Genomic DNA, 57,671 nt, shown 5'->3' on the forward strand with positions numbered 1-57,671 from the left:
GATTAAAACTAGTTTAATGGGGCCATTTGCTGGTATTGGAGATTCTTTTTTTCAAGGAACAATTAGAATAATTACTTTTGGTATAGGATTGTCTTTTGCTAAGCAAGGTAGTTTGTTGGGCCCAATTCTTGCCGTTGGTTTATTTGCAATTCCATCATTGTTGGCCTCGTATTATGGCACATTTTTAGGCTATAATTCTGGTAATAAATATCTAACCAAACTGTATGAAGAAGGTTTGATGGATCGGATAATGGAGTTTGCTTCTATCATTGGTTTATCAGTTGTTGGTGGCATGGTTGCTAGTATGATTGATATTACAACTCCTCTGAAATTTGCAGCGGGTGGTACCAAATTAAAATTACAGAGCATGATCAATCAGATCTTTCCGAAATTGTTGCCAATAATTTTTACTCTTGTGATATACTACCTAATAAAGAAAAAAGTAAATACTAATACCCTACTAATAGGCATTATTGTTTTTGGAATAATTATTGGAGCGCTTGGAATTCTTTAATTTCAGTCCTGAAATGCTCACCATTTCGACGGGAAATCCTCGTAGGGATGCGTGGGCTTTTTATATCTAAATTTTGAAAGGAATCAATTAATGACGGAGTTACAAAAGAACCAAGCATTATATGTACAAATAGCTTCATTGATGCGAAGTGAAATTTATTCTGAAAAATACGTTTTTGGTGAAAAGTTGCCTACTGAAAATGAATTATGTGACAGATTTTCTGTGAGTAAAATAACTGTACGCAAAGCGATACAAATGTTGGAAAAACAAGGATTAGTCAAAAAGATTCAGGGAAAAGGAACTTTTGTACAATACGTCAAAGAAGTTAAAGAAATTGGAAAAACGCCGATGGGTTTTTATGATTTTTATTCTTCAAAGGGGCATCGAGTCAAGAATGACTTTTTACAAACCAAAATCATTAATGATAAGAGTGATAGTCTACCTTCAGCAGTAGTGAAGAATATTTCTTTTCCTCTGTACTATGTACAACGCTTAATAAGTGAAAATGACTTACCAGTAGGCATTGATAATATTTATGTATCAGCCAATATTTTTCCAAAATTCATTGAAAATATGATATCGCTAAATGATCTATATAAGGTCTTTGACTTAAAATATGGGGTAAAAATAGCTAAATCGAAGCTTAATATTAGTGGGATCTCGGCAAATGAATATTTGGCTAAAAAATTAGATTGCTTGATTGGTGATCCCTTGTTTGTAGTTGATAAATTAGGCTATTCAGCTGATAAAAAGGTGATGCATTTTTCTAGTTCAATTGTTCGTTGTGATCGAGTGGAATATACTTTTACGATATAAGATTATTATTTGATTTTTAAAATTGATATGCTTACTATCGTAGTCCAATGTAAAAAGACCCTCGGAGTTATTCGAACTTCGGGGGCTTCATTGTCTGTAATTTAAATTTAGTTTAACGTTGAATTGGATGCTTGGCAGTCAATGTTTGGACTTGTTGTTTGACTTGGTCTAATTTTGCGGGATCATCAGCGTTGTGAATGACCTGCAAGATTAATTGGGCGGTTAATTGGCTATCTTGTTCATCAAAACCGCGACTAGTAATCGCTGGTGTCCCTAAACGTAGACCCGATGTTTTAGAAGGGGGTAGCGGATCATTAGGAATTGCTTCTTTATTAGTAGTAATGCGTACTTGATCTAATAAGTCTTGGACTTGAGCACCATTTAACTTGGTTTGACTTAAATCTAAGGTCATTAAGTGATTGTCAGTACCACCAGTTAAGACTTTGACTTGCTCATCAGCATTAAAGACAGCTGCCATAGCTTGGGCATTATTGAGAATTTGTTGCTGGTAAGTTTTAAAACTCGGTTGACTGGCTTCACCAAAGGCTACTGCTTTAGCAGCAATGACGTGTTCTAAAGGACCACCCTGGGTTCCTGGGAAAACTGCGCTTTTAACTTTTTTGGCATATTGTTCCTTGGCTAAAATAAAGCCGCCTCGTGGACCACGTAACGTTTTATGTGTAGTTGAAGTTACAATGTCGGCTACGCCAACCGGGCTAGGATGTAACCCCACCGCTACTAAGCCAGCAATGTGAGCCATATCGACCATTAATAAGGCGCCGACTTGATCGGCAATATCGCGGAATTTTTGAAAATCAATTACGCGACTATAGGCGGAAGCGCCAGCAACAATTAATTTGGGCTGAACTTCTTGTGCAACTTTTAGGACTTGATCATAATCTAAAAAGCCGTTGTCATCGACACCATAACTATAGAAGTCATAAGTTTTACCAGAAAAATTAACTTTCGAACCATGAGTTAAGTGACCGCCCGCATCTAAGTCCATGCCTAGTACGCGATCACCAGGTTTAATTAGGGCACGATAAGCAGCTTCATTAGCCTGGGAACCGGAATGTGGTTGGACATTAGCGTAATCAGCGTGATAAAGCTTTTTCACGCGGTCAATGGCCAATTGTTCAATTTGGTCAATGTATTCATTGCCACCATAGTAGCGTTTGCCTGGATAACCTTCGGCGTATTTGTTGGTTAAAACGGATCCTTGTGCGGCTAAAACTCCTTTTGAAACAATATTTTCCGAAGCAATCAGTTCAATATTGTGTTCTTGACGATCTTGTTCTTGAGCAATGAGCTGCCATAACTGGGGATCTTGTTCTTGATAAGTTGTCATCATAATCCTCCTTACTATTTATGATTAATATCATTATATTATATATTAAAACGTAAAACGGTCTTTTAAGAAAAAAAGATTAAGAAAGTATTAATACTACTATAATGACGTTTTCATAATGTCTCAATTTATGCCATAATTAGCCATAGGAGGTGTAAAAATGCAATCTGATTTTGATTATGAACAATTACAGCAAGGTAAACTTTATCGTTCTGATCAAATTTTGCCAGAACATCAATCCATGGCGGGCAAATTGATTGCTCAAAAAATTAATCAAGTTCCTTTAAATCAAACTGAACAAATTGTGGCCTTAGAACATCAGCTGTTTGGCAAAGCCGGACAGAATCTGTATGTTAATCCGCCAGTTTATGTTGATTATGGGCGCCATGTCTTCATTGGTGATAATTTTTATGCTAATCAAAATTGTACTTTTTTAGATGTTAATTCGATTACAATTGGCAATGATGTACTAATCGGGCCAAATACCAGCTTGTACACTGCAGGGCATCCGGTGGATCCGACAGTACGTAAAGAAGGACTGGAGTTTGGTCAACCAATCGTTATTCAAGACAATGTTTGGTTGGGTGGGAGTGTTAGTGTTTTACCTGGAGTAACTATTGGCAAGAATTCCGTGATTGGTGCGGGTTCAGTAGTTACGAAAGATATTCCGGAAAATAGTGTCGCAGTTGGTAACCCTGCTCGCGTGCTGCGAACGATCAATGCGCAAGACTATCAGTATTGGCGCCAGCAGCGCAGCGATTATTGGCAAGCACAAAAGCAGATGCAAAATACAATTCAAGGAGAAAGCAATGATTAAATTAGTCGCAATTGATGTTGATGATACGTTATTAAATAGTAAAGGTGAATTATTGGCGTCAACGATTCAAGTGATTGGTCAAGCAGTTAATAACGGCGTGAAAGTTGTCTTATGCTCGGGCCGCCCCTTAGCTGGTGTGCAAGGATTTTTAAACCAATTAAAGATTCAACAACCAGATCAATATGTTATTACATTTAATGGTGCGGTAATTGAATCGGTAACTGGTGAAAAACTTAGTCAAAAAGGTTTGACGAAAGCTACTTATCAACTGGTCGATACTTATTCCCAAGAACATCACTTGGCCTATAATGTCCTGGATGCTGACAGTCAGATTTACACTAGTAACCAAGATGTAAATTGGGTAACTGTCATTCAAGCTTGGGAAAATCAGGCGGGAATTTTAATTCGTCAACCGCAAGCGGTTTCGGATGATACTACGATGATTAAAGCAGTGTTTGTGGGTGACAAATCTGAATTAGATCGCCAGGAAGCTGAAGTTAAGCAAACTTTTGGTCAGGATAATTATGTAGTACGGGCTGCAGCTAACTTTTTGGAAATTATGCACGCTGATGTTAACAAAGGGATTGCTTTAAAGACTTTGAGTCAAAAATTAGGTTTTACTCCGCAAGAAGTGATGGCAATGGGTGATGAACAAAATGATATTCCGATGTTCGATTTTGCGCAAACAGCAGTGGCGATGGGGAATGGCTCGGACTTAGCCAAACAACACGCTACTTATGTTACCCAATCTAATGATCAAGATGGCATTGCGCAAGCCTTTGAAAAGTTTGTTCTATAATATTTTAGTGATTAAAAAAGCCAACTTTTGTTGAAAAGTTGGCTTTTTTAATTGCTTAATTGTGAGCTCAGTGTCTTTTGAAATATTTTAGGATTCTACATATAGTTTTCGAAATTGAGTGATATAATCTGCAGGTAAATTCAAACCTGCTTGAAGATAGTTATCAAAATTACCATATTTGGCAATCAAAACCGTTTGGGCATGTTGTAAATATTCTGGTGCCACTTGCAGAGCAATCAATAATTGTTGTACTTGGTAATCAGTAATTTCATCGCGATGCTGCTCCACAATTTCTTGGTTGGCTTCTTTTCGTAATTCGTTGGTTTTTAAATAGTCATCCATAATGGCTTCGTCACTAGCACCAGCCGCTTTTAAAATTAAAGCAGCTGCAAAACCAGTGCGATCTTTGCCAGCAAAACAATGAAAAATAATTGGTTGTGGCTGTTCAATTAAATCCATCATAAAAGCGTGATAACCAACTTGAGCAGAATGACTGGTAACCAATTGCTCGTAAGTTTCGAGCATATGTTGGTGGGTATCACCAGAGTTTTCTACCATCTTATTCATAGAAGCGTAATTGGCCGTGGCGTCAGCCAAGATGTCCAAATGTTTCCAAGTAATAGCTTTAATTGGAGTATCCGGCATTTGTTCTGTTTCTTTAGTACTGCGAAAATCGTAAATTGTTTTGATTTGACAAGTATTGGCCAAAAAAGCACTTGTTGCTGGTGTTAAATTAATTAATTGGCCACTACGAAAAAAAGTATTCTTTTTTAAATGACCGGTTGCCGTTGCAATACCGCCGATGTCACGAAAATTAACTGGTTCAATTTGCATACTTAATTGTTTCCCTTCAAAGTTACATTAATAGTCTTAATATAAAATAAAACTCATATTTGTCAACAACATTTCTAGAATTTTAATGCAACGGGTGTAGACTAGAATTAAATTAAGCAAAAGAGGTCTGAAGCAATTATGAAAATCAATAAGTATCCTTATCATGCTGATGTTGTGGGGAGCTTTTTACGACCAGCAACTTTAAAAGTGGCTTACCAACAAGCAAAAGATCACAGTTTAACACCAGAAAAATTTCAAGCACTGCAACAACAAGCAGTCAAACAGTTAGTAACCAAGCAACGCCAGCATCATTTGGCGGTGCTGAATGATGGTGAATTTAACCGTGAAAATTTTTTCTTGGATTTTTTGGCGGGGTTAACCGGAATTGCGGTTGTGCCACAAGGTTTTCAATTGAACTTTAGTGGGCAACAGTTAGTTGATGATGGTTTACAATTGGCTGGTAGAATTCAGTACAATGCGCAACATCCTTTTTTTGCGGATTATTTGTATTTAAATAGCCTCTTACACGATGATGAACAAGCCAAGGTGACCATTCCAGCACCAACGCCACTCTTATTTACAGGTAATTTTGCAGTAATTAATAATGTAGAACAATTTTATGCGACGCGCGCAGAATATTTGCACGATATTTTGATTACGTATCAACGCACAATTCAGCACTTCTATGATTTAGGTTTACGGTATTTACAATTAGATGATCCTTGGTTATTGGGAATTACATTGCCGTTTGCTGGGTTACAAGAGCAACCAGAAGCAGCACAAAAATTAACACAAGAAATCGTGCAACTGCTGCAAGATTTACTAGCCAGTTTACCGGCCGATTTAATCGTAACAACTCATATTTGTCGCGGTAATTTTCATTCAGCACCGTTAGGTGGGGGAACTTATCAAGATATTGTTGATATTTTGACACAATTACCCTATGATGCCTTTTTCTTAGAATATGATGATCAGCAAGCTGATGGGGATTTTGCTCCCTTAGCGCAAATTCATCAAGAACAACCGCAAGCCGTTTTTGTTTTGGGATTAATTACGACAAAAACTGGGCAAATGGAAACAGCGGCAGAACTTATTGCGCAAATTCAAACCGCGGCCCATTTTGTGCCATTAAATAATTTGGCGTTGTCACCACAATGTGGCTTTGCTTCAACTAAAGAAGGCAATGATTTAACTGGAGAACAGCAATGGGCCAAAATTGATTTGATGAATCACGTGGCTAGTCAAGTATGGTCCGAATAAAGTCAAATTAATAGTAGCAATAAAAAAAGAGGTTGGAACAATCATCGTTGTTTCAGCCTTTTTTAGTGAGTTAACTTGTAAATTCCAGTGACAATGCTACAATAAATTTTGTAAGTAAGTAATTACTAACTTACTAAAATTATGGAGGTTGCCATGACTCAAGAAGTTATTCAATTAATTGATATTCAAAAAAAGTTTGGCCCACAAACAGTTTTGGATGATGTGAGTTTTCAAGTACAAGCTGGTGAAATAGTGGGCTTGATCGGTCCCTCTGGTGCTGGTAAATCCACGATCATTAAAATTACTTTAGGTATGGAAAAAGCCGATGCCGGCCAAGCCACGGTGTTTGATACTGTTATGCCCAATCGCGTTTTACTAAAAGATATTGGTTACATGGCTCAGACGGATGCGTTATATGATTCTTTAACCGCTTATGAGAATCTACAATTTTTTGCACAGATGAAAGGCATTGTGAAACAACAAATTGATGAACAAATTCAACATGCGGCGGCAGTAGTTGATTTGACGTCAGATCTAAAGAAACGAGTTAGTGGTTATTCTGGCGGGATGAAGCGGCGGTTATCTTTAGCGATTTCTTTATTAGGTAATCCGCCATTATTAGTTTTAGATGAACCGACAGTGGGGATTGATCCAGCATTGCGCCAGCAAATTTGGCAGGAATTGATGCGCTTGCGCGATAGTGGTCGGACCATTTTAATTACCACTCATGTCATGGATGAAGCGGAATTGACGGATCGAGTAGCTTTATTATCTGATGGGCAAATTATTGCTAATGATCATCCCAGGAATTTAGAAAAACAATACAATGTTCAAACAGTAGAAGAAGTCTTTTTGAAAGCAGAAGGTGACTTGAAATGAGAACATGGGCTATTACCAAACGTGTATTAAAGGAATTATTTCGTGATAAAAAGACTTTGGCGCTCATGTTTATTGCGCCGTTAATTGTCTTAGCTTTAATGAATTATATTTTTAATGTTAATACTACAACTAATGTTACAATTGGCACCGTAGAAGTTTCGCAAAGTTTAAAACATAATTTAAATCAGGTCCAGCATGTTCATGTTAAAACTTATCAGTCCTCTCAATCAGCTAAGGCTGCTTTGAAAAAAGAACAGGTGGATAATATCATTGTTCAACGTAAAAATAAGTTGGTGGTCACTTACGCGAATGTTGATGCGGGCAAAACCAAATTAGCTAAATCAGCTTTACAAGTGGCCTTGAATCAAAAAAATATAAATCAATTAAAATCATCATTTCAAACTCTTCAAAAAGTTTTGCCGCCCACATTGCAACAATCAACAGTGCTAGGTCAAGCTAAAAAAATAAAAATTTATAATGCTTATAACTATGGTACGAAAGATTCGACATTTTTTGACAAATTAATGCCGATTCTGATGGCGGCCTTTGTCTTTTTCTTTGTTTTCTTGATTTCCGGAATGGCGTTGTTAAGTGAACGGACCTCAGGAACGTTGAATCGCTTGTTAGCCACTCCAGTGAAGCGTTCCGAAATTGTTTGGGGTTATATGTTGAGTTATGGACTAATCGCTATTTTACAAACTATTTTAATTGTTTTGTTTACGGTAGGTATTTTGAAAGTGCAAGTCGTTGGTTCTTTATGGTTAGTTTTATTAATCACTCTACTTTTGGCTTTAGTGGCTTTGTCATCCGGAATTTTTATGTCCACTTTTGCCAAATCCGAATTTCAAATGATGCAGTTCATTCCAGTAATCGTCATTCCCCAAATTTTCTTTTCCGGAATTGTACCATTAACTTCCATGGCTAAATGGGCGCAATGGTTGTCTGATATTTTACCATTAAAGTATGCTTCTGAAGCTTTGACGAATGTGATTATGAAAGGATTTACTTTGAATCGGATTAGTGGTGATCTTTTAGTTCTCGTTGTCTTTCTTTTAGCACTAACTGTTGGTAATATAATAGGATTAAAACGTTACAGAAAGGTTTAAAGTCATATGACTCAAAAAATTGTTGATTCTTGGTTAGCTGATGAAAAGATTCCGGCTGGTAAAAAGAAAATCTTTCAAGCAGCAGTTAAGCTATTTGCACAAAAAGGTTATCAAGCAACCACGACTGCGGCTATTGCACGAGAAGCCGGTCTAAGTGATGCAACGATGTTTAAACATTTTAAAAATAAATCTGACTTGTTGCAGGCAATTATTACGCCGTTGATGCAACAAATGGTTCCCAAGATCAGTGATCAGTTTTTGCAACAAATTCAGCAGCAGGCCACTAATGTTAGAGATTTGATAGCATATATTATGCGTGATCGTTATCAGTTTATGGCTAATAACTGGCAAATTATTTTGATTGTGTTGGATCAAATTTTAGTCAATCAGAACTTTCGCACGCAGGTGTTAGACATAGTGCAGCCTAAGTTAAACAAAGCGTTAGAGATCTTAACACAATTGTTAAAAACGGATCAGCAGGTCAGTTCAGAAGTGACGGCTACTGATTTAACCCGTTTAATCGTTGGCCAATTGTTAGTTACTTTTATTCAAAATTACAAATTGCAAGATCCTAATGGCATTGATACTCGGCAAGAAGAACAAACAATGGAAAAGATGATTTTTTGGATTCAACAAGCAGTTAAAAAATAATTCTTGACTTCTGCTTAAATGAAAACTATACTGTTTAAGTGTTGAAACAAGCAGAAGCTCCCGCTTCTCACCCAAGCTTGAAGCCACTGGGTTAGATAATAATAATCGATAATTGATTGCGGGTGCTTCGGCACCCGCATTTTTTGTGAGTGATAATTTTTCGGAGGTGGATACTCATAGCTAATAATAGCAAAAACAATATGATCGTGAATGATCGCATTCGTTCACGTGAATTGCGTGTAATTTCAGTTAATGGAGAACAATTAGGTGTTAAGACTAAGCAGGAAGCATTACGCTTAGCCGAACAAGCAGACTTGGATTTGGTATTGGTTTCGCCTAATGCCAAACCTCCAGTAGCTAGAATTATGGATTATGGAAAATATCGGTTTGAGTTACAAAAAAAGGACCGCGAATCTCGTAAAAAACAGAAGACTGTTAGCATCAAAGAGATTCGCTTGAGTCCAACTATTGAGCAAAATGATTTTGATACCAAACTCAAGAATGCTCGTAAATTTCTCGAAAAGGGTTCAAAAGTTAAAATCTCGATTCGCTTCCGTGGTCGTGCTATCACTCACAAAGAAATCGGTCGGGATGTTTTGGAACGTATGGCAGATGCAACGAAAGATGTTGCAACCGTAATTACGCGGCCAAAGATGGATGGTCGTAGTATGTTCTTAATGCTTGCTCCAATTAATGACAATAAGAAAAAATAACAACGCAGGAGGATTTTATTATGCCTAAGCAAAAAACACATCGTGCATCAGCAAAACGTTTTAAATTTACTGCTAATGGTGGTTTGAAGCGTGATCATGGTTATACTAGTCACCGTTTCCACGGTAAGACTAAGAAACAACGTCGTCAATTAGCTAAATCAGCAATGGTCAGCTCCAGTGATATGAAACGTATCAAACAAATGTTGACTACTTACAAATAACATTATTTTATTTAATAATTTTTAGGAGGAATCTTTATGCCACGTGTTAAAGGTGGAACAGTAACTCGCAAACGTCGGAAGAAAGTTCTTAAGTTAGCCAAGGGTTACCGCGGTTCTAAACATATTCAATTTAAAGCAGCATCAACACAGTTATTTAATTCTTATCATTATGCTTTTCGGGATCGTAAGCAAGTTAAGCGTGATTACCGCAAATTGTGGATTGCCCGGATTAATGCTGGTGCTCGGATGTATGATCTGAGTTATAGCAAATTAATGCATGGTTTGAAGTTAGCTCAAGTTGATATCAATCGGAAGATGTTAGCAGATTTAGCAGTTAATGACCAACGTGCTTTTAAGAAGTTAGTTGATTTAGCTAAAGATGCGTTAAAATAAACACGTAACTAGCTTAGCTAGTTACGTGTTTTTCATCGAATGAGTTTAAAAATAAAAAGTTACTAAAAGTTGAGTGTTATGTAGAGTTTATTATGATAGATAATTGATATCTACGTTAAATCTCAACTTTTTTACGGATAATATAGAGGAAGTGAACACTCTGGGAATCTTCAAGCCAAACATGATGATTGAACAAATCACACAAATCCCCCCTGAAGAATTTATGGCGGCAGGGATTAAAGTGATTTTATCGGATTTAGATAATACTTTGATTCCTTGGAATCAAAAGGATCGCCAAAATGCGCAGTTAGCCAATTGGTTAAAGGCGTTGACCGCTCATGGGATTCAATTAGTTATTGTGTCGAATAATAATGAAGAGCGGGTTAGTCGGGCCGTGGCGGGATTACCAATTAAAATAGTTGCACGAGCCTTGAAACCATTACCGTTTGCTTTACGCAAATATCTCAAATCTAACTCTTATCGTAAACAAGAAGTAGTAATGGTTGGTGACCAGTTAATGACTGATGTTTTGGCAGGTAATTTGGCCGGAGTGCAAACAATCTTAGTCAAACCGTTAGTGGCGACGGATTCTAAAAAAACCCGGATTAATCGGATGATTGAACGTCCCATTTTAAAGATTAATCATTTTCTGTATCCACAACTAGATTGGAGGCGGCATTTACGTGACTGATGAAGTATTATCTTGTGTAGGTTGTGGGGCACAATTACAGAGTACTAATGCCCAGTTAGCCGGTTTTGTTCCTAGTAGTGCCCTGAAAAAGGCCGAATCAGCTTTGGATGACCAAGAACTTTATTGTCAACGTTGTTTTCGTTTGCGACACTATAATGAAGTAGCGGAAGTTCCGTTAGATAATCGTTCCTTTCAAAAACTGTTAAAACGCATTGGTCAAAAAGCGGCGCTAGTTGTTTACGTGATGGATATTTTTAATTTCTCGGGAAGCATTGTCAGCAACCTAAAATCGTATATTAAAAATAATCCGGTGTTAATTGTTGGCAATAAGCTGGACTTAATTCCTAATTCCTATAATCAAAATAAATTAGTTAATTGGCTGCAACAACAGGTCAAACAAATGGGCTTGCATCCCGTTGGTACGCAACTGGTTAGTGCCCAAAAATTAACGCATGTTGACCAATTGATGCACCAAATTGATCAATTGCGTCATGGTCAAGATGTCTATGTCGTCGGTTCTACTAATGTCGGCAAATCAACACTGATTAATGCCATTTTACAAGCTAACAGTGAACTGAAAAATTTAATTACGACCTCTAGTTATCCGGGAACTACTTTAAATGAAATTCGAATTCCGTTAGCTGGTGGTGGTGATTTGATTGATACACCAGGAATTATCCATCCCGGTCAAATTGCTAATTTGTTAACGGCCAAAGATCTCAAATATCTAGCACCACAAAGTGAATTACATCCGAAAGTTTTTCAATTAAAGCCCCAGCAAACCTTGTTTTTAGCGGGGTTAGGCCGGTTAGATTTTTTAGAAGGTGCTGCGGGTTCCTTTGCGGCTTTTGTGAATAATCAATTGTATGTTCACCGCACTAAGTTAAGCCATGCAGATGAATTTTATCAAGCTCACCGAAGCGACTTGTTGGCGCATCCCCAAACGAAGGAGCCAATTGAACAATTAGTAGCTCACACAATTCAAACTACCGAAAAAAGTGATATTGTGTTTTCTGGCTTGGGCTGGGTTTGTGTCCCAGCTCATGTGGTCGTTAAAGCTTATTTGCCAGCTGGGATTAAAGTTAATGTGCGGCCCGCTTTGATTAATTAAGTGGAGTAAATTATGTTAAATAAAAAGCAATTAAAATTTTTGAAAGGTCAAGCGCAATCCTTGACACCTAGTCTTCAAATCGGCAAGAATGGTCTCAGTGCTAATTTTCTGAAACAACTGCAAGACCAAATAGAATTACAAGAATTAATTAAAATTAATTGGTTACAAATGGCACCGGTTAATCGGGCCGAAGTCGTTGCCACAATTACCCAAGCGGATAGTCAAATTACTTTAGTGCAACAAATCGGTCATACTGCGGTTTTTTATCGACCTGCTACACAAAAAGAACACCAACAATTAAGTCTTGAGGTGGCAAAAATCAAAGGATAGGTGATCAAAATGGCGCAGACCTTAACTACTAAGCAAGTAGTTACCAAGCCACAAACTCAAATGGCTTCCACAGCGAAAAAAAAGCGCATTGGTATTTTAGGTGGAACTTTCAATCCACCACATGTTGGGCATCTGATGATTGCGGATCAAGTTTTTGCTCAATTGGGTTTAGATAAGATTTTGTTTATTCCAGATGCTAAACCACCACATGTTGATGTGAAAACCGCTATTTCGATTGAACATCGTGTTGAGATGGTGCGACGAGCCATCATTGATCATCAAAATTTTGATTTGTGTTTAATTGAAGCAAAACGGGGCGGCATTAGTTATACCTATGATACGATGCGTCAACTAAAATTAATGCACCCAGAAAATGAATATTATTTTATTATTGGCGGCGATATGGTCGAATATTTGCCGAAATGGCATAAAATTGATGAATTAACGAAAATGGTGCAATTTGTCGGTGTTTGTCGCAAAGGTTATGAAAAAAATTCACCATATCCGCTGATTTGGATTAATATGCCCGAAATTGATGTTAGTTCCACGTGGATTCGCCAAACAGTGCAGACCCAAGGCTCAATTCGGTATTTTGTTCCTGATTTAGTACGTCAATATATTGAAGAAAAGGGGCTTTATAGTAATGATCGTTCAAACTGATTATGATTTTGTTGCTTTAAAACAGCAAGTTCAAGCTAAATTGTCACCTTATCGTTTTGAACATTGTGTGCGCACGAGTCAACGCAGTGTAGAGCTGGCCCAGTTAAATCACAGTGATGTAACCAAAGCTAAAGTGGCGGGACTAGTTCATGATTATGCCAAAGAACGTAGTGCCGATGAATTTATTCAAGTGATTAAACAAGAAAATTTGGATCCTGATTTGTTAAATTATGGGAACGCGATTTGGCATGGCGTTGTAGGTGCTTATTTTATTCAAAAAGAACTGGGCATTTATGATGAAGAAATTCTAAACGCGGTGCGTAATCATACTACGGCAGCCGTGAAAATGACGACTTTAGATAAGATTGTTTTTATGGCTGATTATACAGAAGCAGGGCGGGATTTTCCGGGAGTCGAAGAAGCTCGGCAAATTACCGATCAAGATTTAGATGCCGGGGTTAGTTATCAGATTGAACATACCTTGCAACTGTTATTGAGTCAGAAACAGCAAATTTATCCGAAAACAATTGATAGCTATAATCAATGGGTTGTAGCAGCCAAAAAGTGAGGTTTACGATTGAATAGTCAACAAATAATGCAAATTGCAGTTCAAGCAGCAGATTCCAAACACGGGCATGCGATTACTGTTTTAAACATGCAGCAAGTTAGTTTGGTTGCGGATTATTTTGTCATCGTGGATGCTAATAGTCAGCGCCAAGTTGATGCTATTGTGGATGCGGTGGTTGAAGCCGAAGAAAATCACGGTTTAACGATTAAACAAATTGAGGGCTCAAAAAATTCACCGTGGATTTTGTTGGATTTAGGTGATGTCATTGTGCACGTCTTTACTCAAGAAACGCGTGAATTTTATCAATTGGAAAAGCTATGGTCACAAGCACCAGTTGTTGAAGTTGCTCCCTTACTGAAAAAATAATGCGCGTTTGTGGAGTAATCGCTGAGTATAATCCGTTTCATAATGGTCATTTATGGCAGCTGCAACAAATTCGCCAGCAATTACAGCCTGATGTGTTAATAGTGATTATGTCAGGTAATTTTGTTCAACGTGGTGCGATTGCGCTGGTTGATAAATGGCAGCGGGCGCAAATGGCGTTGGCAGCGGGAGTAGATTTGGTGGTTGAGTTGCCGGTTTATGGTGCCGTTCAACCAGCAGATATTTTTGCCCGAGAAGCTCTGAAACTGTGTCAACAATTAGCAGTTTCGCACCTGGTTTTTAGCACAGAGAATGCACAATTAGATTATCAAACATTAGGTCAAAAAATTGCCCAAATAAATCCATCTAAAGAAACATTTACAGATTATCGTCAGACCTATGCCACACAATTTAATCAAGTCTTACAATCACAGTTGGGTTTAACATTAACTAATCCCAATGAGCTACTAGGTGTTGCTTACGCCCAGGCGGCGTTTGAGTTAAATTATGCGGTGCAACTGGTTGCTCTGCCGAGGCAAGGCTTGGGGCAACATGATCAAAGTGATTTGTCGGGAAAGTTTTCTAGTGCTAGTGCCATTCGCCAAGCAATATTGCAAGACCAGTCTTATCAATTAGCAATTCCAGACTTTGTGACTGACTTGTTAAAGCCACCATTTCTCAGTTGGCAGCAGCTTTTTCCGTATTTAAAATATCGGTTGTTGACGAGTAGTTTGGAAGAATTAGGGCAAATTTACCAGATGAATGAGGGCTTGCAGTATAAGCTCAAACAAGCAGTAGTTACCAGTACGAATTTTTCGGATTTTTTGTATCGTATTAAGAGTAAAAGGTATACGTTTGCGCGCTTGCGCCGGCTATGCCTGTATGTATTATTGAATATTTCTACTAGTCAAATGCAGCAAATGTTGGCGCAACCGTATTTGCAGGTTTTGGGCTTTAATGGCAGTGGTCAACAACATTTGCATTATTTACGCAAGCAAGTGAGTTGGCCGTTAATTACGAAAGTTACGCAAAAATTGGGTAACAAGCCGGGAATTATGGCTGATGCTGTGCAAATAGATCGTTTGTTAACGTTATTTGATTTACCGGAGCAAAATTTTGGACGACAACCATTACGAAAGTAGGTGATTATAATGTTAGTTTTTAAAACTCGAGAATTAGAAAAGTATCGCCAAGAACCATTAATTTTAAAACAAACGCTGGATGTTAGTGCCGATCTAAAGCAACGTGACCCACAAATCATGGAAGTGAGCCCAATTCAGGTTCAAGGCGCGATTAGTTTAGATGGGCAATTTATTTTCGGAGATCTTCACCTGACAGGTTCTATGACTTATCCGTCAACACGGAGTTTAGAGCCGGTTGTTTTACCAATTGATTTTACTTTTCATGAAACATATACGAATTTAACAGATGATCAAATTACCCCAGAACAAAAAGAGCAATACGATTTAATTATTTCATTGACGGACCAAACTTTAGACTTACAACAAGCGATTGAAGATAATCTATTATTGAATATTCCAACTCAGGTTTTAACGCCCCAAGAACAAGCGACCGGGGCTATGCCACAGGGCAATGAGTGGACGGTTATTTCAGAAGATGATTATGAAAAAAAAGCCACACCCAATCTAGAAGCTAGTGAAGAATTATCCAAGTTAAAAGATTTTTTTGCTGATGATAAGCAAGATTAAATAATTAAGGATTATCAATCGTTGCGAGTTGTGATAGGGTATTGTTAGACAAATGATCAACAGGAGGCACATGAAGATGAATAAACCAACCATTGGTGTCATTGGTATGGCTGTCATGGGTAAGAATTTAGCTTTAAATATTGAAAGTCGGGGATATACGGTTGCTATTTATAATCGGACCACGGCGAAAACCAAGCAAGTAATTGAAGATCATCCGGACAAAAGTTTAGTTCCTAGCTTTACGATTGAAGATTTCGTCAATTCTCTGGAAAAACCGCGCCGGATTGTGATGATGGTGAAGGCTGGTAAGGCGACGGATGCTGTGATTGATGAATTAATACCATTACTTGATCAAGGTGATGTCTTAATTGATGGTGGTAATACATTCTTTGAAGACACTATGGCACGTAATAAGCGACTTGATAAGTCTGGCATTAACTTTATTGGCATGGGCACTTCTGGTGGTGAATTAGGTGCTTTGAAGGGCCCTTCTTTAATGCCTGGTGGCCAAAAAGAAGCTTACGATTTGGTAGCGCCAGTTTTGGAACAAATTGCGGCTAAAACCGATGATGGTCAGCCATGTGTTACCTATATTGGGCCAAATGGTGCGGGACATTACGTCAAAATGGTGCATAACGGTATTGAATATGGTGATATGGAGTTGATTGCTGAAAGTTATAACTTGATGCGTAATTTAGGTCAATTAACACCAGAACAATTAGCAGAAATTTTTAGTCAATGGAACGAAGGCGAACTTTCCAGTTACTTGATTGAGATTACTGCTGATATTTTGACGCGTAAAGATGATTTAGGTAGTGATCAACCGATTATTGATGTAATTTTAGATGCTGCAGGTAATAAAGGTACGGGTAAATGGAGTTCACAAAGTGCTCTTGAATTAGGTGTGCCGCAATCATTGATTACTGAAGCTGTTTATGGCCGTTATATCTCAACCTTTAAGGATGAACGGGTTAAAGCCAGTGAACAGCTACCAGCGTCCAAGTTAGAAATGAAAGTTCCAGATGACTTTACTGAAAAAATTCGGGAAGCTTTGTACTTTAGCAAGATCATGAGTTACGCGCAAGGCTTTGCGCAGTTAAAAGCAGCTTCTGATCATTATGATTGGAATTTGCAATACGGTAAGATTGCTAATATTTGGCGTGAAGGTTGCATTATTAGAGCGCAATTTTTGCAAAAGATAACGGCGGCTTATCAGAACCAACCTGATTTAGATAACTTATTGTTAGACGATTACTTTAAAGATATTTGTGCTAAATATCAAGATTCTGCGCGTCAAGTCGTAGCTTGGGCCGTACAAGCGGGAATTCCTGTTCCAGCTTTATCTGCGGCCATTGCTTATTATGATTCTTATCGCGCAGCTGTTTTACCAGCTAGTTTGATTCAAGCACAAAGAGATTACTTTGGTGCTCATACTTATCAACGCGTTGACCGTGCTGGTATCTTCCATTATCCATGGTATGAAGAGCAATAATCTGTAGTATTAAAATGTAATTAATATAGAGATAAGTTAGAAAACTCGGTAATTTTATTGCCGAGTTTTCCTACTGTTTAGCTTCTTTTTGAGCATTAAAATAGCGCAGATTGCATAAATGTATTATTATAATAGTCCTGTTCCCAATAGTTAATACTTGAAAGCAATAAAATTAATCATGCTTATTAGAAAAAATGAGGTTTGTTGGAATTGGGGGGAGCAGGTACTCAGAGTGTTTTAAAATTAGTGGTATCGTTAAAATGTTAATCATAGATTTTAAGTTTCTGTATTATTAGCCAAAGGTTAAATAAACGTGATACACTAATGATAGCGAGATTTAGAAAAAATTAATCTAATTAAGAACTGGAGTCTTATAAATGTCAAAAATATTAATCATTGAAGATGAAAAAAATTTAGCCCGCTTTGTAGAATTAGAGTTACAACACGAAGGTTATGATACCCGTGTGGAACTAGACGGGCGCAAAGGTTTAGACGCCGCTTTAGGTGAAGATTGGGACGCTATTTTGTTAGACTTAATGTTACCAACTTTAAATGGTCTAGAAGTTTGCCGCCGTATTCGTCAAGAAAAGAGTACCCCCATTATTATGATGACGGCACGGGATTCGATTATTGATCGCGTATCTGGTTTAGATCATGGTGCTGATGATTATATCGTCAAACCGTTTGCGATTGAAGAATTATTGGCACGTTTACGGGCATTGTTGCGGCGAATTGATATCGAAGACCAGAAGATGGCGCCACATTCAACCAAGATTGAATACCGTGACTTAATTATGGATAAAGAAGCACATACTTTGAGTCGCAACGGTCAAGTCATTGAATTAACCCGGCGCGAATACGACTTATTCTTAACTTTATTGAATAACATGGGGAAAGTTTTAAGTCGGGAACAATTATTGAAGAGTGTTTGGGGCAGTGAATCCACGCAAAGTGAGACCAATATTGTTGATGTTTATGTGCGTTATCTACGTAATAAAATTGATGTACCTGATAAAGAAAGTTATATCCAGACGGTTCGTGGTACTGGTTACGTTGTTCGCCCATGAAGCAAAAATTAGCTAATTTACGAATTACTATTCAATTTAAGTGGACGTGTTTTTTGAGTTTAGCTATTTTTTTAGTGTTTGGTCTTTTTTCAACTTTAATCTATACTTCAGTCAATCAAGCTTTATTACGTAGTGAAGAAAATAATGTGCGGGATACTATTTCCGCAGTGGATAGTCGCTTTAATGTTTACCAAGGTCCTTTGAATAAGCAACAAGTGCAAAATCGTTTAGCACCGCGCTTAAATCAAAAAACGGTGGAACGGGATGCCAATGGTAATTTAGTGGCTGAAAATCCAGAAAAATTTTACCATGACAGTTTATCCAAGCAATTGGCGCGTGGTGATTTAGCCATTGTGTTATATGATTTGCACGGGATGGTTTTGTTTAAAGATGGGGCAATTGATCCCAACTTTACTGGCACCACGAAGATTACGGTCAAAAAAGTTCCCAGAAAATTGAGCTTTTTAGAAACGACGGTGCCGATTCACTCAAGTCGTAATCATAAAGTGATTGGCTACGTCAAAATTAACGACGGTCTGCGCGGTTATCACCGTGCTTTTCGCGAACTTAATCGCTGGATGATTGTGGTCATTATTTTTGCATTATTGTTAAGTGTCTTTTTGGGCTATGTTTTAACGCAACCGTTAGTGCGGCGCATTAACCAAGTTAACCGTACGATTGATGAGATTAACGAAGATCCTGATTCGCAATCGCGGATTCCCAAGCAGTCGTCTAATGATGAAATTACGGACTTGGTCGACCGCTTTAACCATATGTTAGACCGCCTGCAAGAGTATACCAATCAGCAAAAAGAGTTTGTGGAAGATGTTTCACACGAATTACGGACGCCCGTGGCGGTCATTGAAGGCCATCTCAAGATGCTTCAACGCTGGGGCAAAGATGACCCCAAAGTGCTTGATGAATCCATTGAAGCATCTGTGAGTGAAATTTCGCGGATGAAAAAATTGATTCAAGAAATGTTGGATTTAACGCGGGCAGAACAAATTGAAGTCAATTACACCAATGAAGTCACAGAAGCTAATGAAACGATTAAGCAAGCTTATGGCGATTTTGTGATGTTACACCCTGACTTTGAAATTGATTTTGATGATACGGTGCCAGATCATACCATGGTACAAATCTACCGCAACCATTTGATGCAAATCTTGGTCATTTTATTAGATAATGCCGTCAAATATTCTAAAGATCGTAAAGAGATTAACTTGTCGGCTTCGACCGAAGATGGCATGTTAAATATTGCGGTACAAGATTTTGGCGTGGGCATTACCCAAACAGATTTACAACGCATTTTTAATCGCTTTTACCGTGTTGATAAAGCTCGTTCACGTGAAAGTGGAGGTAATGGTTTGGGCCTGTCAATTGCCAAAAAGATTGTGGAAATGTATAAAGGAACTATTACGGCCGAAAGTGCGGTGGGTTCAGGTACCATTTTCCGAATTAATTTGCCGCTGGTTGAATCGAAAAAATTAAAGTAGTTTTAGAAGACTGAAAGCCTTGTAAATGACGTTGGTTGTTTGCAAGGCTTTTTTGTGTTGATTTCAAAATTCAAAAGCGACATTAACTGGTTGTAAAAAATAAGATGTTAATTTTTATTAAATTGATTTAATTTTAAAAAATATTATCTTTGCACAAAAAACAATGTTAATAAGCATAAAATATCAAACCAATTATTCTTCTTTTGTTTTAATTAAATGGATAAATCAAAACTAACTGCTTCTTGATTAATAATTAATTAAAGCACTATAATAATCATACAAATGTTCTAGAATATTTAGCAATTAAAACGGCGGTTTAAAGTGTAATGTAAGCGCTTGTTGATTTGGGCGTGGAGTACTAAAGAAGGGTCTTTTGGTGATGAAGGTTAAATATTCGCAAGCTGTGATCTTGGTAATGGAACTTTTTAGTTTGTGGTTAGGATTAAGTCAGATAGCTCAAGCCACTACTATGCAGTCGCGTAACGATTTTAGTCAAATGCTTAATCAAAATAATGACCTCTTGACCAATCCGAAGAGTTTGGATTTGCTAACTCAGAACCCAGCAAAGCAGGGTAATAATCTCTTAAAAAAGCAACCGACCATTAGTAACTTTACAACTTTAACAGCGCCAGTCAGTGGGGTAGCGGGGAGTTGTCCGTGGACCCTTGATGTTGATGGTACACTAACAGTGGGTCCGGGTACTTTAGGTGTTTACAGTTATTATAAAGATGAAGATTCATATAGTTACAATTATGGTGAAAATTGGTTGAAACATCTAAGCAATGTCAAAAAAGTAGTTCTGCAACCAGGAGTTCAACTTCCAACTAACTGTCGCTACGTTTTTGCTAGCTTAAGATATTGTACTGAAATAGATGGCTTAGAAAATTTAGATACTAGTCAAGTAACTAATATGGCTGATATGTTCAACAATTGCGGTGTACAAAGTTTAGATTTAAGTAATTTTGATACTAGTCAAGTTGCTAATATGACGTACATGTTTGCTAGTTGTCGCAAGTTACTAAGTTTAGATTTAAGTAATTTTGATACTGGTCAAGTCACTGATATGTCTTACATGTTCTCTTATTGTGACAGTTTATCAAGTTTAAATTTAAGTAATTTCAACACTGGCAAGGTCATTGATATGTCTTACATGTTTTTTGATTGTGAAAATTTATCAAGTTTAAATTTAAGTAATTTTGATACTGGTCAAGTCACTGATATGTCTTACATGTTTTTTGATTGTAGCAGTTTATCAAGTTTAAATTTAAGTAATTTTGATACTAGTCAAGTTGCTAATATGACGTACATGTTTGCTAGTTGTATCAATTTATCAAGTTTAAATTTAAGTAATTTTGATACTGGTCAAGTAACTGATATGTCTTACATGTTCACTACTTGTAGAAATTTATCGAACTTAAATTTGAGTGGCATTAACACCAGCAAAGTCACTGATATGTCTTCGATGTTCTCTTATTGTAGTAAATTACCAAGTTTAGATTTAAGTGGCATTAACACTAGCAATGTTAAGGATATGTCTTCTATGTTTAGCGGCTGTAGCAGTTTACCAAGTTTAGATTTAAGTAAATTTGATACTAGCAATGTTATTAATGTATCTTCTATGTTCAGTGATTGTAGCAGTTTATCAAGTTTAAATTTAAGTAATTTTGATACTAGTCAAGTTGCTAATATGACGTACATGTTTGCTAGTTGTATCAATTTATCAAGTTTAAATTTAAGTAATTTTGATACTGGTCAAGTAACTGATATGTCTTACATGTTCACTACTTGTAGAAATTTATCGAACTTAAATTTGAGTGGCATTAACACCAGCAAAGTCACTGATATGTCTAATATGTTCAGTGATTGTAGTAGTTTACCAAATTTAGATTTAAGTAATTTTGACACTAGTCAAGTTACTGATATGTCTTCTATGTTTAGTGGCTGTAGCAGTTTACCAAATTTAGATTTAAGTAATTTTGACACTAGTCAAGTTATTAGAATGTTTTATATGTTCTATAACTGTAGCAGTTTGACCCATTTAGACGTCAGCAACTTTAACACCAGTAAGGTTGTTGATATGGAAAGTATGTTCTCTGGTTGTAGCAATTTAATGAGTTTAGATTTAAGTAAATTCGATACCACTAAAGTTCAGTACAAAGAATCTATTTTATATTTTACGCAAGGTGATCATAATTTGTGGAAAATTAAAGTAAGTTCTAAGGTGCTCTTTCCTAATGCCTATCATTATAGCTCTAGTAGTAAGTACGATTGGTATAATGATTATGTAGACATGCCACAATTAGGTTTGACTTTTCAAGATGGCACTTATCAATATAAAGTTTTAGGTCAGGCTGGGCAAAAGACCGGCGCTTGGCAAGCCGTGGGTGCAGGAACGGACCATCACCCAACTGGGACCATTTATCCGACCCGAGATTCGTTGGATGATGATTTTTTACGTAATGTTAATCGTCCGAGTCAAGATCAAGATTCGGACGCCAGTAAGGGAAATCCTACGCAAACTTTAGTCTGGCAGCATCAGTTAAAGAATCAAACACCGCAAGTAAGGTTTGGGACATTGGGCACTACAAATATGGGCCTAGAATATTGCCATGATTATCAAGATAAGAGTTTGCCCGCTATACAACTAAGCGGCATCGTGATTGATAATGATAGCTCTCAAGTACAGTTGTATTATGCTATTGATCCAGTGGATACTAATCCGAATTTAGCTGAGATTGAAAACTATCAAAAATTACAGCTTACACCTTTGACTATTCAAGATCCGTCATTGGCGCAATCTTGGACAGCAGATATTATTGATCAGACTGATTTAAAGACTTTAGCCACTCCCAAGGCTGGCGGTCATCAAATTAAGATCTATGCAGTTGATAGTGGGGGCCAGTTTACTAGTGAAAATCCGCAGGCTTCAACAGTAGCAACAGTTAATGTTGCTGAAAATAGTTTAGTACAGATCAATTATCTTGATAGTGCTACTAACCAGCCAGTTTTTAATAAAGATGAAGATGGACACAAAGCTGCTCAGACGATTGTCGGTGTGGTCGGCAAGCCGGTAGATCCGACAGATCAAGCTAATTTTCCAACTGCGATTAAGACAAAGCATTATCGTTATACTTTAACTAACGCTTTAGAAATACCACAAGTTTTCCCAGCTATTACTTCGGATCCCTTGTTACCACTAGTGCCGTATCAATTAGATTTGAAATATAATTCAGGTACGATGAGCTTGAGCGTGCCGGATACGCTAGACTTCGGCACCAAGATTGTACAAACGGCCAAGCAAGCTTACGATTTGCCGTATGATGCCACACGAACAGTATTAAAAGTAACGGACACCACGGGAGTACCGAGTTGGCAACTCAGTTTAGCGATTGCAGATTTCACTAGTGATCAAACGACAACGCCATTAACAGACATTTTCCAATATTTACCTGCTGATAGTAGTACGCCAACTGCCATTTCGCAAACGCCGGCGCTAATTGATCAGTATGACAAGCATCATACGCTTGTTGATGGTTCTGGTAAGGCAGTTACTGATATTTCAACAGGTTGGTGGAATGCTAGTCATCGCCAAATTGCGGGTCCCAAGTTAGACTTACGACAATTGCAAACACCTGTCTATGAAGCAAATTATCATGCTACAGCAAAATGGTCGTTAGTCAATTCATTACAATAAAAATGCGGCGAGTAAAGTCGCTTAAGATTTGAGTATAGCTTGAAATGATCACTTAAGTGTATCAAATAATCAGTTAAAAAATGCTCCTCACCATTAGATGTTAAATCTAACGATGGGAGCATTTTTAGTAAGGTACTATTGCAAAAATTTACTTATGATGCTGTTGCTTACCAGCATTACGTTGGCGATTTTTTTGATGTTGTTGCTTAGTTTGACCAAATTGTTTTGCATTGTCCTTTGTTGGTGCTGCTTGTTGGGCAAAAGTTTTTTCGGTAACTACTTGCACAATCGGCTTGTCTTTTAATTCTTGGTCGACTTGCTTACGCACCTTTGGCGTGATGATATAATCGCTAATCAATTGCTGTAAGACGACGATGATCCCACCAATTAAGAAGTACAGACCTAAAGCAGCTGAGGATGCAATACTAATGAAGAAAGTCATGGCTGGACTGAGCCACATCATAGTTTGCATTTGCTTCTTTTGTTCTGGTGGCACACTCTTTAAAGTCATCCAGCTTTGAACCACGTAAAAAATTGTCGCCACGACTGAGATCAGAATGCTAGGTTTTGATAATGGTGCTCCTAAAAAGTTAGCTTTCGAAATTTCCGGTGAGTATTGCACGGCTTGATAGATGGCAATAAAAATTGGAAATTGTAACAACAAAGGTAAGCAACCCAGGCCCCCAGTTAATTTGATGTCGTTTTTGGAATAGACTTGCATCATTAATTGACTGATTTGCGTTTGTTCTTCTTGCGTAGTTGCCTTTTTTTGCTGTTGTTGAATTAATTGCAGTTGGGGTTGAATGCCCTTCATTTTTTCCTGTTGCACGATTGATTTCTTTTGTTGCATCAAACTTAATGGTAATAAAACTAACCGCACCACAAAGGAAATGAGGATAATGCCCCAGGCATAGCCACTTTTGCCACCAATAGTTTTAGAAACGTAGAGCATTAAGTTTTGGAAAGGTACGCCAATATATTGGTAGATCCAGCCGTAAGGACCATGAGTTGGCGGCTTAAGATTTGCATTGATACCACTGCGAGAGCAGGCGGTGACTAAGAGTAATAGACTTAAACAACCACCCCATAAAAGTAAACGTTTAGTTGTCTTTTTCATAAATTTCTCCATCTCGTTACATCATTGAAAATTTAGAATAATTAGCGAGAGGTTTTTCTTGCCAATTAATATGATCAATCTTAGCAAATTTACTCGGACTTTGCTGCATCACTTTCATAAAATGTTCCAAGTCTAAAGTGTCGCCTTGAGCTTCTAGATGGACGCTACCATCGTCACAATTTTTGACAATGCCAGTAATTTGGTAAGTTTGTGCGACGGAGTAGGTTGCATAACGAAAGCCCACACCTTGTACATGACCATAAATATCTGCTGCAACATGTTTTTGAGTCAAAATCAAAACCTCCTTCGTCCTTGTTCTAAATGATACTTCTCTAGTATAGCGGAAAATATAGTTGAAGCCAAAAGCATTCTATTAATTTTGCCAAGAAAATGTCCAAAAAATGATATGATAAGTAAGAAGATTAGATTTAGAGAGGTTAGCTATGGAGTATATTAGTTCAGGGCAAAATAGTAAAATTAAAGATTTGAAGAAATTACAAAGTCACCGGGGACGTAAAAAGCAACAACGTTACTTGTTAGAAGGCGAGCACTTGATTTTTGAGGCGTTGGCCCATCAAGTTAAGCTAAATGCTATTTATGCAACGACGGATTATCTCAATCGTGATCCCAAACATTTAGTGCGTGATCACATGGACCAAGTAGTGGAAATCACTCCGGAAATTGCGCAGGCGATTACCGACACCGTGTCACCCCAAGGCATTGTTGCGGAATTACCAATACCGCAACCGGAAACTATTGACTTAAGCCATGGAAAGTGGTTATTATTATCACAAATTCAGGACCCGGGTAACGTGGGAACCATGATTCGCACAGCTGATGCTGCTGGGTTCAGTGGCGTCTTACTCAGCGAAGATTCGGTCGACTTTTATGCACCAAAAGTGCAACGTGCTATGCAAGGTAGTCAATTTCATTTACCCGTTCAGTCATTGGATCTACAGTCAGCAGTCAGTGAGTTCAAAGCACAACAAATTCCAGTATACGGAACTTTGGTGAATGATCAGGCCCAAGAGTATCAAACTGTAGCCAAGCCAAAAGATTTTGCTTTAATTATGGGCAATGAGGCGCACGGCTTGGCGCCTGAATTAGCAGCTTTAACGGATACAAATTTATATATTCCCATTTTAGGATCCGCAGAATCATTGAACGTGGCAGTAGCAGCTGGTATTATTATGTATAGACTCAGTCTTTAAGGAGGATACTTTTTGGCTCGAGAATTAAATTGGCAGACTGATGCAGCTTATTTAGCTCAAGTTTCTGATTTATTAGCTAAACCCGAGGTGCAAAAGTTAAGTCAAATTCCACAACATCATTATTCTAATCGTTTGGATCATTCAATTAGCGTTTCTTATCGCAGTTATTTAATTGGCAAGAAGTTGCATTTAGATACCCGCGCTTTGGCACGTGGCGGTTTGTTGCATGACTTGTTTTATTACACTTGGGATCGCAAGCAATTGAGTTTTCGGGCGCACGCCGATATTCACGCACATGTTGCGCTAAATAATGCGCAACAATTAACCGATTTAAGACCAATTGAAGCTGACATTATTGTCAAGCATATGTTTGGTGCGACGTCCACGCCACCGAAATATCTCGAAAGCTTAATTGTTAACTTAGTTGATGATCAGTGTGCCGTGCAGGAAGCTTGCTTGCCCAAGTTGGCATTGTGGCGCCAAAAATTACATTTGAAGCAATCGAATTAAAATTTAATTGAAATTTATGCATGAAAGTTTTAAACTGGTTTTAACGACGATGAAAGAAAGTAGTAGCATCAAGGTCTGGATTCACAGGGACAATTGGGTAAGTGAGAACAATTGAAGCCAGATGATGTGAATTCACTCTGGAGTCTAAACGTCATTAGTCAGCGTTATATGACAGATAAGTGGAGTTTAGGTGCAGCTATCAAGCTGGACTGAACTCAAGCAGGGTGGTACCGCGAAGCTTCGTCCCTTTTAGGGATGGGGCTTTTTTTATTGTTGAAATTATTTATTTAGAGGAGCAGGTAGTGATGGATTTAAAAGATTTATTAAACGATTTGCGGCAAAAAGGTCTACAACAGATTCATGATGCACAAAAAATCGAACATTTAAATGAAATTAGAATTCATTTTTTGGGTAAAAAAGGTCCGTTGAACCAAGCTTTACGGGGAATGAAGGATTTAAGCGCGGAACAACGCCCTAAGGTTGGTGCTTTAGCCAACAGTGTCCGCGATGATTTACAAACAGCTTTGGATCAAGCCAAGGAACAATTAGAAAGTCAAGCGACTGCAGCCAAATTAGCCAATGAAAAAATTGATGTCACTTTACCTGGACACCAACGTCACATTGGAACCAAGCATGTGATTTATCAGGTAATGGATGATATTGAAGCCTTGTTTATTGGTTTAGGTTATGAAGTGGTCAATGGTCCCGAAGTCGAAGAAGATCACTACAATTTTGAAATGATGAACCTTCCCAAAGATCATCCTGCGCGTGATATGCAAGATACTTTCTATATTACGGATGAAATTTTGATGCGGACGCAGACTTCACCTGTGCAAGCGCGGACTTTGGAAAAACATGATTTTTCGAAAGGTCCTTTGAAGATGATTAGTCCGGGTAAAGTTTATCGTCGCGATACTGACGATGCCACACATTCACACCAATTCAATCAAATTGAAGGTTTAGTCATTGATAAGCATATTACGATGGCGGATTTGAAGGGTACTTTGGAATTAACAGCGCGTCATATTTTTGGTAAAGAACGCGAAATTCGCTTACGTCCGAGTTATTTTCCATTTACGGAACCATCAGTGGAAGTTGACGTTTCCTGCTTTGCCTGCGGTGGTGAAGGCTGCAAAGTTTGCAAATACACCGGCTGGGTAGAAGTGTTAGGTGCGGGCATGGTGCATCCGAATGTTTTAGAAAATGCTGGCGTTGACTCGACTATTTATGGTGGCTTTGCCTTTGGTCTAGGGCCAGATCGGTTTGCCATGTTAAAATACGGCATTAATGATATCCGCGATTTTTATCAAGATGATGTTCGGGTTTTAGAACAATTTCAGGGGGAATAAATTAATGAAGATTTCTACTAATTGGTTAGCAGAATATGTTGATCTACCAGAAACACCAGAACAATTAGCTGATCGGGAGACGGTTACCGGCATTGAAGTTGATGAAATAATTAAATCAGGCGCTGGGTTAAAGAATTTAGTCACTGGTCAAATTAAGACGGTCACCAAGCACCCCGATGCGGACCACTTAAATATTTGTCAAGTGGATGTGGGTGCCGAAGAATTGGCCCAGATTGTCTGTGGTGCGCCGAATGTGGCTGTGGGTGAAACGGTTATTGTGGCTTTACCTGGTGCCAGAATTGCTAACAACGAAAAAATTAAAAAAGGTAAATTCCGTGGTGTGGCCTCCAATGGTATGCTGTGTGCCTTGCAAGAAATTGGCTTCGATGATTCCGTCGTTCCTGATGCTTTTAAAAATGGAATTTATGTTTTTCCAGAAACCGAAAATATTCCCTTAGGTCAACCGGTTTATTCTTATTTAGGCTTGGATGACACTGTTTTAGATTTTGATATTACGCCTAATCGGGCGGATACACTTGGAATGCATGGTGCCGCTTGGGAAGTGGCTTCAATGTATGATGAACAGCCCCATTTTGAACAGCCCAGTGTTAGTGAGGATGCAGCTTCAGCAGAACAACAATTAAGTATTGACGTGACTGATGAACAATTGGCCCCGACTTATCGGACACGGGTGATTAAGGATATTCACATTAAACCAAGCCCGCTCTGGTTGCAAGTTCATTTGTGGAATAACGGTATCAAACCAATTAATAATATTGTCGATATTACTAATTACATTATGTTAGATTATGGTCAACCATTACATGCTTACGATTACGACAAATTGGGCTCCAAAAAATTAACCGTGCGCCTAGCGGCTGCGGGAGAATCTTTTACAGCGTTAAATGAAAAACAATATGATTTAACGGATCAAGATATTGTGATTTCTAATGACGAACAAGCCGTTGGTTTAGCTGGAGTTATGGGTGGTTTGGCTACTTCGGTGACTGAGCAAACCCACACAGTAGTTTTAGAATCAGCCGTGTTTAACCCTACGAAAATCCGCAAAACTGCGCAGCGTCATAATTTACGAACGGATGCTTCGGCTCGCTTTGAAAAAGGGGTGGATCTATCCGCCATTGCTGAAGCATTAGATATGGCAGCGCAATTAGTGCAACAATTAGCTGACGGAACAGTATTAAAAGACCAAGTAGTTGGTAGTCAATCAGTTTTGAAGCCAACGGTAGTCAAAATAACCACGGATCGGATTAATCATGCTTTGGGGACGGAAATTTCACAAGCGGAAATTATTGCGATTTTTGAACGGTTAGGCTTTGAGGTAGAGGTTAAAGATTCAGAGTTAATTGTCACGGTACCATTACGTCGGTGGGATATTTTTATTGATTCAGATTTAATTGAAGAAGTGGCTCGAATTTATGGTTTCGATAAAATTCCGAGCACTTTACCAGCAGTTACCCAAACGATTGGTGGCTATACCCCTAGACAAAAATTCATTCGCCAAAGTCGGCAAACTTTGCGGTCATTGGGTTATGATGAAGCCATCAGTTATTCTTTGACCACTCAAGAAAAAGCGGCAGCCTTCTGCTTGAAGCCCGCAGTGTTAACCAAAGTTGATTGGCCAATGACCCAAGATCATGAGTATTTACGGGCCAACTTAGTTAGCGGTTTGTTAGATGATTTAGCTTATAATGCTGCGCGTAAGCAAACGAATGTAGCCTTGTTTGAGCAAGGACGTGTGTTCTTGAAGAATGACGCAAACGTAGTGCGGCCTAAGGAAGTCGAAATGATTGCCGGGGCTTATAGTGGGCAAGTCATCCAGGATAGTTGGGATCAAACGGCCCGCGATGTTAATTTTTATGACATTAAAGGTGATGTGGAACGCTTATTACAAAGTTTCCAAAGAAAAGCCACGATTGTTTACCAAGCCACGAGTGCGATTAAGCAATTGCATCCTGGACAAACGGCAGTTATTTTAATGGATCAACAGCCGGTTGGATTTATCGGTACGCTGCATCCAACTTTAGCCAAAAAATTACGCTTGGCGCCAACGGTAGTTTTCCAAATTGATTTGGAAAAAGTCATGGCCTATCCTAAAGCTTCCGAAATTTATGTTCCAGCTGGTAAGTATCCCGCAATTAGTCGTGATATTGCGGTAATTGTTCCAGAAGTTATTACTAATGAAGCGTTAGAATTAGCCATTCAAAAAGCGGCTGGTAAATATTTGGCTGATATTAAACTATTTGATGTTTATGCAGGCAAAGGCATTGCTGCGGGTCATAAGTCATTGGCTTATAATTTGACTTTCCAAAATCCGCAAGCTACATTAACAGACGATGAAGTTAATCAGGATTTTGCTAATGTGCAACAAGCTTTAATTGATTTGTTTAACGCACAAATTCGTTAAAAAATCCAGCATTTAAGAAAAAGTTGTGTATAATTAACAGTTGAGATTAAATGTTGGAGGAACCATTCTTGACTAAGTCAGATAAAAATCGTAGTCAGTATCGTGATGATCAGGAATCTATTCGTCACAAAAAGCAAGTGCGCGAGTCTGAACAAAGAGTAGTTAACCATATTGTTTATTGGATTGTTGGTATTTTGGCAATTCTGATTTTAACGTTTGGTGTTTTAGGCTATAATTATGTGCAAGAATCACTGCAGCCTTATAACCACAAGGATCATCAGGCTGTAGAAGTGAAAATTCCGATTGGATCTTCTAATAAAGAAATTGCTTCAAAGTTGCAGAATAAACATATTATTCGTAGCGCGACAATTTTTAATTATTATGTTAAATCCCATAATTATACCGACTTTCAAGCCGGTTACTATACGTTTAAACCGTCAATGACGTTGACTCAAATTGTTGCTCGTTTGCAAAAGGGTGGCAGTTTAGATCAAGTTGGTCAACCCGGTAATACGGTGCTAGTGCGCGAAGGGGTGACCATTGATCAGATTGGTAGTGTGATTGCGAAAAAGACGCCGTACTCAAAGGCTGATTTTCTGAATTTAATGAAAGATCAAGCCTTTATGAAGCAATTAGAGCAAAAGTATCCGAAATTGTTGGCTTCTTCGTTACAGTCTAAGCATGTTCGTTATCACTTAGAAGGCTATTTGTTCCCAGCAACTTATCCTTATTATTCCGGGACATCTTTGAAACGACTAGTGAGCGAAATGGTTGGTAAAACTAATCAAGAACTTGCACCTTATTATGAGCAAATTAAGGCTAAAAATCTGACCGTGCAACAACTGTTAACTTTAGCTTCTCTAACAGAACGCGAAGGGGTAACAAATATTGATCGCCGCAAGATTTCGGGCGTGTTCTTTAATCGTTTAGATGCAAATATGCCACTACAATCGGATATTTCCGTTATGTACGCTTTAAACAAGCATAAACACAGTTTGACAAATAAAGATACGAGTGTAAAATCGCCTTATAACCTTTACAAGAATAAAGGTTTTGGGCCTGGTCCATTTAACTCACCTAGTTTAGGCTCGATCCAAGCAGTTTTGAATCCTGCTGATCGTGATAAAGGGTATCTCTATTTTGTAGCTAATTTGAAGACTGGTAAAGTTTACTATTCAACAAATTACTCGCAACATTTGGATACCAATTCAAAAATTGGTCAATAATTTAGTGGACTGACGCAAAGTCAGTCCCTTTTGATAAGGAGAAATAAATGACTGCAGGTAACAAGCCGTTAATTATTGGAGTTAGTGGAGGCTCTGGAAGTGGTAAAACCACTATTGCCCAACGCTTAATCACAGAATTACCACAAGAATCAATTGCTTTATTACAAATGGATTCTTATTATAAACAACTAGACTTACCTTATGAACAGCGTAAACAACAAAATTTTGATCATCCGTTATCATTTGATACGGACTTATTAGTTGCTGATTTAAAGAAATTGCGGGCTTTTCAAAGTATTGAGGTGCCAATTTATGATTTTGTCGATAGTAATCGAACGAATCGCACGCGGCACCAAGAACCTGCCGATGTCATTGTTCTAGAAGGAATCTTGACTTTATATGAAAAAGATTTACGTGATCTGATGGACATTAAGGTTTTTGTTGATACTGATGATGATATTCGCTTAATTCGGCGGATTAAACGGGATGTTGAAGAACGGGGCTATACTTTAGATACGGTGTTTACCCAGTACTTGGATCACGTGCGTCCAATGTATCAACAATTTATCGAACCCACCAAGCGTTTTGCTAATGTGATTATTCCTGAAGGTGGCGCCAATGAAGTGGCAATTGATTTATTAACTTCCAAGATTAAGTATCTTTTGCATCAAAAACGACAACAGCAGTGAACTTTGTTGTCTAATCAATCTTAAATGAGGTGTTAGTTGTGGCTGAACAAAGATATCCAATGACAGCTGAAGGTAAAAAGAAATTAGAACAAGAGCTGGAAGATTTAAAATTAAAAAAGCGTCCGGAAATTATTGAACGTATTAAAATTGCTCGTGGTTTTGGGGACTTATCTGAAAACTCAGAGTATTCTTCTGCTAAAGATGAACAAAGTGTTGTGGAATCACGTATCTCGGAAATTAATACCATGTTGCAGTACGCCGATGTAGTAGATGTTAGTCAAGTTGATGCGAATGAAGTTTCGGTCGGCAAAACGGTGACTTTTCAAGAAGAAGATGATGATCCGGAAACCTATCAAATTGTTGGTGCCGCTGAATCTGACCCCATGCAGGGTAAGATTAGTAATGATTCACCAATTGCCAAGTCTTTATTAGGCAAAAAAGTTGGCGATGATGTGGTTATTGAAACACCAGGTGGCTCTTTCACTGTGAAAATTACAGCTGTCGAAAACTAATTGCTAGCGTTAAAGAGGAGCATAGGTTATCATAATAATGGTGATGAAGATGAAATTTATGATAACGCCCCAGGCACATCAATGGTATCAAGATAACTTGGACTTAAAACCAGGTGATGGGTTACATTTTTATGGCAAAGTTTACGGTAAGACCAATGTGCATCAGGGTTTTTCGCTAGCTTTTATTAAAGAAAAACCACATGATGAATATTACTCTTTAACAAATCAAGAGATCACATATTTCTTCACGGATAATGATGTTTGGTTTTTTAAGGATTTAGACTTGCAAATTAATTATGACCCACAAATTGATAGTCCAGTTTATACTTTTGTGGCTGCGGATTAAAAAGTAGTTTACTGATAAATTGTTGTCAGGTAAGCTGCTTTTTTTGATATAATAATTCAGTAACGTCAAATTGAGGAGAACTATTATTTTGAAATTTTTTCAACGATTAAATCGATCAAAATCAACACAATCAATTTTGCCTTTTCGGTTGAATGTGCTGTTATTGATTGTCTTTGCCTTATTTGCTTTATTAATCGGGCAATTAGCTTATCTACAATTATTAAATGGCAATAAATTTCAAGCGGAAGTTGACCGTTCGGATAAGACCATTATTAACGGTGACGTCCCACGGGGCTTGATCTATGATTCTAAGGGACGCTTGATTGTTGATAATCAAGCCAGCAGTGCGATTACTTATACAAGAAGTTCTTCGGTTAAGACTGCTGATATGTTACAAATTGCCAATCGTTTGCAAAAATTTATCACTATTGATGATGCCAAGTTGACGCCACGAGACAAAGCTGATTATTATTTGGCTAATACGAAAAACTATAATCGCGTCTTAAAAGTAGTTAATAAGGGACTAAGTGATGAAAAAGTTCAAGAACAAAGTCAAAGCCAGCAATATAATAAGGCTGTGAATTATGTCAAAAAAATGCATCTTAATTTAACTTGGGCTCAACAACAAGCAGCCAGCATCTTTCAACGAATGAGTTCGGCCTATCAATATTCAACGGTGTATATTAAGAGTTATAATGCGACACCTAAAGAAGTGGCGGAAGTTAGTGAGCACCAAATTGAATTACCCGGAGTGCAAGTCGGTATTGATTCGCAACGTTCCTATCCAATGGGCGATTCGATGACGAGTATCATTGGACAAGTTTCCACTGAAAAACAAGGTTTGCCGGATAGCCAGGTTAATGAATTGTTGGCCCAGGGCTATTCCCGTAATGATCGTGTGGGAACTAGTTATTTAGAGCAAGAATATGAACCCATCTTAAAGGGTAGTAAGTCACAAACGCAGATTGCGGTGAGTCCAAATAATAAATTAACGGATTCGGTCCAAAAGTATGCGGGAGCCAAGGGCGATAATCTTAATTTGACAATTGATGCTGATTATCAAAAGAAGGTCGATGCTGCTTTACGTAGTACCTTTGCGTCCGCCCAAGCAAATGGTGTTGCACAGTATTCCGATGGGGCTTATGCGGTGGCAATGAATCCCAAAACGGGGGCTATTTTGGCCATGTCAGGAGTACACTATAATCCTAAAACGGACAAATTGTCGGACGATTCGTTGGGTGTGATTAATCGGACTTTTGTTATGGGGTCAGCGGTCAAGGGTGCGACGGTTTTGGGCGGCTTGATGAGTAATGCAATTACGCCTGATAATAATGTTTTATCAGACGATCCCATTTATTTACCAAGTACACCAGTTAAAAAATCTGTGTATCCAGTAGGAACCTTTGGTGCCCTTGGCGCTGAGCAAGCGCTCGAAGTGTCTTCGAACATTTATATGATGCGCTTAACGATGCGTGAAGGTCATGCCAAGTATGTGCCCAATAGTTACATTCATATTGATCAAGATATTTTTCAAAAAATGCGTGCTAACTTTAACCAATTTGGCTTAGGTGTGAAAACTGGAATTGATTTGCCTGGTGAAGCTAGTGGGATTGAAGGTCCAAGTAAATCGGGGGGCTTAGTGAAAGTTGGTTCAGCTTTAGATGAATCATACGGTAACTACGATGCTTATACATTAATGCAGATGGCCCAATACGTTTCCACGATTGCTAATGGCGGTTATCGGATGCGTCCTTATGTGGTCGGTTCGATCCAAAAAACCAATCGGGATGGTTCTAAAGGTGCGGTCGTGCACACAACGCAACCACAAGCGTTAAATCGCGTTGGTTTTACCAGCAGTCAATTAAATGTTGTGCAAACTGGTTTCTATAATGTTGTTCATGGATCTGGTGGTTGGACGACAGCGAAGCCATTAGGGAATGTAACACCGTCGATTTCTGCTAAAACGGGAACCGCACAGTCCTTTTATTATGATGCCGAGCATCCGAATAATCCTAATCCGCCACAAACTATTACGTTAAGTATGGTTGGCTATGCGCCATCTAATAATCCACAAATCGCCTTTGCCGTTGTTTTCCCTAATTTGAGTAGTGAAAAAGGCGACTATAACTTAGATTTAGTGCGCAGTATGGTGACGAGTTATTTCGGGACGAACGCGAAAGATTCCCAGTAAAACCCTGGTCAAATTAGTAACTAAGTGGTATCATGAGAGAGTCGTTTAGCAAATGTAGACAAAAGGAGTTCATGAATTATGCGCGTAAATATTACACTTGAATGTACTGAATGTCACGAACGCAATTATTTAACTAGCAAGAATAAGCGGAACAATCCTGATCGCTTGGAATTAAAGAAATATTGCCCTCGTGAACGTAAAACAACTTTACATCGGGAAACTAAGTAAAACAACAGCAGGTTTAACCTGTTGTTTTTTCTTTTTGAGAATTGTAATCGCTATCTAATTAGAATAATTAAATTATTGTGCTCATTCTATGCTAAACTATTGATAGTCTGGAAATAATAGATGAGGTAACTATCTTGAAACCAAATTGGCGGCAGCTTACATGGGCAACTTATGGTCTACTGATTGTGCAGATTGGTGTTTTTTTATGGGAAACATTCAACGGTGGAAGCTTTAATACGCAAACTCTGATCAGTGCGGGAGCACGGTTTAACGGTCTCATTGCCCAAGGCCAATGGTGGCGTTTGCTAACGCCCATTTTTGTCCATATCGGCTGGTCACATTTAATTATTAATTCGTTAACACTCTATTTTGTAGGGGTTCAGTTAGAACGCCTCTATGGTTCAGGACGTTTTTTAATAATGTACTTAGTGAGTGGAATTGGTGGCAATTTATTTGGCTGGGCCTTTGGTAATGCTAATGCTCTAGCTGCAGGTGCTAGTACGAGTTTATTTGGTTTGTTTGGGATTTTTGCAGCCTTGGGCTTTATTTTTGCCAATAATCCGGCTGTGAAATCGTGGTCCAAACAATTTATCGTTTTAATTGTTTTGAATTTAATTACGGATCTGTTCATGGGGCAAATTGATCTTTGGGGTCATATCGGCGGCGTGATTAGTGGTATTTTATTAGCTGGATTGATCCCCGTGCCTCATCAGACCAGTGGTTTAGCACTCAGTAAAAGATTATTTTGTGGTGGATTGTTAGTTATTTTGGCCCTTGGTTTGAGCTATTTAGGAGTGCAACGCGGATGAAGGAAACGAATATTCAAACACTGTACGATGTGCAACAAGTGTTAAAACGTTTTGGCATCTATGTTTATGTTGGTAAACGGATTTGGGATATTGAGTTAATGGCAATTGAATTGGATCGCTTATACCATGAACAAGTAATTGATCAACCAACTTTCATTACTTGTAAAGCAGTTTTACATCGGGAACATCGAATTGAAGAAGGGAAAAGCTAATATGATTGATCAAAAGGTAATTGGCGTGGATTTAGGTGGAACGACTATCAAGTTTGCTATCTTAACGCCACAAGGTGAGATTCAACAACGTTGGAGTATTCAGACCGATATTTTGAATGATGGTAATAATATTATTCCGAGTATTAGTGCTTCCATTAATGAGCATTTGCAGTTATATCAAATGTCTGCTGACCAATTTTTAGGAATTGGCATTGGCACGCCGGGTAGTGTCAATTATGAGACTGGTCAAGTTGATAGTGCGTTTAACTTAAATTGGGACCGTCCCATGCCGTTAAAGGAACAGCTGGAACGGGAAACGGACTTAAAAGTCGTTGTTGAAAATGATGCTAATGTAGCAGCTTTAGGCGAACGGTGGCAAGGAGCAGGTGATAATGCAGCTGACGTGGCGTTTGTCACTTTAGGAACCGGTGTTGGCGGCGGCATGATCGTTAATAACCAAATCGTGCATGGTGTTGGTGGCGCCGCTGGTGAAATTGGTCACCTAACAATTGATCCGAACGGTTTTTTATGTACTTGTGGTAAAAAAGGTTGCTTGGAAACTGTGGCTTCCGCCACTGGAATTGTGCGCACGGCGCAAAAATTATCACAAGAGTATGCGGGGCCTGCGCAGTTAAAAGCTTTAATTGATGATGGGCAAATGATTTCTTCTAAAGATGTTTTTGATTTAGCCCAGAAAGCAGACCCTTTGGCACAAATGGTTGTCCACCAAGTGTGTGAACAACTGGGATTAGCTTTGGCCAATGTTGCAATGACGTTAAATCCCAAGTATATTATTATTGGCGGTGGTGTTTCTAATGCCGGTGATTATTTATTAGAACAAGTGCAAGCTGCTTATGAACGGTTTGTTTTTCCGGCTGTTAAAAGGACTACTTCATTACGGTTAGCTACTTTAGGTAATGAAGCTGGGGTTATTGGTGCGGCATCGTTAGTTGTGCAACCACATTAGTTTAATTAATGTGTGCTTGTAACAACATTATTAGTATTTAATCATAATTATTGTGTGAGGTGTAGATGTGTCGTTTTTAAATTCATTACTGTTAGTTATTGTTGTTATTGCTCTATATTATGGAATCTCATGGTTGTATTATTGGTTGCGCGCCCGACAATTAGGTGGTGCCTTGGAAGAAGAAGAGTTTGAAGCCACTATGCGTAAAGCACAGCTGATTGATTTGCGTGAAAAAAAATATTTTGATTCAGGACATATCTTGGGAGCGCGCAATTTACCTTATACACAGTTAAAAATGTTAATTTCAGAATTACGTCCCGATTTACCAGTTTATCTTTATGAACAAGGAAACACGTTAAGCATTCGGGCGGCTATTAAACTTAAAAAACAAGGTTTCAGCAATGTTAAATGGTTGAAACATGGTTTTAATGAATGGAATGGCAAAACCAAAAAGACTACGAAGTTGTAATAGTTTTAGGTAGATACTTAAGCCAAGAGGTTCAAATTAGCTTTTGTCTAGGATAAAAAAATAAAGCTGGTACAAAAAAATGCTCGTATTGCTACGAACATTTTTTCTTTATAATAATTCCTTTTTAACTAATATGGGCAGAATGTGCTTTGCGGTTGGCTTTACGCCGGTTTTCATCAATTCGATCTTCTGCTTGATCGATCGGTTGGATAACTTTATGATGATAAGTTAATGCTGAACCCACCACGGCTCCTGCAGTGGCTAAGGAACCAATTATAATACCTGGAACGATACCTTTTCTTTTCATCAGCTTGACCTCCTTTTATCTACTCTTAATTATTAACAAACTCTGTTGCAATTTCAACTAAAATTCCTGATTAATTTTGGAGACCAAGGAGTAATAATGGTTCAAAAAGCAATCGTCATTGTCGGTCCTACTGCGGTGGGGAAAACTGATCTGAGTTTACAGTTAGCCAACCAAGTTCAAGGTGAGATTATTTCTGGTGATTCGATGCAAATTTATCGGCATTTGGATATCGGTACCGCTAAAATTTTACCAGAACAGCAGCAAGGAATTCCGCATCATTTATTGAATATTCGTGACGTGCAACAAAGTTACACGGTTTACGAATTTCAACAAGCTGCGCAACAGTTAATTACTGAAATAACTCAACGGCAGCATGTTCCAGTGGTGGTAGGCGGAACTGGTTTTTATATTAAAGCCTTGACGCAAAACTTACAATTGGGAGGAGCAGCGAGTCGGGAGCAGTCTTTGAAGATTAGACAACATTATGAGCAACTACTAGCACGTTTTGGAGCTACATATTTGTGGGACTTGTTGGCACAACGAGATCAACTGGCTGCTCAACAAATTGCTCCGGCTAATACTCGTAGAGTCATCCGCGCTTTGGAGGTTTATGATTTAACTGGGCGCCAGTTTAGTCAGCAACAGCAAGCAGCTGTGCCACAACGCTTTTTAATTATTGGCTTGACGACGGCCCGTCCGGTTTTGTATCAACGAATTAATCATCGGGTTGATTTGATGGTTGAGCAAGGTTTAGAACAAGAAGCTGACTGGTTGTATCAACAACAAGAACAGGTGCCACAGGCGCAGGCCGCTATCGGTTATAAAGAATGGTTTTCTTATTTTCAAGGTGAAATTTCCCGACCAACGGCGATTGAGTTAATTAAGCGTAATTCACGGCGCTTTGCCAAACGCCAATTAACCTATTTTCGGCATCAATTAACGCTACAGTGGTACGATTTGTTGCAAAATCCACAACAAGTATCGGTGGTACAACAAGTAATACAACATTTTTTGGAGGAATGAGAATGAATTGGACAGAAGAATTACCACAAAAAGTTCAAAGCGCAATACAACAAGTTGATCAAAAAATTCAACCATATTTACAAGTCATTGATCAACGCATGGAAAATAACCAAGCCAAAGTTTTGCAGGCTTTTCAAGACCAACAAGTTGCTGAGAGTCATTTATTCGGTTCCACAGGGTACGGCAATAATGATGAAGGGCGCGAAGTCTTGGATGCTGTTTATGCGCAAGTTTTTCAGGCGCCAGCAGCTTTGGTGCGTCCGCAATTTGTTTCGGGTACGCATACGTTAGCAGTGGGGCTCTTTGGCTGCTTAAAGCCAGGGCAAAAGTTATTGTATATCACAGGTAAACCCTATGACACGTTGCAAGAAGTAGTGGGTTTAACGGGCAGTGGCGTTGGCAGTTTAAAAGAGTACGGTGTGCAATTTGATTATGTGACCTTAACTGCCGAGGGAAAAGTTGATTATCAAAAGTTGACGCAAAAGTTAACAACATTTCAACCGGATGTGGTTGCGATTCAACGCTCACGGGGTTACGATCCACGGCCGAGTTTTTTAGTTGCGGAAATTAAGGAAATGATTTCCTTTGTCAAACAACGTCTTCCAGAAGTAATTGTTTTTGTGGATAATTGTTATGGTGAGTTTTCGGAAGAAATTGAACCTACGCAAGTCGGTGCCGATTTAATGGCGGGCTCTTTATTTAAAAATGCTGGTGCGGGCTTAGCAACGACAGGTGGTTATTTAGCGGGACGTGAAGATTTAATTGAACGCAGTGCTATTCGCTTAACTGCTCCGGGTATTGGGCGTCATGAGGGCGCCACGGGGAGTAATTTACGTTGGATGATTGAAGGCTTTTTCTTAGCACCACAAGCAACTGGTAATGCGATTAAAGGGGCGATTTTTGCGGCGGCCTTGCTAGAAGAATTAGGTTTTCAAGTGACCCCGCGCTTTGATGAACCGCGCACGGATTTGATTCAAACGATTATCTTAGGTAGCCCTGAGAAAATGGTCCAATTTGCGAAAGCGATTCAAAAATATTCACCGATTGATTCCTTTGTTGATCCAGTACCAAGTGCCATGGATGGCTATGAAGACCAAATTGTGATGGCCGCAGGAACTTTTGTGCAAGGATCAACGATTGAACTATCAGCTGATGGCCCTCTACGGCCACCGTATGCGATTTATTTACAAGGTGGTTTGACTTATGCGCATGCGAAGATTGCCATTGCGCATGCTTGTGCCGAAATTTTGTAATATTTTTAATAGATGTAAGCTTTGCTAACATGAAATGTTGACAAGGCTTTTTTTAATTGATAAGGTAGCTATATGTTCGAGGTTGTAAAGCATGAGTGAGAAAAGTATTCGGCGCAACTTAGCAGTATTAACGGTAGGCACAGTCACTAAGTTAACAGGATTAACACCACGACAGTTACGATACTATGAAGATTTTCAATTGGTTAAACCACAGCGAAGTGCGGGAAATCAAAGACAGTATTCGCTTAATGATGTTGATCGCTTGCTAGAAGTCAAAGATTATTTGTCTTCGGGGATGAATATGCACGAGGTGGTTCGTGTCCTAACTAAAAAGGAACCGGAAAATTATTGCTTATCTGCTACTGAGACAATGAGTGATTCAGCTGTCCGCAAAATCTTGTCACAGGAAATGTTACAAGTGGGTCGCTTGAATAACCAAGACTCGAATAATTCATTTTAATTAAGGAGACGATTGGTTTTATGGTGTCAAAGAAGTATACTGCTCAAGATATTCGCCAAATGGCAAAAGAAGAACATGTCGAATTTTTACGATTAATGTTTACAGATATTAACGGTATTTTAAAAAATGTGGAAATGCCAGTTGATCAATTGGATATGATTTTAGATAATAAGGCCACTTTAGATGGTTCTTCAATTGATGGCTTTGTGCGCATTGAAGAGAGTGATATGTTACTATATCCTGATTTGGACACTTGGTTAGTTTTCCCTTGGGGATCAGAACATGGTAAAGTAGCACGCTTAATTTGTGATGTTCATACGGCTGATGGCGAAGAGTTTGCTGGTGATCCACGCAATAACTTACGCCGCATTGTCCAAAAAATGCATGATATGGGCTTCACGAGTTTTAATATTGGACCAGAACCAGAGTTCTTCTTATTCAAATTAGATGATCAGGGCCAACCGACGTTGAACTTAAATGATAACGGCGGCTATTTTGATTTTGAACCGGTAGATTTAGGTGAAAATTGTCGGCGCGAAATTGTGCTGGAATTAGAAAAGATGGGCTTTGAAGTTGAGGCTAGTCACCATGAAGTTGCTCCTGGTCAACACGAAATTGATTTTAAATATGCTGATGCTATTGAAGCAGCAGATAACATTCAAACTTTTAAATTAGTTGTGCGTACCGTTGCCAGGAAACATGGCTTACATGCCACCTTCATGCCAAAACCACTTGAAGGCATTAATGGTTCCGGTATGCATATTAATATGTCTTTGTTTAATCAAGATGGTAATGCCTTTTACGATCCAAGTACGCAAAATCAATTGTCACAAACTGCAATGTATTTCTTAGGTGGCTTGTTGCAACATGCCCAAGCACTAACAGCGATTAATAATCCAACAGTTAATTCCTACAAACGCTTGGTTCCTGGTTTTGAGGCCCCAGTTTATATTGCTTGGTCTGGAAAGAATCGTTCACCATTAATCCGGGTACCAATGGCTCGTGGTAATGGAACTCGCTTAGAAATGCGGAGTGTTGATCCAACAGCTAATCCGTATTTAGCGATTGCTGCTATTTTGTATAGTGGTTTATCAGGTATTCAAAAGCAAACGACACCAGTTCCGCCAGTGAACCGTAATATCTACAAAATGACGGAAGCCGAGCGGCAGGATAATCAAATTTTTGATTTGCCATCAACTTTGCATAATGCAGTGAAGGCATTGAAAAAAGACCCAGTGGTTAAGCAATCAATGGGTGATCATTTATATAAGAGCTTTATTGATTCCCGTGAGTTAGAATGGGGCGCTTATCGCCAAACAGTTTCGCAATGGGAACGTGATCAATACCTGAAACGCTTTTAAATTTAATATTAAATCTCGAAAATGTCCGCAAAAGTGTTGCGGGCATTTTTTGCCTTTAAAATGAAGTCCAAAGCAGAATAATAGTTGACTTGGAGCCAGCTCTAAGGTTTAAACTATCATTAATTATAATTAAAGGAGAATGGCGTTTATGAAAACAACAATTTTTGTGAAACCAGGACACGTGGAAGTGCAAGAGGTACCCACACCTCAAGTTCAAGCGGATGATGATGTTTTAATCAAAGTTAAACGAGCTTGTGTTTGCGGTTCGGACTTGTGGAAATATCGCGGTTTAGATCCTCGGCCAGCCAATTCTGATAATACTGGTCATGAAGCTTTAGGCGTGGTGGAAGCTACGGGTAATGCTATTACGACTGTTAAACCTGGTGATTTTGTTATTGTGCCGTTTACGCATGGTTGTGGCCATTGCGCGGCTTGTTTAGCAGGTTATGATGCTAGTTGTCAAGTTAATCACGGGCAATTAAGAAACGGAATGCAGGGGCAATATATTTTAAGTCAGCACAGTGAATGGAATTTGATTAAAGTTCCAGGTAAATATGAAGATTACAGTGATGGAATGTTGAATTCCTTGTTAGCGTTGGCTGATGTCATGGCGACCGGTTATCATGCTGCCAAGAGTGCGCGGGTTAAACCGGGTGATAGCGCTGTGGTTGTTGGTGATGGTGCGGTCGGTTTATGCGGTGTGATTGCGGCCAAAATGCGGGGTGCTAAGCAGATTATTGCTATGAGTCGACATGAAGATCGGCAAAAATTAGCTCTAGAATTTGGCGCCACGGATATTGTGGCTGAACGTGGTGAGCAAGCTGTGGCGAAAGTGCTGGAATTAACCCATCAAACGGGAGCTGATGCTGTTTTAGAATGTGTGGGGACTAAATTATCCATGACGACAGCCATGCAAGTTGCGCGTCCCGGGGCAACTGTCGGCCGCGTTGGGGTACCACATGACGGTGATTTACAATTTTCTGATTATTTCTTTAGTAATGTTAATGTGGCTGGTGGTCCGGCATCCGTAACCACTTATGATAAACAATTCTTATTAAAAGCAGTCTTAGATGGGGATATTCATCCAGGAAAAGTGTTTACCAAGCGGTTTGATTTGGATCAAATTGATGCAGCTTATCAGGCAATGGATCAACGCCAAGCTATTAAATCATTAGTGATTGTTGATTAATTAAAGTCAGCTAATAAAAAAGGCAACTTTCAAGTTTGAAAGTTGCTTTTTTAGTCAATTAGTCAAGCAGAATTTATCTTTTTAAAGTATATTTGACGGCAGCCTTATATGTATCAATAGCTGTCCGTGAACGCTCCACACTTAATTTAGCTGGGGTATAATTTTGACTGACATAAGCGTAATAAATGATATTGACCAAAAACAGCTGAGTTTGCAGTGAATCGGTGGCAGCAATCCGCATACTACTTTCAATCGGATGCGAAGTTTGCAGCCCAATATCGGCATATTTAGTCAAAGTGTTTTTGCCAAAAGCCGTCATCGTGACGACAGGAATGTGCGATTTGCGGGCATACTGCGCCATGGCAATGGCTTCTGGTGATTCGCCTGAATTGGAAACTAGCCAGAGTAAACTATTTTGCTCGTTAGAGTTAACGACCAGTGGTAAAAATTGGTTAATATCATCGTTATAACTGGTGGCGATGCCAAGGCGTGCCCATTTCTGAGCAATATCTTGAGCCACTAAATTAGAAGCGCCGACACCAAAAACCATAATTTTTTGAGTTTTACTTAATTCTTCAACTAAGTTTAAGACTACTTTACTGCGAATTTGCTCAACGGTTTCTTTCAAAGAACGCTGTGTATCGTGTAAGAGCTTATTTTTAATGGAAAGAATACTTTCGTTTTCTTGAATATCAGCTTGAATAATTTGGTCAGCGTCAACATCTTGTGAGAGATCATAGGCTAATTGTAATTTTAACTGATTATAATTGTCGAAGCTTAGATTCCGAGCAAAGCGGCTGACAGTAGCGGGACTAGTTTGCGCAACCTGCGCAAAGTCGTGCACATTCATTGTGATGACTTCTTGGGGAAATTGTTTTAAATAATCAGCTAATCGGCGTTCAGATTTAGACAGTTTAGAATAAATTCCATCAATATTTCTTTGGACACTCATAATGTTCCCCCCCTAATTTAAAATTGCTTGCACTGTTTTGGCAATCCGCCCCTCGTTAGCTTTGAGCGCTTTCAAGGCAGCCATTTCATCTAAGCCAGTTAAGATCATGACAATAGCCACTTTAGGGCGATGGTGCGCCTGTTCAAAGGTCTGGATGGCGGTTTTTTGGTCACAATCGGTGGCTTCGCAAATAATTCTTTGAGCGCGATCGACTAACTTTTCATTGGTTGGTTGGACGTCAACCATTAAGTTGCCATAAACTTTGCCCGCTTCAATCATGGCCGTTGTTGAAATCATATTTAAAACCAATTTTTGGGCAGTGCCCGCTTTCATTCTGGTGGAGCCGGTGATGACTTCTGGTCCGGTGACCACTTCAATAGGAAAGTCGGCATGTTGACTAATGACTGCATCGGGATTACAGGATAGAGATCCAGTTTGAGCACCGATTTGCCGGGCATAATCCAATCCGCCAATGACATACGGCGTGCGACCTGAAGCAGCGATTCCTAAATAAAAGTCTTTCGGTCCAAAGTTTCGCTCAATTAAATCTTGTCGCCCCAGTTCGGGATTGTCTTCGGCACCTTCAACCGCTGTTAACATAGCTTTTTGTCCGCCAGCGATCATCGCCTGAAAAACAGTCGGTGCTACTCCATAAGTCGGGACAGTTTCGGCCGCATCTAAAACGCCTAAGCGTCCACTAGTACCGGCCCCCGCATAAAAGACGTGCCCGCCTTTGGTAAGGCTTGTTTTGATAGCAGTGACTACTTGGACTATTTGTTGGAGAGTTTCCGGTTGACCGATGATGCTGGGAACAGTTTGGTCTTCTTGGTTAATTAACTGTAAGATTTCATAGGTTGAAAGTTGGTCAATATTAGTTGTTTTTTGATTACGTTGTTCAGTTGGTTTCAATTAAAATTTTTGCCCTTTCACATAAATAATGAAAATGGATATCAAATATTATTTCATCAGATTGAAATTATATTTCATTCAGTTATAATTTAACTGAAATCGTTAACTAAGTCAAATACAAATAGCCAGAACAAAAAGTTTTTAGATTATTTTATAATTTTGTAATAATTTTATAGTATTTTGAATTATAATGAAGGAGAACATTCAAAATGTTAGGTTTTTCAGTTTATTTGTCCCAGCCATTGGATGCCCGAGTGCAACATTATCTGCAAACGATGGCTCAAATTGGTTTTCAAGGTGTATTTACTTCATTAAATTTACCGGAGGATGATGCTGCCGTTTTGGCCCAGCGCTTACAACAATTAGCTAGTTGGTGTCAGCAAAATAATCTGGCTTTAATGGTAGACTTATCTGATTTTGCATTAAAACGCTTAGGTTGGTCGCTAGCAGATCCGCACAGTTTACAAAAACTGGGTTTAACGGGAATTCGTGTTGACGCGGGATTAACTTGGCGCCAAGTCGCTTGGCTGAGTCATTATTTCACTGTGGCTGTGAATGCTAGTACCTTTAATGAGGCCGATTATCAGGCCTTGTGTGCAAATAATGCTGATTTGGCGAATATTGAGGCGTGGCATAATTATTATCCGCGTCCCGAAACCGGCTTGGGTATTGCATGGTATCAGCATCAGAACCAATTCTTACAGAACTTAGGTTTAAAGACAATGGGCTTTATTGCCGGAGACGGTAGTTTGCGTGGCCCTTTGTATCAACATTTACCAACGTTGGAAGCACAGCGTGAACAATTACCGTTAGCCAGCTTTTTACAAATACGGCAATTAGCGACTGATCATGTTTATATTGGTGATAACTCGTTGAGTGCTTTGAGTCAGGCAATGTTTGCGGCGTATTTAAAAGAGCAAGTCGTTGAATTATATTTTGCCGATTTACCACCTGTTTTGCAAAAAACATCCTGGCATAATCGTCCAGATGTTGCTCAACAGGTAGTTCGTCTGCAAGAAAGTCGACAACGGCAATTACTTAGTTGTGCTGTACAACAAGTCGCTCAGCGTCCGCGCGGAACATTGACCTGTGATAATGAGCGGTATCAGCGGTATGCTGGCGAATTACAAATAACAAAATGTGACTTGCCCGAAAATCCAGCGGTGAATGTGATTGCCCATTTGATACCAGCGCAATTAGACTTGTTGCCATACATTGGCGCAAACCAAAAACTACAGTTGCTAGCCGCAACTGTGAACTAAACTTTAGGAGGAGAAACCCATGGCGAAAGATAACTATCAAGCAATTGGTCAAGGTATTTATGACCACGTTGGCGGTCCAAATAATGTTGTTAAATTAATTCATTGTATGACAAGAGTCCGTTTAACAATTCGTGATGAAGCTCAAGTAGATTTAGAAGGGCTAAAGAAAGTTCCAGGAGTGTTGGGAGTTGTTCAAGAAGACACTCTGCAAGTAATTGTTGGTCCTGGTACTGTTAATAAAGTGGCGCAAGCTATGGTTGATCAAGTAGGGGTCAAATTAGGAGATCCTTTTCCGCAGACAGCGGCTAAGTTTGATGGTAAAAGTGCAGTTGAAGCTAAGGCTGCGCAGGTACATGCTGAGCATAAGGCGCAACAAAAGCAGACTTGGTGGCGTAAAGCCCTAAAACATATTAGTGCCATTTTTATTCCATTAATTCCAGCCTTTGTTGGTGCGGGGTTAATCTCGGGCATTGCGGGGATTTTAGGTAATCTGCAAGTTGCAGGCACTTTGAATCAGCAATGGACGCCGTTTATTACAGTTCTAAAAGTAATTAATAGTGGTTTATTTACTTATCTAAATATTTATATTGGCATTAATGCAGCGCAAGAGTTTGGTGCCACTCCGGGTTTAGGTGGGATCTTGGGCGGTCTAATTTATTTACCAGGAGTTGTCGCACCGATTACCTTACCGAATATTTTTACCGGTAAAGCCTTAGTAGCTGGTTCCGGCGGGGTACTTGGTGTGTTATTTGCTGTTTGGGTCATGGCTTATTTAGAAAAATGGTTGCATAAATGGATTCCGGATGCCGTAGATATTATCTTTACGCCGTTTTTAACCTTATTGGTGATGGGCTGTTTCACGATCTTTTTAATTATGCCCGCAGCCGGCTGGTTATCAGCATCGCTTGTCGGGGGCATTAATTGGATCTTGAAAGTCGGCGGTGCTTTTGCTGGTTTTGTATTAGGCGCCGTCTTCTTACCAATGGTTATGTTAGGTCTACACCAAATTTTGACGCCGATTCATTTGGAAATGATTAAAAATACCGGTTCCACGCCACTATTGCCGATTTTAGCCATGGCCGGTGCCGGGCAAGTCGGTAGTGCCATTGCATTATGGATCAAATGCCGAAAAAACAAACAGTTAACAGGAATGATTAAAGGTGCTTTGCCTGTGGGAATTCTTGGTGTGGGCGAACCGCTGATTTATGGTGTGTCATTACCATTAGGGCGACCGTTTATTACTGCCTGTATCGGTGGTGGAATTGGTGGCGCAGTGATTGGGGCGTTTCATGTGGGTGCAACGTCCATCGGTCCTTCTGGTGTGGCTTTAATTCCGTTAATTGCGCATGGCAAATGGTTACAATATATTCTTGGATTATTAGCAGCATATCTTGGTGGTTTTGTGATGACCTATTTCTTTGGTGTTCCTAAGACAGCGATGGCCGCCACCAATGTTGATGGTAGTTTAGTCACTGAGGCAGACACTGCAGAAGCCAAAGAACAATCGAGTGCACCCACAGCAGTAGAACAAGCTTTGGCGCTGCAACCTCAAGTAGGCGCAGTTAGTCAACTGGTCGCACCAGTGGCTGGTGAATTATTAGCTTTAAGTGATGTCCATGATGATGTCTTTTCACAAAAATTATTAGGTGATGGCTTTGCTTTAGAACCGACGCAAGCACAGATTGTGGCACCGGCCACAGGAACTTTAGTTAGTTTGACGGAAACTAAACATGCATTTACTTTAAAATCCGAAACGGGACTAGAAATTTTGGTCCATTTAGGCATTGATACCGTAGAATTAGGTGGTCAACCCTTCGAATTCACGGTTAAAGCCGGGCAACAAGTGCAAGCAGGACAAGAATTAGGAACAATGGACTTAGCGCAAATCAAAGCGGCTAACAAAGAAGCAACAGTGATGACCGTAATTACCAATATGGCTGCGGTGCAAGAGTTAAGTGAACTATCTTTTAATCAAGTCACTGCTGGTCAAGCCGTGCTACAAGTTAAAAATAAGTAAAATAATAGATACAATTGAACAATAAAAAAGCGGACTGCATCAAGTTAGTCCGTTTTTTTTTGTTTAAATAAGACTTGAATTCTTGTTGAATCATACTTTTTAAATACTTGGGAATGCCAAAATAAGCAATAAAGGCGGTGGCATTCAGTTGTTCAGCCGTCAGTAGCTGATCATAAATTGGGAGGATTAATCTGACAGCAGTAGTGTCTGCCTCTAATTCCATGACCTTTTTATAGCAAGAATGGTAGAGTGCGGCATAATTATTGTGATGACAAAAAATATGTCCCATTTCATGAGCTAGTTGAAAGGGAATTTCACGTTGGTTTGGCCAATTAGCATTTAAGGCAATTCGCTTCGTTGCGGGATAAGAGCAGGGTGCCGTTTGCGGAGCTAATGAAAAAGAATGCACTACGATTTGATTCATAGTCGCAATGTTCAATAAATAGTCAAAGATTTGATCATGCAGAGAAAACCATCGCCTTTAGATTATTAATGATTATTGTTTAGATGTAATTCCTTGCAAGAATCTTCGTAAAACTCTCATATCTTCTGAACTTATGGTTTTTCCCTTATAAGTAAATGTTAGATTATTGTCTGCTAAATCTACTGATTGAATGCTTGTATCTTTCTTAGATGAAAGTGTGAGAGTGTCTATAGAAACACCTAAAACCCTAGAAATTAGTTGTAATGTATTTAAATCAGGTGTGGTATAGTCACGCTCATAGTTAGAAATTACTTGGGCTGATTGTACTACTAAACTTCCCAATTGACCTTGGGTTAAATTCTTTTGTTTGCGATACTTTCTGATATTTTCACCAATAGTTGCCAAAATGTATACTCCTTATTGATTGTAATATATCAAAAGTAACGGTTATTGTTATTATACTAACGCAAATATTGAAAAAAGTATTTACAATAACAAAATGCGTTAGTATAATGATTTTAGATTAAGAAAATCAACAATATGTAAGTAAGGTTATTGATTGTTACTCATTTTGTCCACCTTTTAAAAAGCGAAACATGACGTCTAAATCAGCTTGAGGAATGATCTTACCTTCATAGGTCATCACGACATTATCGTCAGTAATATCAATATCTTGTTTACAAGGTACGATTTGTTTGAGGTTGGATTTTCCCAGTAAGTAATCAGTAGAAACATTAAAGAAGCCAGCAATTTGATTGATTTTTTTGATCGACGGTTCGCGCGTTTCACGTTCCCAAGTACCAATCGTTTTGCCAGAAACATCTAGCTGGGAGCCCAATTCTTCTTGTGTATAGTTCTTTTCTTTGCGTAAAGTTCTTAATCTTTCACCAAACATAATAATTAACCTCGTATTAAGAAATTACTACAATAAGTAGTAAAATTAAACGCACAGAACGTAGTATTATACATTGACAAGCTACTTTTTGTAGCATAAGATTGTTCTTGTAACTACTCAGTGTAGTTTTAAGGTGGTGATGAGAAATGAATAAATTAAAAGATATTCGAAGGGAGCGTGGTTGGACTCAAAGTTATTTAGCCGAACAATTGCATGTTTCGCAAAAAACGATCAGTGCTTGGGAGCGGGACTTTCGTATTCCTCCGGCCGCAAAAATGCAGCAGTTAGAAGATCTTAGCCAAGTACCTAAAGAACAAATTTTTAGTTCGGCGTTTAATTATAAAGGTGATTTAAAGGTTAGTGAAAACAATTACTAGCAAAAAGGATTAAGATAAAATTTTTAATCTATGGCCTGAAAGATGTGACAAATACATAACAACATCTCGAATAGACTATCAAATTTAAATAGTAATTGGTTTTAATAAATGAAAGCGATAATATTTAAAAGGAGATCAGTTTCATGAGAAAAAGTAAGAAATTATTGTTAACGTCAATGACAGCGCTAGCATTAGCCGGCGTCGGGGTTGGCACAGTTGGGACTTCAGTTAATTTAAACACGATTCATGCTGATAGATTAGTAGCAGCAGCAGGAGGTAGATCTACGCCTAATAATTCAGTTTCTTTTAACAATATTAACTCAGCTTATCCTGATTTTGATCGGGCTTATCCTAAAGCTTCGAATGAATTGGTCGATAATCAAAAAATTGATACTAGGAATACTATAAATTTTGTATCGGGAGTTTATGACAATGAAACACCCAATTTTGCACATTGTTTTGCTATTCCCCAAGGAACGATAACAGTTAATCAAGGAGAAACTAAAACTATAAAAGTTCCATCAGTTACAGGATTTACTCCATCAGTACAAAATGTTACTTTTACTAATTCTTCAGGTTTACAAGTCGAACAAGAACCAGAAGATGTTTATTATTATTCTAATTCTAATATGGATACTTCAAAAATTCCAAATAATATTACAAAGACTAGAGGAATCATTATCCTTGGCAAGGAAGAACCAATCTATAAAATTGTAAATCATACATTACAACCTACTAATGGAACTTTGGCAAAAAATTCTCAATGGATTTTCGATCAACATGCGTTAACATATAACCATCCATATAAGAATGGCAAGGACAGCTCATATAATACTGAGTATGTAAAAGTTGCACCTAATTCATGGGTAGAATTAGGTACAGATTCTCAATTCGGTTTGAAACCAATTAAGGAACATGGAATATTAAAGCTTTTAGTAGGAGGTTCTCCAGTAGCCGGTAATTTAGAAGGCGACGTTCTAAAACAGACTGTCACTCTCAATGGAGATAGCGAATGGAAATATACTGCCAAATATATAAGTAGAAATGGCGAAAAAGTTTTTTATCAGATTGCGCCTGATACTTTAGTTCCTGACTCTATAGTAGATATAGAAAAATAATTATTAAACCATATTGGAAAATAACTTAACACTAAAATGTCAAGACACTGGTTCTTGGCGTTTTTAGTATGCAGTTCTTTCAATTATATTTTTTAGAAAGGTGAGAACTTGAAATGAAACTAAAAACTTCATTATGTATAGCAGCTTTCTTAGCACTGGGTATTGGGAGTCAGTATCAGACTTCAAAATTGCAAGCTGATGACTATCATTATCCGGTAGCAACAGTAAAAAATTCAGCGCAATTATATAATATTGGTGGTCAGCCAATTAAGCAGTCGTTGGCTGCTAATACGGCTTGGCGGATCTTAGATATTCAAACGGTTAATGGTCAATCAATGTATGAAGTGGCTCAAAACATGTGGCTCCCCAGTTCAGAGAGTTCGAATAATTTTACGCCACAACATTATAATTACCATGTGGTGCGTGCCATTGCCCCCAAGAGTGGCTATGCGCCGTTATATGATAATCAACAAAAACTAATTGAAGCCCGTGTAGTGTTAGATTTTTCGGATTGGCGCGTTGGTAAAGTCAAAACCGTTGGTAATGTCACTTACTATCAAATTGATGGTAAGGAGTGGTTGAGTTCTAATGATGGGGTAGCTAACTTTACTGCTCCTAACCAGTCAGGGCAAACAGTAACTAATAACTTGGGCGCTGCTAATAATCAGCCAAGTAACAATGATACTAACGTCAATACGGCTACTGGTAGTGCTAGTGGTGGTTCAACAAGTAGTAATTCCACGAATAATTCTAATCCGACAACTTCGACGGGCAATGATAATCCAACCAATAGCAGTAATACGAGTCCTAGCAATAATAATGACAGTCAAACGTTAGATCCCAATAATTTGACTCAAGCACAATTGCTCGAATTGAATCAGTACGCACTAGATGTAATTAATGGTTACCGCCAAAATGTGGGGGTAAAACCTTGGATCTTAAATAATTCTGCAATGAGTTTTGCTAGTGATGTGGCCAAGCAATATCAAGCGGATAATTGGTCGATATTTGAGCATATTCAGCACGTTGGTCCTACAACAGAAGCACATGATATCAGCGCTATTACTAAGATGGCTGCCAAGTATGGCTTAAATGATGGTGGACAATTTTATGAAAATGCCGAAACATCACCTTATCAAAATCCAACGACAATGGCTGGCTTCAAGCAAGACATTGCCGCGGCTATTCACGATATGATTTATGATGATGCGACTTCTAACTGGGGCCATCGTGATAGTTTGCTGAGTTCTGGTGGATTTGCTAGTCAAGCGCAAAAGAATACCTATTTTGGGATGGCTTATAATCAATTACCTAGTGGCGAACGGATAACGCATTTTATCTCAGTACCTGAGAATTATATCCAAGATTCTGATCTCTTTCATATTCCCGGTCAAGCTCACGTTCAAAAGTACGATGTGAACAACTTACCACAGGATCAATTATTAGAATTGAATCAATACGCGGTCGCAGCCTTAAATAAATTGCGCAAGTCGGTTGGCAGTCAATCCTTACTTTTGAATCGCTCAGCGATGAGTTATGCCAATGCGATTGCTCAACAAAATTTACAAGAAAATCAAGGGTTGAATACTAATAATCATGGTTCTTTCAATTCTGCCTTCATGCAATTAGCTCCAAAGTATGGCTTGGATAACAGCGGTCAGTATTATGAAGAAGTGGAAAGTTTTGCTGATACGCCTAAACAAATTAGTATGCCAGATTTGAAACAAGATATTGATCGAGCAATCAAAAACATTGCCGATGATGAAATTAATGATAGTCTGTTGTTAAGTACTGGTGATTGGAGTGACAATAATACTGCCAATGATTACTTTGGTCTTTCATTGTATCGCCTAAGTAGCGGTGAGATGATTATTCATTTTATCTTAGTACCTGAAAAGTTGATTGTAGATCATTCATTATTTGATACTTCTGCCAATCTTTAAAGTTAGTATCTAAAATGTATGTATAGTAAAAGCCATTCCTTCAGGGCAAGGAATGGCTTTTATTTGGATATTAATGTCACAGCAGGTCTATTCAGATTGCTTTAAAATTTTTAGACTATGGATCAAATTGAGGACTGAGGCAATTAAATTGACAGCGGCTACGGTAGTAACTAGTTTACGTTTAAAGTTTTCGTCATCCAATGGAAGTTTCTGAAATAAGTTTTTCATAATTATTGTCCTCCTAAGGTAACTATTAGTGCTAGATACATTATATCATTTTACGTGTGGTACTATTTAAAAAATGTTTAAAATAAAAAGCCTGATTAAGCTAAACTTTACTATCTTTAGTCTAAGAAAGTTAATCCTATGTCAGACTTTTAAGCGTCATCAAGATCTCTTAGCTTACAATATTTAATTAATATTTGCTTTTAGACGCTTGGAGAGAATTACTAGCATTAGATATAATACTTTGGTTGCAACCTCCATAATATGCAACACTCGGAGGTGAGTAATTATGTTCAACCAATTTTTAATATCAGTAATATCTGGTATTATCATTTCCATATACATGTGGCGGATTAATAAACGCTAATTTTAGCGCAAGTAAAAAGGCATCTAGTAACTTACCGTGGTCAACTAGATGTCTTTTTGTATTGCTTTGAGTAAAATGCTCAACCAATTTCGCATTTATAGTAACACAATTATTCTTGATATCCTAACAATTTAATTTGTAGACAATTCCATAATTGGAGGCTTTTTACTATGTATAACGCGTGGTACTAGTTAATTTTTCTACTTCGTTTACACAAATACCAACCTATCTCGAGTAGTTTGATCTTTTGAATATATACTAAAGGTATGCTACAATTACATCGAAACGTGAAGATGATTTAAACAAAACGACACAAAAGCCATTCCTAATTGCGATAGGAATGGCTTTTTTTGTGTGGTTACAAGACAACTCGAATTTACTTTTTATGATTTTTGCGTAACCAATCAATAATCATTTGACCAAATATGCTCACAAACAATGGAGCACTGACGTGAAGATAATATAAAACAAAAACGGCATCCCCTCTCGGGGCGAGTTGCCGTCTAAAATTATATCATAAAAAATTTCGTAATCTGGGGGAAATATTATGGACGAAAAGCCAGATTTCAGGGACATTATGGTAGTGTAAATAATTTGGCATCGAATACTTTAATAAAGATTATCTCTTTTATTTTGTGATGACTATATAGTATAGTGTATATACTAAATCGAGGAGGCTTGATGATGACAAATAGTAGTGTTAAACCATTCAAATCAGGTAATTCGCTTGCGTTTAGAATAACTAAGAAGGATAGTGAGTTACTGGGATTAACTGAAGATACCATGTTTGAAAAAGTGGTATCACCAGATGGAAAGTCTATCACTTTTAAAAAGAAAGAAGCTGTTCCAAAAGAATTAGATCAATTTATTGATGATTTTTATCAAAAGAATGGTGAATTAATGACTGAGTTAGAGAATTTATGATATGGAATATTTAAGCAAAGAGCTGCTGGTGGAGGTTAATCAAGCTGTCATCGAGCGTTCCATCAACAGAGATTTTGGGATTCAGTACAGTGAAGGACTAGATATAATCGTTCAACAGCCACAACAGATTTTGTTCGGTCGGGAATTATGTCCGACTATTTGGCTGAAAGCGGCGTTCATTGTACAGAAAATAATCAAGAAGCATATTTTTCAAGATGGTAATAAAAGGACCACCTTGATAGCAACTGCATTTTTTTTGGATATGAATGGTTATCATTTAGAATTTGACTTAGAATCTGGGAAGCTATTCATTTTAACGGTAACCAATGAACCGGATGATGAACAAGTTATGCTTGCAACTGCCAATTGGTTGAAAAATCATAGTTCTAAAAAATAGATTTTATTTCTAAGCACTCAGTAGGAGTGCTTTTTTATATCCAAAATTAGAGGGTGTGGTGAGATGACGTGACAGTACACAAAAATTCACAAAATAAGGATTTTCATAGCTTGAACAGTGACCGGAAAAAGACGGTTAAGTTGCTATTTGAAGATACTTTGATCGATGAAGAAATTGCCAAACAAGTTAATCGTAGTCGCAGAACACTGGCAAAGTTGAAGAACGATCCATTGTTCATTGAAGCACAACGTGAATAACTAGATGAAGCTTTGCCAAACTCCAATGATTGTCAAAAAGTAATTATTAGTAATTCAGCTTTTTTCAACACAATCTATCTTGAGAGATTCTCGAATGTTAAGAATCGTGGAATTTTATAGATGACGTTTCTTTTCTATTATTATGAATAAACTATTTATGAAACTATAGTGCTCATTCATTTCCTTTTTAGTGGGTGTGTCAATAAGATGGTGTTAAGATATTAATCCAATCTTGAATTAAAGATTGCAAGCTAGAAGATTCTCGGTTACCCTTAAATAGGTCTGACATAGGATTCACTTTCTTTGGCTAGGGATAACCGAAGTGTAGCCTAGTCAGGATTTTTATTTCAACTAATTTTTAACTAGCACCACGCGTATTATTAGCATTTTTATCCAATTTTGATTTGTACATGAATTTTTTACTCGTCCTGTATTACTTTGCAACCTGGAACTTATTAGGTTTAGAATAAGTAACTTTTAAAAAATAATATTGACAAAGGTACTTAATGTTCAATATAATATTAATTGTTTGTCGCAGTGGCTCAGCTGGATAGAGCAACGGTCTTCTAAACCGTAGGTCGTGGGTTCGAATCCCACCTGCGACATTTTTTGTACCTTAATATGCTGCAATTCACAATCTGATAGCACATAAATGCTATTTTGTAAGTGTTTTGCTGTTGGATTCATTCACAATTACAGTCGAAATTTGGTGAACATTTTGGTGGAACTGTGCATTCTTATTTATCAAGCAGGGCACCTTTAATTGATAAAAAGGGCAATTATGTACGGACTGTGACTAACGGTGAGATTTATAAGTCAAAATCAATGCTAGCTGGTGTTATCAAGTATTGTCTAATTAATATCTACCAGCTTTGTATACAGCTGGCAGTGGTAAATAAAAAAGCTCCCAATGTGAGAGCTAAACATAATTAAATTGTGGGATTTTGGGAACGATTGTGCTACTATGAATACGTAAAAATGATGTTAGCATTAGGTTTATGTAACAACAAAAGAAGGCGCTCAAAACTTTGGTGGAAGTTTAAGATCGCATTTTTTGTTTCAAAAATTATTTGTGATTATCTAACTATTTTTTAAACATGGTTACTAAACAACCAGAAATAACTGCCGAAACAATCTGTAAAAAAGTGTTATTAGCACTAGGTTTCACCCCCTCATGTTGCTGCGTCGGGACTGCAACTTAAATATTATATTATAATGAAAGTATTTATTTTTAATTAAACATTGTTTCACTATGGTGAACATTAGACTTTTTATTCATATTTTTTGAGCAATTACAACTAAAAAGTTTTTTCTGGTATTTAAATATCGCAATGCCAAAAGTTGTTTTTGTTAGTAATTAAAAAGCTTTATGAAAAAATAGATATTGTTTCATTGCGACACATTTTTTAATTATAGTGTCACTTTGAGATAGTTATGTTATACTTGTCTTGCAAGATGTTAGTAATTCTTTGCATACAAACACAAAAGCCATTCCTATGCTGGTAGGAATGACTTTTTTTTGTGTGGTTGTCCATGACAACTCATTTTTTATCATTATGTTTGCCGTGCAACCAGTCGGCAATCATTTGATTCACTGCACCGACAATAATTGGTGCAATGATCAATGTTAGTAATTCTTTGAACATACAATCACTCCCTTTCGGGGCGAGTTGCCATTAAAAATTATATCATGAACAATTAAGTAATAGTGTAGCCTGGCAAATCAAGCCAAATGGATATTTTGTCATTGTCTATAAAGTTAAACACTTCGATGATTATCATCAGGCGTACTAGGATATGTGCTTTGTCTTTCTTTAATTTTACTTCTAATTAGTTGAAAAATAATTTTTGCTTGACTTAGAGTTAGCTCTAAGTTGTAAAGTTAACTTATTCTAAGTCGGAGGTGCTTTACTATGAAGAAACAAACAGCCGGACGTGAGAACTTAGGTGATTTTGCGCCCAAATTTGCAGAATTAAATGATGACGTTTTATTTGGAGAAGTTTGGTCACGTGAAAAAGAATTATCACCACGTGATCGTAGTTTAGCCACCATTGTTGCCATCATTACGGCCGGTAATTTTGAACAATTACCAGCTCATTTAAAGATGGGAAAACAAAATGGCTTAACTAAAGATGAAATCAGTGAAATTATCACTCATATTGCTTTTTATGTTGGTTGGCCGAAAGCTTGGTCAGCATTTAATATTGCTAAAAAATT

The 57,671-nt window shown here is 38.2% G+C and carries 63 protein-coding genes, 1 tRNA gene and 2 other annotated features (2 of these 66 cut by a window edge); of the genes, 52 read left to right on the forward strand and 12 right to left on the reverse strand.

The window, feature by feature from the left end; all coding sequences use genetic code 11:
• Together AC3B6B_RS04195 and AC3B6B_RS04200 are read left to right on the forward strand one after the other, a co-directional pair.
• On the forward strand, window positions 1-514 hold the 3' portion of the coding sequence (locus tag AC3B6B_RS04195; protein WP_489757419.1) for a PTS system mannose/fructose/sorbose family transporter subunit IID. Its footprint begins 326 nt before the window's first position; the window shows 514 of its 840 coding nt (coding positions 327-840); its start codon lies off the left edge, out of view; its stop codon occupies window positions 512-514.
• Window positions 515-604: 90 nt separating this feature from the next.
• Complete coding sequence (locus tag AC3B6B_RS04200; protein ID WP_489757420.1) at window positions 605-1,330, forward strand: GntR family transcriptional regulator; 726 nt, start codon at window positions 605-607, stop codon at window positions 1,328-1,330.
• A 112-nt stretch (window positions 1,331-1,442) separates the two neighbouring features.
• Here the strand turns inward: AC3B6B_RS04200 and glyA are convergent, their stop codons facing one another.
• Window positions 1,443-2,678, reverse strand: coding sequence for a serine hydroxymethyltransferase (glyA, locus tag AC3B6B_RS04205; RefSeq protein ID WP_489757421.1), 1,236 nt, complete (start codon window positions 2,676-2,678; stop codon window positions 1,443-1,445).
• A gap of 160 nt (window positions 2,679-2,838) precedes the next feature.
• On the opposite strand from glyA, the gene AC3B6B_RS04210 reads away from it, so the two are divergent.
• Both AC3B6B_RS04210 and AC3B6B_RS04215 read left to right on the forward strand, forming a co-directional pair.
• Window positions 2,839-3,495 (forward strand): sugar O-acetyltransferase, encoded by a 657-nt coding sequence (locus AC3B6B_RS04210; RefSeq protein ID WP_489757422.1) that lies wholly within the window; start codon window positions 2,839-2,841, stop codon window positions 3,493-3,495.
• Complete coding sequence (locus AC3B6B_RS04215) at window positions 3,488-4,294, forward strand: Cof-type HAD-IIB family hydrolase (RefSeq protein ID WP_489757423.1); 807 nt, start codon at window positions 3,488-3,490, stop codon at window positions 4,292-4,294. Before AC3B6B_RS04210 ends, AC3B6B_RS04215 begins: the two co-directional genes overlap by 8 nt.
• 87 nt (window positions 4,295-4,381) lie before the next feature.
• On the opposite strand, the gene AC3B6B_RS04220 is transcribed toward AC3B6B_RS04215, so the two are convergent.
• Window positions 4,382-5,128 carry a tyrosine-protein phosphatase gene (locus tag AC3B6B_RS04220; protein WP_489757424.1) on the reverse strand — a complete coding sequence of 249 codons (747 nt, stop codon included), beginning with the start codon at window positions 5,126-5,128 and terminating at the stop codon, window positions 4,382-4,384.
• Between the two features lie 138 nt (window positions 5,129-5,266).
• On the opposite strand from AC3B6B_RS04220, the gene AC3B6B_RS04225 reads away from it, so the two are divergent.
• The 19 genes from AC3B6B_RS04225 to AC3B6B_RS04315 all read left to right on the forward strand — a co-directional run bounded on the left by AC3B6B_RS04225 (window position 5,267) and on the right by AC3B6B_RS04315 (window position 23,532).
• Complete coding sequence (locus AC3B6B_RS04225; protein WP_489757425.1) at window positions 5,267-6,388, forward strand: uroporphyrinogen decarboxylase/cobalamine-independent methonine synthase family protein; 1,122 nt, start codon at window positions 5,267-5,269, stop codon at window positions 6,386-6,388.
• A 153-nt stretch (window positions 6,389-6,541) separates the two neighbouring features.
• Window positions 6,542-7,267 carry an ABC transporter ATP-binding protein gene (locus tag AC3B6B_RS04230; protein WP_489757426.1) on the forward strand — a complete coding sequence of 242 codons (726 nt, stop codon included), beginning with the start codon at window positions 6,542-6,544 and terminating at the stop codon, window positions 7,265-7,267.
• Window positions 7,264-8,373 carry an ABC transporter permease gene (locus AC3B6B_RS04235; RefSeq protein ID WP_489757427.1) on the forward strand — a complete coding sequence of 370 codons (1,110 nt, stop codon included), beginning with the start codon at window positions 7,264-7,266 and terminating at the stop codon, window positions 8,371-8,373. Before AC3B6B_RS04230 ends, AC3B6B_RS04235 begins: the two co-directional genes overlap by 4 nt.
• Before the next feature lie 6 nt (window positions 8,374-8,379).
• A complete protein-coding gene (locus AC3B6B_RS04240; protein ID WP_489757428.1) occupies window positions 8,380-9,024 on the forward strand; it encodes a TetR/AcrR family transcriptional regulator in 645 nt (214 codons plus the stop codon).
• 42 nt (window positions 9,025-9,066) lie between these two features.
• Window positions 9,067-9,176, forward strand: a sequence feature (ribosomal protein L20 leader region).
• Window positions 9,177-9,224: 48 nt separating this feature from the next.
• Entirely contained in the window at window positions 9,225-9,737 is a 513-nt protein-coding gene (gene infC / locus AC3B6B_RS04245; RefSeq protein WP_489757429.1) for a translation initiation factor IF-3, read from the forward strand.
• A 20-nt stretch (window positions 9,738-9,757) separates the two neighbouring features.
• Entirely contained in the window at window positions 9,758-9,958 is a 201-nt protein-coding gene (rpmI, locus tag AC3B6B_RS04250) for a 50S ribosomal protein L35 (RefSeq protein ID WP_489757430.1), read from the forward strand.
• A gap of 36 nt (window positions 9,959-9,994) precedes the next feature.
• Entirely contained in the window at window positions 9,995-10,351 is a 357-nt protein-coding gene (gene rplT, locus AC3B6B_RS04255; protein WP_489757431.1) for a 50S ribosomal protein L20, read from the forward strand.
• A 151-nt stretch (window positions 10,352-10,502) separates the two neighbouring features.
• Window positions 10,503-11,042 (forward strand): YqeG family HAD IIIA-type phosphatase, encoded by a 540-nt coding sequence (locus AC3B6B_RS04260; protein WP_489757432.1) that lies wholly within the window; start codon window positions 10,503-10,505, stop codon window positions 11,040-11,042.
• On the forward strand, window positions 11,035-12,153 hold the full coding sequence (gene yqeH, locus AC3B6B_RS04265; protein ID WP_489757433.1) for a ribosome biogenesis GTPase YqeH: 1,119 nt from the start codon (window positions 11,035-11,037) through the stop codon (window positions 12,151-12,153). The genes AC3B6B_RS04260 and yqeH overlap by 8 nt, the downstream gene beginning before the upstream one ends.
• Before the next feature lie 12 nt (window positions 12,154-12,165).
• A complete protein-coding gene (locus AC3B6B_RS04270) occupies window positions 12,166-12,483 on the forward strand; it encodes a YhbY family RNA-binding protein (RefSeq protein ID WP_489757434.1) in 318 nt (105 codons plus the stop codon).
• A 9-nt stretch (window positions 12,484-12,492) separates the two neighbouring features.
• Entirely contained in the window at window positions 12,493-13,143 is a 651-nt protein-coding gene (locus AC3B6B_RS04275; protein ID WP_489757435.1) for a nicotinate-nucleotide adenylyltransferase, read from the forward strand.
• Window positions 13,127-13,711 carry a bis(5'-nucleosyl)-tetraphosphatase (symmetrical) YqeK gene (yqeK, locus tag AC3B6B_RS04280; protein WP_489757436.1) on the forward strand — a complete coding sequence of 195 codons (585 nt, stop codon included), beginning with the start codon at window positions 13,127-13,129 and terminating at the stop codon, window positions 13,709-13,711. The genes AC3B6B_RS04275 and yqeK overlap by 17 nt, the downstream gene beginning before the upstream one ends.
• A 9-nt stretch (window positions 13,712-13,720) precedes the next feature.
• Window positions 13,721-14,077, forward strand: a complete 357-nt coding sequence (gene rsfS, locus AC3B6B_RS04285; RefSeq protein ID WP_489757437.1) for a ribosome silencing factor — start codon at window positions 13,721-13,723, stop codon at window positions 14,075-14,077.
• Window positions 14,077-15,216, forward strand: coding sequence for a nucleotidyltransferase (locus tag AC3B6B_RS04290; RefSeq protein WP_489757438.1), 1,140 nt, complete (start codon window positions 14,077-14,079; stop codon window positions 15,214-15,216). The genes rsfS and AC3B6B_RS04290 overlap by 1 nt, the downstream gene beginning before the upstream one ends.
• A gap of 9 nt (window positions 15,217-15,225) precedes the next feature.
• Window positions 15,226-15,783: a DUF177 domain-containing protein gene (locus tag AC3B6B_RS04295; protein WP_489757439.1), complete on the forward strand. Its 558-nt coding sequence runs from the start codon at window positions 15,226-15,228 to the stop codon at window positions 15,781-15,783.
• Window positions 15,784-15,859: 76 nt separating this feature from the next.
• A complete protein-coding gene (gene gndA, locus AC3B6B_RS04300) occupies window positions 15,860-17,275 on the forward strand; it encodes an NADP-dependent phosphogluconate dehydrogenase (RefSeq protein WP_489757440.1) in 1,416 nt (471 codons plus the stop codon).
• A 377-nt stretch (window positions 17,276-17,652) separates the two neighbouring features.
• Window positions 17,653-18,342, forward strand: a complete 690-nt coding sequence (locus tag AC3B6B_RS04305; protein ID WP_489757441.1) for a response regulator transcription factor — start codon at window positions 17,653-17,655, stop codon at window positions 18,340-18,342.
• Window positions 18,339-19,838 (forward strand): HAMP domain-containing sensor histidine kinase, encoded by a 1,500-nt coding sequence (locus AC3B6B_RS04310; protein ID WP_489757442.1) that lies wholly within the window; start codon window positions 18,339-18,341, stop codon window positions 19,836-19,838. Before AC3B6B_RS04305 ends, AC3B6B_RS04310 begins: the two co-directional genes overlap by 4 nt.
• A gap of 379 nt (window positions 19,839-20,217) precedes the next feature.
• A complete protein-coding gene (locus AC3B6B_RS04315) occupies window positions 20,218-23,532 on the forward strand; it encodes a BspA family leucine-rich repeat surface protein (protein ID WP_489757443.1) in 3,315 nt (1,104 codons plus the stop codon).
• A 148-nt stretch (window positions 23,533-23,680) separates the two neighbouring features.
• Here the strand turns inward: AC3B6B_RS04315 and yidC are convergent, their stop codons facing one another.
• Window positions 23,681-24,649 (reverse strand): membrane protein insertase YidC, encoded by a 969-nt coding sequence (gene yidC, locus AC3B6B_RS04320; RefSeq protein WP_489757444.1) that lies wholly within the window; start codon window positions 24,647-24,649, stop codon window positions 23,681-23,683.
• 16 nt (window positions 24,650-24,665) lie between these two features.
• Window positions 24,666-24,941, reverse strand: a complete 276-nt coding sequence (locus AC3B6B_RS04325) for an acylphosphatase (RefSeq protein ID WP_489757445.1) — start codon at window positions 24,939-24,941, stop codon at window positions 24,666-24,668.
• Window positions 24,942-25,092: 151 nt separating this feature from the next.
• Between AC3B6B_RS04325 and AC3B6B_RS04330 the strand changes: the two genes are divergently transcribed.
• The 14 genes from AC3B6B_RS04330 to AC3B6B_RS04395 all read left to right on the forward strand — a co-directional run bounded on the left by AC3B6B_RS04330 (window position 25,093) and on the right by AC3B6B_RS04395 (window position 37,793).
• Entirely contained in the window at window positions 25,093-25,860 is a 768-nt protein-coding gene (locus tag AC3B6B_RS04330) for a TrmH family RNA methyltransferase (RefSeq protein WP_489757446.1), read from the forward strand.
• 12 nt (window positions 25,861-25,872) lie between these two features.
• Window positions 25,873-26,370 carry an HD domain-containing protein gene (locus tag AC3B6B_RS04335; protein ID WP_489757447.1) on the forward strand — a complete coding sequence of 166 codons (498 nt, stop codon included), beginning with the start codon at window positions 25,873-25,875 and terminating at the stop codon, window positions 26,368-26,370.
• Between the two features lie 40 nt (window positions 26,371-26,410).
• Window positions 26,411-26,621: a binding site (T-box leader), on the forward strand.
• A 54-nt stretch (window positions 26,622-26,675) separates the two neighbouring features.
• The gene (pheS, locus tag AC3B6B_RS04340) at window positions 26,676-27,719 is read left to right on the forward strand and encodes a phenylalanine--tRNA ligase subunit alpha (protein WP_489757448.1); all 1,044 of its coding nucleotides are present in this window, start codon (window positions 26,676-26,678) and stop codon (window positions 27,717-27,719) included.
• A 4-nt stretch (window positions 27,720-27,723) separates the two neighbouring features.
• Window positions 27,724-30,144: a phenylalanine--tRNA ligase subunit beta gene (gene pheT / locus AC3B6B_RS04345; protein WP_489757449.1), complete on the forward strand. Its 2,421-nt coding sequence runs from the start codon at window positions 27,724-27,726 to the stop codon at window positions 30,142-30,144.
• A gap of 68 nt (window positions 30,145-30,212) precedes the next feature.
• Window positions 30,213-31,370: an endolytic transglycosylase MltG gene (gene mltG, locus AC3B6B_RS04350; protein ID WP_489757450.1), complete on the forward strand. Its 1,158-nt coding sequence runs from the start codon at window positions 30,213-30,215 to the stop codon at window positions 31,368-31,370.
• A gap of 47 nt (window positions 31,371-31,417) precedes the next feature.
• Window positions 31,418-32,059, forward strand: a complete 642-nt coding sequence (gene udk, locus AC3B6B_RS04355; protein ID WP_489757451.1) for a uridine kinase — start codon at window positions 31,418-31,420, stop codon at window positions 32,057-32,059.
• Between the two features lie 38 nt (window positions 32,060-32,097).
• Window positions 32,098-32,571, forward strand: coding sequence for a transcription elongation factor GreA (gene greA, locus AC3B6B_RS04360; RefSeq protein WP_489757452.1), 474 nt, complete (start codon window positions 32,098-32,100; stop codon window positions 32,569-32,571).
• 49 nt (window positions 32,572-32,620) lie between these two features.
• On the forward strand, window positions 32,621-32,917 hold the full coding sequence (locus AC3B6B_RS04365) for a HesB/YadR/YfhF family protein (RefSeq protein ID WP_489757453.1): 297 nt from the start codon (window positions 32,621-32,623) through the stop codon (window positions 32,915-32,917).
• A gap of 88 nt (window positions 32,918-33,005) precedes the next feature.
• On the forward strand, window positions 33,006-35,108 hold the full coding sequence (locus AC3B6B_RS04370) for a peptidoglycan D,D-transpeptidase FtsI family protein (RefSeq protein ID WP_489757454.1): 2,103 nt from the start codon (window positions 33,006-33,008) through the stop codon (window positions 35,106-35,108).
• Window positions 35,109-35,186: 78 nt separating this feature from the next.
• Window positions 35,187-35,336: a 50S ribosomal protein L33 gene (rpmG, locus tag AC3B6B_RS04375; protein ID WP_249514839.1), complete on the forward strand. Its 150-nt coding sequence runs from the start codon at window positions 35,187-35,189 to the stop codon at window positions 35,334-35,336.
• 134 nt (window positions 35,337-35,470) lie between these two features.
• Window positions 35,471-36,145: a rhomboid family intramembrane serine protease gene (locus AC3B6B_RS04380; protein ID WP_489757455.1), complete on the forward strand. Its 675-nt coding sequence runs from the start codon at window positions 35,471-35,473 to the stop codon at window positions 36,143-36,145.
• Between the two features lie 11 nt (window positions 36,146-36,156).
• Entirely contained in the window at window positions 36,157-36,357 is a 201-nt protein-coding gene (locus AC3B6B_RS04385; protein ID WP_489757711.1) for a YqgQ family protein, read from the forward strand.
• Window positions 36,358-36,361: 4 nt separating this feature from the next.
• Window positions 36,362-37,324 carry an ROK family glucokinase gene (locus tag AC3B6B_RS04390; RefSeq protein WP_489757712.1) on the forward strand — a complete coding sequence of 321 codons (963 nt, stop codon included), beginning with the start codon at window positions 36,362-36,364 and terminating at the stop codon, window positions 37,322-37,324.
• 67 nt (window positions 37,325-37,391) lie between these two features.
• Window positions 37,392-37,793: a rhodanese-like domain-containing protein gene (locus AC3B6B_RS04395; protein WP_489757456.1), complete on the forward strand. Its 402-nt coding sequence runs from the start codon at window positions 37,392-37,394 to the stop codon at window positions 37,791-37,793.
• A 124-nt stretch (window positions 37,794-37,917) separates the two neighbouring features.
• On the opposite strand, the gene AC3B6B_RS04400 is transcribed toward AC3B6B_RS04395, so the two are convergent.
• Window positions 37,918-38,100, reverse strand: a complete 183-nt coding sequence (locus AC3B6B_RS04400) for a DUF3042 family protein (RefSeq protein ID WP_489757457.1) — start codon at window positions 38,098-38,100, stop codon at window positions 37,918-37,920.
• Window positions 38,101-38,196: 96 nt separating this feature from the next.
• Between AC3B6B_RS04400 and miaA the strand changes: the two genes are divergently transcribed.
• From miaA to AC3B6B_RS04425, 5 genes are all read left to right on the forward strand, one after another.
• On the forward strand, window positions 38,197-39,123 hold the full coding sequence (gene miaA, locus AC3B6B_RS04405; protein WP_489757458.1) for a tRNA (adenosine(37)-N6)-dimethylallyltransferase MiaA: 927 nt from the start codon (window positions 38,197-38,199) through the stop codon (window positions 39,121-39,123).
• Between the two features lie 2 nt (window positions 39,124-39,125).
• Complete coding sequence (locus AC3B6B_RS04410; RefSeq protein ID WP_489757459.1) at window positions 39,126-40,376, forward strand: methionine gamma-lyase family protein; 1,251 nt, start codon at window positions 39,126-39,128, stop codon at window positions 40,374-40,376.
• Window positions 40,377-40,467: 91 nt separating this feature from the next.
• On the forward strand, window positions 40,468-40,836 hold the full coding sequence (locus tag AC3B6B_RS04415; RefSeq protein ID WP_489757460.1) for a MerR family transcriptional regulator: 369 nt from the start codon (window positions 40,468-40,470) through the stop codon (window positions 40,834-40,836).
• A gap of 20 nt (window positions 40,837-40,856) precedes the next feature.
• Window positions 40,857-42,197, forward strand: a complete 1,341-nt coding sequence (locus tag AC3B6B_RS04420; protein ID WP_489757461.1) for a glutamine synthetase family protein — start codon at window positions 40,857-40,859, stop codon at window positions 42,195-42,197.
• A 148-nt stretch (window positions 42,198-42,345) separates the two neighbouring features.
• Entirely contained in the window at window positions 42,346-43,386 is a 1,041-nt protein-coding gene (locus AC3B6B_RS04425) for a zinc-dependent alcohol dehydrogenase family protein (RefSeq protein ID WP_489757462.1), read from the forward strand.
• Window positions 43,387-43,459: 73 nt separating this feature from the next.
• On the opposite strand, the gene AC3B6B_RS04430 is transcribed toward AC3B6B_RS04425, so the two are convergent.
• Window positions 43,460-44,338 (reverse strand): MurR/RpiR family transcriptional regulator, encoded by an 879-nt coding sequence (locus tag AC3B6B_RS04430; protein WP_489757463.1) that lies wholly within the window; start codon window positions 44,336-44,338, stop codon window positions 43,460-43,462.
• A 12-nt stretch (window positions 44,339-44,350) separates the two neighbouring features.
• Window positions 44,351-45,247, reverse strand: a complete 897-nt coding sequence (gene murQ / locus AC3B6B_RS04435; RefSeq protein ID WP_489757464.1) for an N-acetylmuramic acid 6-phosphate etherase — start codon at window positions 45,245-45,247, stop codon at window positions 44,351-44,353.
• 209 nt (window positions 45,248-45,456) lie between these two features.
• Here murQ and AC3B6B_RS04440 point away from each other — a divergent pair, with 209 nt between their 5' ends.
• Entirely contained in the window at window positions 45,457-46,509 is a 1,053-nt protein-coding gene (locus AC3B6B_RS04440; RefSeq protein ID WP_489757465.1) for a MupG family TIM beta-alpha barrel fold protein, read from the forward strand.
• A gap of 19 nt (window positions 46,510-46,528) precedes the next feature.
• Complete coding sequence (locus AC3B6B_RS04445; RefSeq protein WP_489757466.1) at window positions 46,529-48,526, forward strand: glucose PTS transporter subunit IIA; 1,998 nt, start codon at window positions 46,529-46,531, stop codon at window positions 48,524-48,526.
• Here AC3B6B_RS04445 and AC3B6B_RS04450 read toward each other — a convergent pair.
• The 3 genes from AC3B6B_RS04450 to AC3B6B_RS04460 all read right to left on the reverse strand — a co-directional run bounded on the left by AC3B6B_RS04450 (window position 48,513) and on the right by AC3B6B_RS04460 (window position 49,845).
• A complete protein-coding gene (locus tag AC3B6B_RS04450; RefSeq protein WP_489757467.1) occupies window positions 48,513-48,950 on the reverse strand; it encodes an ImmA/IrrE family metallo-endopeptidase in 438 nt (145 codons plus the stop codon). The genes AC3B6B_RS04445 and AC3B6B_RS04450 overlap by 14 nt on opposite strands.
• A 72-nt stretch (window positions 48,951-49,022) precedes the next feature.
• Window positions 49,023-49,355 carry a helix-turn-helix domain-containing protein gene (locus AC3B6B_RS04455; protein ID WP_489757468.1) on the reverse strand — a complete coding sequence of 111 codons (333 nt, stop codon included), beginning with the start codon at window positions 49,353-49,355 and terminating at the stop codon, window positions 49,023-49,025.
• A gap of 157 nt (window positions 49,356-49,512) precedes the next feature.
• Window positions 49,513-49,845: a helix-turn-helix domain-containing protein gene (locus AC3B6B_RS04460; protein ID WP_489757469.1), complete on the reverse strand. Its 333-nt coding sequence runs from the start codon at window positions 49,843-49,845 to the stop codon at window positions 49,513-49,515.
• A gap of 146 nt (window positions 49,846-49,991) precedes the next feature.
• Between AC3B6B_RS04460 and AC3B6B_RS04465 the strand changes: the two genes are divergently transcribed.
• The 3 genes from AC3B6B_RS04465 (at window position 49,992) to AC3B6B_RS04475 (ending at window position 53,283) form a co-directional block, all read left to right on the forward strand.
• Window positions 49,992-50,222, forward strand: a complete 231-nt coding sequence (locus AC3B6B_RS04465; protein ID WP_489757470.1) for a helix-turn-helix transcriptional regulator — start codon at window positions 49,992-49,994, stop codon at window positions 50,220-50,222.
• Between the two features lie 143 nt (window positions 50,223-50,365).
• Window positions 50,366-51,340 (forward strand): hypothetical protein, encoded by a 975-nt coding sequence (locus AC3B6B_RS04470; protein WP_489757471.1) that lies wholly within the window; start codon window positions 50,366-50,368, stop codon window positions 51,338-51,340.
• Window positions 51,341-51,453: 113 nt separating this feature from the next.
• Complete coding sequence (locus AC3B6B_RS04475; RefSeq protein ID WP_489757472.1) at window positions 51,454-53,283, forward strand: SEC10/PgrA surface exclusion domain-containing protein; 1,830 nt, start codon at window positions 51,454-51,456, stop codon at window positions 53,281-53,283.
• Between the two features lie 87 nt (window positions 53,284-53,370).
• On the opposite strand, the gene AC3B6B_RS04480 is transcribed toward AC3B6B_RS04475, so the two are convergent.
• The gene (locus AC3B6B_RS04480) at window positions 53,371-53,511 is read right to left on the reverse strand and encodes a hypothetical protein (protein ID WP_489757473.1); all 141 of its coding nucleotides are present in this window, start codon (window positions 53,509-53,511) and stop codon (window positions 53,371-53,373) included.
• Window positions 53,512-54,559: 1,048 nt separating this feature from the next.
• Between AC3B6B_RS04480 and AC3B6B_RS04485 the strand changes: the two genes are divergently transcribed.
• From AC3B6B_RS04485 to AC3B6B_RS04500, 4 genes are all read left to right on the forward strand, one after another.
• On the forward strand, window positions 54,560-54,799 hold the full coding sequence (locus AC3B6B_RS04485) for an AbrB/MazE/SpoVT family DNA-binding domain-containing protein (RefSeq protein ID WP_489757474.1): 240 nt from the start codon (window positions 54,560-54,562) through the stop codon (window positions 54,797-54,799).
• Window position 54,800: 1 nt separating this feature from the next.
• Complete coding sequence (locus AC3B6B_RS04490; protein WP_489757475.1) at window positions 54,801-55,196, forward strand: type II toxin-antitoxin system death-on-curing family toxin; 396 nt, start codon at window positions 54,801-54,803, stop codon at window positions 55,194-55,196.
• Between the two features lie 68 nt (window positions 55,197-55,264).
• Complete coding sequence (locus AC3B6B_RS04495) at window positions 55,265-55,453, forward strand: hypothetical protein (RefSeq protein ID WP_489757476.1); 189 nt, start codon at window positions 55,265-55,267, stop codon at window positions 55,451-55,453.
• A 531-nt stretch (window positions 55,454-55,984) separates the two neighbouring features.
• Window positions 55,985-56,058: transfer RNA gene (locus tag AC3B6B_RS04500), tRNA-Arg, on the forward strand.
• A 936-nt stretch (window positions 56,059-56,994) separates the two neighbouring features.
• Here AC3B6B_RS04500 and AC3B6B_RS04505 read toward each other — a convergent pair.
• Window positions 56,995-57,099 carry a type I toxin-antitoxin system Fst family toxin gene (locus AC3B6B_RS04505; RefSeq protein ID WP_489757477.1) on the reverse strand — a complete coding sequence of 35 codons (105 nt, stop codon included), beginning with the start codon at window positions 57,097-57,099 and terminating at the stop codon, window positions 56,995-56,997.
• A 267-nt stretch (window positions 57,100-57,366) separates the two neighbouring features.
• Between AC3B6B_RS04505 and AC3B6B_RS04510 the strand changes: the two genes are divergently transcribed.
• On the forward strand, window positions 57,367-57,671 hold the 5' portion of the coding sequence (locus AC3B6B_RS04510; protein ID WP_489757478.1) for a carboxymuconolactone decarboxylase family protein. The gene runs 22 nt beyond the window's last position; only the first 305 of its 327 coding nucleotides appear in the window; the start codon lies at window positions 57,367-57,369; its stop codon lies beyond the right edge, outside the window.

Source organism: Bombilactobacillus sp. ESL1197 (assembly GCF_058107145.1).

Coding starts and splice junctions, on each gene's coding strand:
- AC3B6B_RS04200 (WP_489757420.1), top strand. CDS start 605: ATGACGGAGTTACAAAAGAACCAAGCATTATATGTACAAATAGCTTCA.
- glyA (WP_489757421.1), bottom strand. CDS start 2,678: ATGACAACTTATCAAGAACAAGATCCCCAGTTATGGCAGCTCATTGCT.
- AC3B6B_RS04210 (WP_489757422.1), top strand. CDS start 2,839: ATGCAATCTGATTTTGATTATGAACAATTACAGCAAGGTAAACTTTAT.
- AC3B6B_RS04215 (WP_489757423.1), top strand. CDS start 3,488: ATGATTAAATTAGTCGCAATTGATGTTGATGATACGTTATTAAATAGT.
- AC3B6B_RS04220 (WP_489757424.1), bottom strand. CDS start 5,128: ATGCAAATTGAACCAGTTAATTTTCGTGACATCGGCGGTATTGCAACG.
- AC3B6B_RS04225 (WP_489757425.1), top strand. CDS start 5,267: ATGAAAATCAATAAGTATCCTTATCATGCTGATGTTGTGGGGAGCTTT.
- AC3B6B_RS04230 (WP_489757426.1), top strand. CDS start 6,542: ATGACTCAAGAAGTTATTCAATTAATTGATATTCAAAAAAAGTTTGGC.
- AC3B6B_RS04235 (WP_489757427.1), top strand. CDS start 7,264: ATGAGAACATGGGCTATTACCAAACGTGTATTAAAGGAATTATTTCGT.
- AC3B6B_RS04240 (WP_489757428.1), top strand. CDS start 8,380: ATGACTCAAAAAATTGTTGATTCTTGGTTAGCTGATGAAAAGATTCCG.
- infC (WP_489757429.1), top strand. CDS start 9,225: ATGATCGTGAATGATCGCATTCGTTCACGTGAATTGCGTGTAATTTCA.
- rpmI (WP_489757430.1), top strand. CDS start 9,758: ATGCCTAAGCAAAAAACACATCGTGCATCAGCAAAACGTTTTAAATTT.
- rplT (WP_489757431.1), top strand. CDS start 9,995: ATGCCACGTGTTAAAGGTGGAACAGTAACTCGCAAACGTCGGAAGAAA.
- AC3B6B_RS04270 (WP_489757434.1), top strand. CDS start 12,166: ATGTTAAATAAAAAGCAATTAAAATTTTTGAAAGGTCAAGCGCAATCC.
- AC3B6B_RS04275 (WP_489757435.1), top strand. CDS start 12,493: ATGGCGCAGACCTTAACTACTAAGCAAGTAGTTACCAAGCCACAAACT.
- yqeK (WP_489757436.1), top strand. CDS start 13,127: ATGATCGTTCAAACTGATTATGATTTTGTTGCTTTAAAACAGCAAGTT.
- AC3B6B_RS04290 (WP_489757438.1), top strand. CDS start 14,077: ATGCGCGTTTGTGGAGTAATCGCTGAGTATAATCCGTTTCATAATGGT.
- AC3B6B_RS04295 (WP_489757439.1), top strand. CDS start 15,226: ATGTTAGTTTTTAAAACTCGAGAATTAGAAAAGTATCGCCAAGAACCA.
- gndA (WP_489757440.1), top strand. CDS start 15,860: ATGAATAAACCAACCATTGGTGTCATTGGTATGGCTGTCATGGGTAAG.
- AC3B6B_RS04305 (WP_489757441.1), top strand. CDS start 17,653: ATGTCAAAAATATTAATCATTGAAGATGAAAAAAATTTAGCCCGCTTT.
- AC3B6B_RS04310 (WP_489757442.1), top strand. CDS start 18,339: ATGAAGCAAAAATTAGCTAATTTACGAATTACTATTCAATTTAAGTGG.
- AC3B6B_RS04315 (WP_489757443.1), top strand. CDS start 20,218: ATGAAGGTTAAATATTCGCAAGCTGTGATCTTGGTAATGGAACTTTTT.
- yidC (WP_489757444.1), bottom strand. CDS start 24,649: ATGAAAAAGACAACTAAACGTTTACTTTTATGGGGTGGTTGTTTAAGT.
- AC3B6B_RS04330 (WP_489757446.1), top strand. CDS start 25,093: ATGGAGTATATTAGTTCAGGGCAAAATAGTAAAATTAAAGATTTGAAG.
- pheS (WP_489757448.1), top strand. CDS start 26,676: ATGGATTTAAAAGATTTATTAAACGATTTGCGGCAAAAAGGTCTACAA.
- pheT (WP_489757449.1), top strand. CDS start 27,724: ATGAAGATTTCTACTAATTGGTTAGCAGAATATGTTGATCTACCAGAA.
- udk (WP_489757451.1), top strand. CDS start 31,418: ATGACTGCAGGTAACAAGCCGTTAATTATTGGAGTTAGTGGAGGCTCT.
- AC3B6B_RS04365 (WP_489757453.1), top strand. CDS start 32,621: ATGAAATTTATGATAACGCCCCAGGCACATCAATGGTATCAAGATAAC.
- rpmG (WP_249514839.1), top strand. CDS start 35,187: ATGCGCGTAAATATTACACTTGAATGTACTGAATGTCACGAACGCAAT.
- AC3B6B_RS04400 (WP_489757457.1), bottom strand. CDS start 38,100: ATGAAAAGAAAAGGTATCGTTCCAGGTATTATAATTGGTTCCTTAGCC.
- miaA (WP_489757458.1), top strand. CDS start 38,197: ATGGTTCAAAAAGCAATCGTCATTGTCGGTCCTACTGCGGTGGGGAAA.
- AC3B6B_RS04410 (WP_489757459.1), top strand. CDS start 39,126: ATGAATTGGACAGAAGAATTACCACAAAAAGTTCAAAGCGCAATACAA.
- AC3B6B_RS04415 (WP_489757460.1), top strand. CDS start 40,468: ATGAGTGAGAAAAGTATTCGGCGCAACTTAGCAGTATTAACGGTAGGC.
- AC3B6B_RS04420 (WP_489757461.1), top strand. CDS start 40,857: ATGGTGTCAAAGAAGTATACTGCTCAAGATATTCGCCAAATGGCAAAA.
- AC3B6B_RS04425 (WP_489757462.1), top strand. CDS start 42,346: ATGAAAACAACAATTTTTGTGAAACCAGGACACGTGGAAGTGCAAGAG.
- AC3B6B_RS04430 (WP_489757463.1), bottom strand. CDS start 44,338: ATGAGTGTCCAAAGAAATATTGATGGAATTTATTCTAAACTGTCTAAA.
- AC3B6B_RS04440 (WP_489757465.1), top strand. CDS start 45,457: ATGTTAGGTTTTTCAGTTTATTTGTCCCAGCCATTGGATGCCCGAGTG.
- AC3B6B_RS04445 (WP_489757466.1), top strand. CDS start 46,529: ATGGCGAAAGATAACTATCAAGCAATTGGTCAAGGTATTTATGACCAC.
- AC3B6B_RS04450 (WP_489757467.1), bottom strand. CDS start 48,950: ATGAATCAAATCGTAGTGCATTCTTTTTCATTAGCTCCGCAAACGGCA.
- AC3B6B_RS04460 (WP_489757469.1), bottom strand. CDS start 49,845: ATGTTTGGTGAAAGATTAAGAACTTTACGCAAAGAAAAGAACTATACA.
- AC3B6B_RS04465 (WP_489757470.1), top strand. CDS start 49,992: ATGAATAAATTAAAAGATATTCGAAGGGAGCGTGGTTGGACTCAAAGT.
- AC3B6B_RS04470 (WP_489757471.1), top strand. CDS start 50,366: ATGAGAAAAAGTAAGAAATTATTGTTAACGTCAATGACAGCGCTAGCA.
- AC3B6B_RS04475 (WP_489757472.1), top strand. CDS start 51,454: ATGAAACTAAAAACTTCATTATGTATAGCAGCTTTCTTAGCACTGGGT.
- AC3B6B_RS04480 (WP_489757473.1), bottom strand. CDS start 53,511: ATGAAAAACTTATTTCAGAAACTTCCATTGGATGACGAAAACTTTAAA.
- AC3B6B_RS04485 (WP_489757474.1), top strand. CDS start 54,560: ATGACAAATAGTAGTGTTAAACCATTCAAATCAGGTAATTCGCTTGCG.
- AC3B6B_RS04490 (WP_489757475.1), top strand. CDS start 54,801: ATGGAATATTTAAGCAAAGAGCTGCTGGTGGAGGTTAATCAAGCTGTC.
- AC3B6B_RS04505 (WP_489757477.1), bottom strand. CDS start 57,099: ATGTTCAAAGAATTACTAACATTGATCATTGCACCAATTATTGTCGGT.